Genomic DNA, 55,985 nt, shown 5'->3' with positions numbered 1-55,985 from the left:
CCATTCATGTGGACGGCGAAGGCACCTTGCTTACTACCAAAGAATGCCTGCTCAACGCCAACCGTAATCCTGCTCTCAGCCAGGAAGAAATAGAGCAGCATCTGCGCAACACGCTTGGGGTCACCACCTTTATCTGGCTGGATCAAGGGGTGTACATGGATGAGACCGATGGTCATATCGACAACATGGCCTGTTTTGCCCGCCCGGGTGAAGTGATTCTGCACGGTTGCGAAGACCCGCAGGATCCGCAATATGTGCGCACTCAGGCCGCCTTTGAGGTGTTAAGCTCGGCCACCGATGCCAGGGGCCGCAAGCTCAAGGTGTGGCTGCTACCCCAGCCAGGCCCGCTGTATATCAGCGAGGAAGAAGCTGCCGGCATTGCCACCGGCAGCGGCGTGCCCCGCCCCGCCGGCGAGCGTATGGCGGCTTCTTACGTGAATTTTTTAATCACCAATGGCCGCCTGCTGTTTCCGCTGCTGGACGCAAGCACCGATGACGTGGCCAAAGCGCGGCTGCAGGAAATCTTTCCGGAGCTGGACGTGGTGGGCATACCGGCGCGGGAAATTCTGCTGGGTGGCGGTAATATTCACTGCATTACCCAGCAGATCCCGGCGGTGTAAACGCCATCAGACGTATTAAAAACCGGGGTTCACAGACCCCGGTTTTTTTATGCGCCGAAACGGCTTAAAGCAAAGGGGCTGAGATCAAAGCTCGGCTCACCATCCAGCATCCAATGGGAAAACACCTCACCCAATACACCGGCAAACTTGAAGCCGTGCCCTGAACAGGCACTGGCATAAAACACCCGTTCAAACTCGGGATGTCTGTCCAGCAAAAAATGCTCGTCCGGCGTACGAATGTAGTGGCACACCTTGCCCTCCAGACACTCCCCCACCTCCGGCAGATAGGTCCGCACAAAGGCGTCCAGCTCCGCTCTGTCTTCTTCAAAAAAGCCAAAGGGAGCCAGGGGTTCTCCCGGTGCCAATGGCTGGCCGGCATCATGTCGCCCTATTTTGAGTCCTTCTCCGTTCAGGGCAGGGAAACCGTAGTAGATAGCGTCAGCAAGATCGGCTGAAAAACCAGGAAATGCCGCAGGACCGTAACGCCCGACCCCGGCACGGTACCAGGCAAAGGTTTTGCGTACTCGCTGTAACGGCAACGACAGCCCCAGTGATGCCATCAAGGGTGCCACCCGCTGACCGGCACACACCAGCACTTGTGCCGCAGTCAGCCGGGTACCGTCGGCAAGCTCTGCCTCCACTCCGCCTGAAAACGCCCGCAAGCCGATCACGGTGCGCCCGCCAAGTAATTGTGCTCCCCGCTCGGTACCAAGCCGGTGCCAGGCCTTCAGCGCCCGTTCGCAATAAAGCACACCCGCATCGGGTTCAAAGCCACCCGTAACCCCGGCAGGCACATGCCAGCCAGGCCAGCGGGCTTCAATGCCGGACGCGCTTTCCATTTCCAATGCCAGCCCATACTCAGCGGCACTACGTTCGACCTGAGCAAGAAAGGGACTGCCGGAAACCCCGAGATTGAGCACACCCGTGGGCTCAAACACCCGCTCGCCGCTCAGTTGCTCCAGCTCGGACCACAAGGTTCTGGCTCGCAGCAACAGCGGAATATAGGCCGCCCCTTCACCATAGGCGGTACGGGTCAGCCGGGTGCTGCCATGATGGGAACCCAAGACATGGGGCGGATGCCCTTCATCGAGCAGGATCACCCGGGCCCCATGGCGAACCGCATGAAAGCCCGCTGCCATACCGACCGAGCCGGCACCGATAATGAGAATGTCTGTATCCATGAGGGAATAGCCGTGTTGATAAACAGGACTGGTAAATGGCGGGCCGGGCGAGTCCTGATATTCCGGCAAATCATTCGGCCCCCAGACACCAGTCAAAAAGATGCCGGCTCAGGGCCGGCATGACTGCATTAGTTTTCAAAGATCAGGCTTGCGCCTGCTTTTTGAAATCAGGCCTGTTCAGGCTTGGGATGTTTGGCGGCAGTGTCCTTGATCAGGGTCTGCAGCTCGCCCTGCTGGAACATCTCAATGATGATGTCGCAGCCGCCGATCAGCTCTCCTTCCACCCACAGCTGGGGAAAGGTGGGCCAGTTGGCGTATTTGGGCAGCTCGGCACGAATTTCCGGATTCTGCAGAATATCCACATAGGCAAACGGCTCGCCGCAGTTCATCAGTGCCTGGGAAGCCTGAGCGGAAAAACCACAGCTGGGAAACTTGGGAGAGCCCTTCATATACAGCAGAATGGGGTTTTCACCGATTTGGGATTTGATTTTTTCAATGGTGTCCATGACCACCTCGGACCAGAGTGTGTAAAAATTCTATTCTACTGTATCCCCTGTCGGTCTCAAGGGCCGGAACCGATAAATTACCGGCCCAGTTACCCGCACAAAAGCTGTTGTTGTTTAGCCTGCGGGCAAACTGTTACAATCTATTCAGCAATTTAGCGGTGTGCGACTAAGCTGTATGAGGTCGTCACTGTCATCAGCAAGAAGCAGCAATGTCTTCGCCGGTTCACCCGGCGCATAATAATGGAGAATTGAACATGGCTTTTGAACTTCCCGCACTGCCTTATGCCAAGAACGCCCTGGAACCGCATATCTCCCAGGAGACCCTGGAATATCACTACGGCAAGCACCACAACACCTATGTGGTTAACCTGAACAACCTGGTTCCGGGCACCGAGTTCGAAGGCAAGTCTCTGGAAGACATCATCAAGACTTCTACCGGTGGTGTATTCAACAACGCCGCTCAGGTATGGAACCACACCTTCTACTGGAACTGCCTGTCTCCCAACGGTGGCGGCGAGCCTACCGGTGCCCTGGCCGATGCCATCAAGGCCGCTTTCGGCTCTTTCGATGCCTTTAAAGAAGAGTTCACCAAGTCTGCCGTGACCAACTTCGGCTCAGGCTGGACCTGGCTGGTGAAAAAGGCCGACGGCACCGTAGGCCTGGTAAACACCTCCAACGCCGGCTGCCCGCTGACCGAAGACGGCATCACTCCCCTGCTGACCTGTGACGTATGGGAGCACGCTTACTACATCGATTACCGTAACGTGCGTCCTGACTACGTAAAAGCCTTCTGGGCCCTGGTTAACTGGGACTTCGCTGCCGAAAACTTCTCCAAGTAAGTTTTCTTGTGCGCAAAACACCCCGGCCTGCCGGGGTGTTTTTGTTATTGGGGCTTTTTTAATCAGTCCTTTCCCGTGTAAAATGCGCCCTTTCTTATATCAGTACTTCAAAGTGAGTCCAATCTAGTGAGTATGTCTGTTCCCCGTATTGGCTTTGTGTCTCTCGGCTGCCCGAAAAACCTGGTCGACTCCGAGCGTATTCTGACCCAGCTGCGTATCGAAGGTTATGACGTAGTGCCTTCTTACGATGATGCCGATATGGTGATCGTCAATACCTGTGGTTTTATCGACAGTGCCGTTCAGGAATCCCTGGAAGCCATTGGCGAAGCCCTGAACGAAAACGGCAAGGTCATCGTTACCGGTTGCCTGGGTGCCAAGGAAGATCAAATTCGTGAAGTGCACCCCAAGGTGCTGGAAATTACCGGCCCTCATTCCTACGAGCAGGTGCTGGAGCATGTGCACCGCTATGTGCCCCGTCCGGAATACAACCCCTTTGTGAACCTGGTGCCGGAGCAGGGAGTAAAACTCACGCCCAAGCACTATGCCTATCTGAAAATTTCCGAAGGCTGCAACCACAAGTGCACTTTCTGCATTATTCCGTCCATGCGCGGCGATCTGGACAGCCGCCCCATCGGGGATGTGCTGGCCGAAGCCGGCCGGCTGGCGGATGCCGGCGTCAAGGAGCTGCTGGTGATCTCCCAGGACACCTCCGCCTATGGCGTAGACGTGAAGCACAAAACCGGTTTTGCCAGCGGCACCCCGGTCAAGACCCATATTCAGGCCCTGTGTGAAGAGCTGGGTAAAATGGGCGTCTGGGTGCGACTGCACTATGTGTACCCCTACCCGCACGTGGACGACCTTATTCCGCTGATGCGCGACGGCAAGATCCTGCCCTACCTGGATATTCCGCTGCAGCACGCCAGCCCGCGCATTCTCAAGTTAATGAAGCGCCCGGGCGCGGTAGAGCGCACCCTCGAGCGTATTCGCCGCTGGCGCGAAATCTGCCCCGAGCTTACTATTCGCTCCACCTTTATTGTGGGCTTCCCCGGCGAGACCGAGGAAGACTTTCAAATGCTGCTCGACTTTATTGAACAGGCCGAGCTGGATCGCGTGGGTTGCTTTACCTACAGCCCGGTGGAAGGTGCCCGCGCCAACGAGCTGGCGGATCCGGTGCCGGAAGAGGTTAAACAGGAACGCTATGAGCGCTTTATGGCGCTGCAGCAGCAGATTTCCACTCGTCGTCTGGCACAAAAGGTGGGCAAAACCATCAAGGTGCTGATTGATGAGGTGGACGAAGAAGGTGCCATTGGTCGCTCCAGCGCCGATGCACCGGAAATTGACGGCATGGTCTATCTGAACGGCGAAACCAGCCTCAAGCCCGGTGATATGGTGACCGTCACCGTGACCCATTCCGACGAATACGATCTCTGGGCCGAGCTGGCCTGAAAAGAGTGGTGAATAACAGCCCCGGTTTACGGGGCTTTTTTATAATCGTGTGTTGTTAATTCATTTCATTTGTTGTTTAACTACAGTTTTATTGGTTTATTTTTCAGCATCCGTCTGATTTTTGCCTGAAATTATCATACTTTGGTATATCAGGCCTCTCGCGCCGAGTCCTTGTCCTGTATAGTGGTTATCGATATTTTGTGTCATTCAGGTGGGGCACCGCCCGCCTTACTGAGCCGGAAGTTCAGATGAATACATTGGAAAAAATTACCAAAAATCTCGACAGTTTCAGCAAGTCTGAGCGCAAAGTAGCCGAAGTCATTCTGGCTTCTCCCCAGACCGCCATTCACTCCAGTATTGCCGCTCTGGCCAAGCTGGCCGACGTAAGCGAGCCCACGGTAAACCGCTTCTGCCGCCGGCTCGACACCAAAGGCTTTCCTGACTTCAAACTGCACCTTGCCCAGAGCCTGGCCAATGGCACACCTTATGTAAATCGTCATGTAGAAGAAGACGACGGCCCCGAGTCGTATACCGCCAAGATTTTTGAATCCAGCATGGCCTGCCTCGACTCGGCCCGCCAAAGCCTGGATCCTCAGGCGGTCAACCGCTGTGTAGACATCATGACCCAGGCCCGCAAGCTGTCTTTTTTTGGGCTGGGCGCGTCTTCTGCGGTAGCACACGATGCCATGAATAAATTCTTTCGTTTTAATGTGCCGGTGCAATGCTTTGATGATGTGGTGATGATGCGTATGAGCTGCATTGCCAGCACCGAAGGCGATGTGGTGGTACTGATTTCCCATACTGGTCGCACCAAGGCACTGGTGGAAGTAGCCCAGCTGGCCAGACAGAATGACGCCGTGGTGATTGGCCTGACCGCCAAGGACTCTCCCCTGGCCCGGGAATGTAATGTGGTGCTGTCGATGGATGTGCCGGAAGACACAGATGTGTATCTGCCCATGGCGTCACGGCTGGCACAGATGGTACTGATCGACGTACTTGCCACCGGCTTTATTCTGCGCCGGGGTGCCCGTTTTCGCGAAAACCTGAAAAAGGTAAAAGAAGGCATTAAAAACTCCCGCTTTGACAGCCCTCATCTATAACCATGATAAAGGCGGCGTGGTTCTGCATGCTGCCTGTGTTTGCCCTGCCCTGCTGTTGCTTTTGTTAACCAGCGGTGAAAATGTTACAAGCAATCAGACACAAAAATCGCATTATTCTGCATACTCATTTCGCTCAGATTGTATCATAAACCATTCACAACCCTCCCTCCCCCTTGTATCGATTTAATTATTTATTTTAAAAATCATTAACTTGTCATCATTCATACATCTGCTTATGCTGCCACTCAACGTGAACTTTGACCTGCATCAAGGTCTTTTCAAAACCTCAGCATTTTTGTGATCTCGTCTACACTTTTGCTATCGCTTCAGTTATCATCGGTAACAATTACATAAACCAAGGATGAAGCGTCAGACTGTGAGCACACCATGGCCTTATCATCAATCGTCAGCTCCGGCTCAGGATGAAGCCGTCTCTCCTGCTACTGGCGATAGTTTCCGGACCTTTTCACAACCGGGCGCTTTCACTCTGAAATACAATTCTGTTTTACCTGTCGTATTCATTTTTTCTTCCAATTGGAGTCTCTCATGTTAAGACGCACCAAGATTGTTACCACTCTGGGTCCTGCTACTGATCGCGATAATAACCTTGAAGGTATTATTGCCGCCGGTGCTAACGTGGTTCGCATGAACTTTTCTCACGGTACCCCGGAAGATCATATGAACCGTGCCAACCAGGTGCGGGAAATTGCCAAAAAACTGGGCAAGCACGTGGCCATTCTGGGTGACCTGCAGGGTCCCAAGATCCGTGTTTCCACCTTTAAAGACGGTAAAATTCAGCTGAATATCGGCGACAAGTTCGTTCTCGACGCCGATCTGCCCAAGGGCGAAGGTAACCAGCAGGCCGTGGGCATTGACTATAAAGAGCTGCCCAAAGACGTTAAAAACGGCGACATTCTGCTGCTTGACGACGGCCGCGTACAGCTGCGTGTTGAAGGCGTGGAAGGCAACAAGGTACTGACCGAAGTGACAGTGGCCGGCCCCTTGTCCAATAACAAGGGCATCAACAAGAAAGGCGGCGGCCTGTCTGCTCCGGCCCTGACCGACAAAGATAAAGAAGACATCAAAACCGCGGCCAAAATTGGCGTGGACTATCTGGCCGTTTCCTTCCCCCGCACCGGTGAAGACATGCGCATTGCCCGTGAACTGGCACGCGCTGCTGGCAGTAATGCCAAACTGGTGGCCAAGGTAGAGCGCGCCGAAGCGGTAGCAACCGATGCCGCCATGGAAGACGTGGTGCTGGCGTCCGACGCCGTCATGGTAGCCCGTGGTGATCTGGGCGTGGAAATCGGCGACCCCGAGCTGGTGGGCGTGCAGAAAAAACTGATCCGCACCAGCCGCCGCCTGAACCGGGTGGTGATTACTGCGACTCAGATGATGGAGTCGATGATCACAGCGCCGCTTCCTACTCGTGCCGAAGTGATGGACGTGGCCAACGCCGTGCTGGACGGCACTGATGCCGTTATGCTGTCTGCGGAAACCGCTGCCGGTGACTTTCCGGTAGAAACCGTAAAAGCCATGGCCGAAGTGTGCCTGGGTGCCGAAAAGCACCCCAGCATCAATGTCTCCAACCACCGCATGAACTTTACCTTTACGTCGGTGGAAGAAACCGTGGCCATGTCCACCATGTATGCCGCCAACCACCTGCAGGGTGTAAAGGCCATTGTGGCACTGACTCATTCCGGTACTACGCCGCTGCTGCTGTCCCGCATCAGCTCCGGTCTGCCGATTTTTGCCCTGTCTCAGGAAGAAAAAACCCTGTCCTGGGCCAACCTGTTCCGTGGTGTTACCCCGGTTTACTTCAAGGCTGACGAGACCAGAAATATCTCTGAAACCTGCCGTAATGCCATTGCCATTCTGAAAGAAGCCGGCCATGTAAACAGCGGTGACCTGGTATTGCTGACCCACGGTGACATGATGGAAGTGGTGGGCAGCACCAATACCTGCAAAATTCTGACGGTAGAATAAGCGAGATACCGTCACTCCGGGCGTGACCCGGAGTCCATAACAGAGTGGATTCCGGTCTTCGCCGGAATGACAATATAAAAAAGGCCGGACGTGTAGTCCGGCCTTTTTACTGGCTTAACGCCACCGCCTGCCGCACGCGCCGGGCAACTTCCTGCCAGTTTTCTGCCTTGATAAGCTCCGGCGAGGCCAGCCAGGAGCCGCCGCACGCCAGCACTTGTGGTATGGCCAGATAATCTCCGAGGTTATTGGTATCAATCCCCCCTGTGGGCAGCACACTGAGCTGACCAAAGGGTCCGAGCAGGGCGCTCAGCATGGCAACGCCTCCCGACGGCTCGGCCGGAAAAAACTTGAGTGTAGTCAGGCCCATTTCCAGCGCTGCCTCTATGGTGCTGGCATTATTAACCCCGGGAATAATGGGAATATCCAGCTCCCGGCAGGCCGTCACTGTATTGGGGTTAAACCCGGGGGATACCATAAAATCGGCACCGGCTGTTTTGGCAGCCAGTGCCTGTTGCCGGTTAAGGATGGTACCGGCACCAATCAGCATATGCGGATGGTGCCGGCGCAGCAACGCAATGGCATCGGCTGCTGCTGGGGTACGAAAGGTAATTTCCGCTACCGGCAGGCCGTTATCTTCCAGCACTCTGCCAAGGGACAGCACAGATGCCGGCTGCTCCAGAGTGATCAATGGCAGCAACCGCCGGCTGCCAAGTTGCTGGATAATATCACTCATGGATCAGGCTGCATTTTCTTTTTTCACCTGCTGCTGACAGCTGAGCACACCGGGCGCGAAACTGTCTACCGCTATGGCCTTGCGACGCAGCTCATCAGCCTGTTTCAGCCGCTGGGCTTCACTCTCTGTGATAATACCTGCCTGCTGTGCCTGCTCCAGCAGTGGCCTGAGCGCCAGCTTACGCGGCAAGGTGCCGTCTTTCTGCGCCTTGGCAATTTTTTTGTCCAGACTGGCGACCGCCACCATGGCTTCAAAGGCCGCTTCCAGTTCACCCAGGCCGGGCTCACTGGCGGCTGGCCGGTAACACAGTGCCGACAGCCGGTCTCGTATGCCACCTGGTTTCATCAGCTGCTTACAGATACCGTGCACATAACGGTCTGAGGGCATGCGATAACGGTTACCCAACGGGAATACCAGCGCTTTAAGGGTAAAAGCCACTGCCCTGTTAGGGAAGTTCTGCAAAAATCCGCTCAGGGCTTCACCTATCAGGTGCAGGTTGCGGCTGACCGCATAATGCACAAAAGGCAGATCTTGTGACTGACGGCCATTATCCTCAAAGTATTTCAGGGTGGCACTGGCCAGATAAAGGTGGCTGAGCACATCTCCCAGCCGGGCCGAGAGCATTTCTTTACGCTTGAGATCGCCCCCCAGCATCAGCATGGACACATCGGCACACAATGCCAGCGCCCGGCTCATACGACTGAGCTGGCGATAATACACCGCCGTTTCACCGGACACCGGTGAGTTATTAAAGCGGGCCCCGGTCAGCCCCTGCCACAGAGCCCCGGCCGCATTACCGGTGGCAAAGCGAATATGACTGAACAACAGCTTGTCAAACTGCTCCAGCGCCGCTTTTTCATCGGGATTGGCAGCAGCTTCCATTTCTTTCAGCACATAGGGGTGACAGCGGGTGGCACCCTGACCAAAGATCATCAGGTTGCGGGTGAGAATATTGGCCCCTTCTACGGTAATGGCAATGGGCATGCCCATGTAATTGTGGGCCAGGTAGTTTTTGGGACCCATCTGAATGGCCTTGCCCGCGTGCACGTCCATGGCGTCGTTCATCACGGTGCGGGCCATTTCGGTCATGTGATATTTGGATATGGCCGTTACGATGGCCGGACTTTCACCGGAGTCCAGCGCTCTGGTAGTGAGCCGGCGGGCCGCTTCCAGCTGGTAGGTCAGACCGCCGATACGGGCCATGGCCTCCTGAACGCCTTCAAAACGGCCGATAGACAGACCAAACTGTTTACGCACTACCGAATAGGCACTGGTACTGAGGGTCGCCAGATGGCCACTGGCCGCGCCCAGTGCCGGCAACGAGATACCCCGTCCTGCCGACAGGCACTCCACCAGCATACGCCAGCCACGGCCGGCATAGTCAGGGCCGCCGATAATCCAGTCGATGGGAATAAATACATCTTTGCCACGGGTGGTGCCGTTTAAAAACGCCAGTCCCATGGGCAGGTGCCGGTCGCCGGTTTCGACACCCGGGTGTGAAGTAGGAATAAGTGCACAGGTAATGCCCGGCTCCTTGTTGTCGCCCAGTAAGCCGTCGGGATCGTACAGTTTGAACGCCAGCCCCAGCACGGTCGCGCGGGGAGCCAGTGTAATGTAGCGCTTGTCCCAGTTCAGGCGCAGGCCCAGCACCTCCTTGCCGTCATATTCGCCCATACACACCACGCCACTGTCGGGAATGGCACCGGCGTCAGAGCCGGCTTCGGGGCCGGTAAGCGCAAAACAGGGAATTTCGGTGCCATTGGCAAGGCCGGGCAGCCAGCGGTTTTTCTGGGCTTCGGTGCCGTAATGGGTTAACAGCTCGCCGGGACCCAGCGAATTGGGCACCATCACGGTAACAGAAGCACTGGTACTGCGACTGGCAATACGGGCCACTATGGTGGAATTGGCAAACGCAGAAAATTCCAGCCCGCCATAAGACTCAGGAATGATCAGAGAGAAAAAGCCATTGCTGCGCAGATAGTCCCATACCGGCTCGGGTAACTCCCGCTCTTCGCTGACAATCTGGTAATCATCCAGCATGGCCAGCAGGGTTTCCACTTCGTTATCAAGAAATGACTGTTCCCGCTCGCTGAGTTCGGACGGGCCATAGGCCAGTAATTTCGACCAGTCGGGCCGGCCGCTGAACAGCTCACCGTCCCACCAGACCGAGCCGGCTTCCATGGCTTCACGCTCGGTTGCCGACAGCGGCGGTAATACCTTTTTAAAAGTATTGAATGCCGGTGCACTTATCCACTTTCTGCGTAAACTCATTATGACCTCCTCAACCCCTTGGTTGTGTCAATCGATGCGGGCTTCCATGCCGCTTGCCAGATAAGGAATTACCTTTCGAACCAGGCCTTCCACGTCAATATTCTCATTAAAATCGTTACGGGCTATATCACGCAGAGCGTCACCGGATGCCATGGTAAATACCACGGTACCCAGGGTGAAGTGCAGCCGCCAGAACAAGTCTGCCGACGACAGGCCCGGAATCGCCCGTCTGATACAACGGGAGAAGTTGTCCAGCACTTCACCATATTGGTTAACAATAAACCAGCGCAAAAAGCCCTGGTTATCCATATAGCCCCCCCCCAGCAGCTGGAGGAAAATCTCGGGACCGCGCCGGCGTATACGGGTCAGCCCCATCAGCGGACTGACAAAGCACTCAAACACCTGCTGGACTTTTATCTCGTTCTGATTCAGCAGCTGCCGCAGGCTATTATTCACCTCGGGCATAAACTGACTGAGATAACGGTTCATTACCGCCTTGATCAGATCCTTGCGCGAGCCAAAGTGATAATTGACCGAGGCCAGGTTCACATCTGCCGCACTGGTGATCAGCCTGAGTGACGTGTCGCTGAAGCCCTGCTCGGCAAACAACACTTCGGCGGCATCGAGTATTTTTTGTTTGGTATTGTTACGCGCCACCGGACACCCTCAACAAGTTTTAAACATTTGTTTAAAATCTATGTTTGACACGTCCGGCTGTCAAGCAATCCGCTGTGAATATTTTTTATGCAGTCTTTTTGCAAATGTTCGGGAACCTTTGTTCCCGGAAGGGCTCCTACAAGATGCCACTGCAATTAAGCACTAAGTCTTAGCCCAGCATTCACTGCTGGGCGTTTTTTTTATTTTTGATAAGTGAACGTTGAAACATGAGCCTGAAAGACGCACCCGCACACATACAGCTGGCGGTAGACTTGATTGAATTACTTGAAGTAAACCAGGTCGATCCAGAGCTGGCACTCAAGGCGCTGGCCATTGTGACTCAGGATCTTGAGCGTAAACTGCATGAGCAGCCTGCAGACCAATAACAAACGCCCCTTTCGGGGCGTTGATGTTATTGCTCTTCTTCCAGATAGGCGTAGCCTTCAAGCCCGGCAGAAAGCTCTTTCAACAACAGCGCCCGGGTTTCCTCATCCAGATCGGGATGGCTTGCCTGCAACTCATACTGGGCATTGATGACGGTCGGGTCAATGTCCACATAACGCAGCAGCTCGGCCACATTGCTGCCTTCCTTGATATTGGTGATGTGCGCCTTGCCCTGCTCATCCAGCACCACCTCGGCACTGTGAGTGTCACCAAACAAATTATGCATATCGCCCAGAATTTCCTGATAGGCCCCCACCAGGAAAAAGCCCAGATACTGGGGCTGTCCGGGCACAAACTCCGGCATGGGCAGTGTGGTTTCCACACCCTGACCATCTACATACTGATCAATGGCACCGTCAGAGTCGCAGGTAATGTCCAGGATCACCGCACGCCGCGCCGGCGCTCTGTCGAGGCCGTCGAGGGGCAGCACCGGAAAGATCTGATCAATCCCCCAGGCGTCGGGCAACGACTGGAACAGCGAAAAGTTTACAAAGCACTTGTCTGCCAGCTTTTCATTCAGCTCATCCATAATGGGCCTGTGTGCCCGGTTTACCGGATCCAGCTTTTGCTTGATGGCCAGACAAATATTCAGGTGTACTTCTTCTGCCCAGGCTCTGTCTTCCAGGGTGAGCATGCCCATATTGTACTGACCATGCACATCGGCAAGCTCTGCTACTGTGTCGTGATAGATTTCCAGCAGGGGCGGATCGTCCCGGCACAGATCATTCCAGGTTTCCCACATATTTTTCAGCAAAAAGGGGGCATCTTCTGCCGGCGCTGCCGGTCGCGTGCTCTGAGCCGACTCAATACTGATCACATTGGCCACCAGCATGGCATGGTGAGCAGTAATGGCCCGGCCAGACTCGCTGATAATACGCGGATGCGGCAGCTCATACTCCCGGCAGACATTGCCGATGCCCCACACCACATTGTTGGCATATTCGCGCAGATTATAGTTGGCCGAACAGTAGCTTTGTGAGCGGGTGCCTTCATAGTCCACGCCCAGACCACCGCCCACATCCACAATGTTGACCGGCACATTCAGCCGGCGCAGCTCGGCATAAAAGCGGCCGCACTCGCGAATGCCCTTCTGAATATCACGAATGTTGGCAATCTGAGATCCCAGATGAAAATGCAGCAACTGCAGCCAGTCAATGCAGCCGGCATCTTTCAGCTGATTGACCAGGCTCAGCACCTGAGTGGCACTGAGGCCGAACTTGGACTTCTCGCCGCCGCTCGACTGCCATTTTCCTGCGCCCTGAGACGCCAGCCGGGCCCGCACACCAAGACGCGGCGACACCTTAAGCTTGGCGGCTTCTTCCATTACCAGGGACAGCTCAGACAGCTTTTCAATCACAATGTAAACCTGATGGCCCATTTTGGTGCCAAGCAGCGCCAGGCGCACGTATTCCTTGTCTTTGTAGCCGTTGCAGACAATCACCGACTCGGTTTCATGAGTATGGGCCAGCACCGCCAGCAGCTCCGGCTTTGAGCCGGCTTCCAGCCCCAGCCGGGGTTTGTCTTTGTAGGCCTTGGTGACGGCATCCAGTACGCCGCGCTGCTGGTTCACCTTAATCGGATACACAGTCAGGTAATCGCCTTCATAGCCATAGTCTTCAATGGCACCGTTAAAGGCATGAAACAACGCATCAATGCGGCTTTTGATAATATCCGGAAAACGCAGCAGGACAGGCGCAGCATAGCCTTCAGCCTTGAGTTGCTCCACCACATCTGCCAGCACCACTCTGGCATCGGGGCGGGTTTTATCAGGAGTGACATAGACACGCCCCTGTTCATCGAGATGGAAAAAACCCGCGCCCCAGTAAGGCAGGTTGTAGATTTTGAGTGCGTCGCTTGCGGACCATTCAGCCATGCGTTTTGTCCCCTTTTTGGTTCAGGGTCACAGAAAATCCGGGCATTGCGCTGCCCGGCATGAGTATGAGTCGGTTTAACAGTAAGCCGTTCACGGCCATGATAAAAACCGGGGCCGCGAGTGTACAGTCCGGTTGTGCCGCTGACCAGACGAAACCTGATAAAAAACCCGCATTCATCCCCTCCATCATGTTATCTTTTCGCCATATTTCAGCAAAAACTGCTGGCCGCAACGAAAACCCAGTTGGTAATCCTGCTCAAGCTGTTGCCTGCCTGAACCAAGCACACGGCTTTGCAACGGCACGGGCGGTGCAATTTCCAGGACATTTGTCGAATCTGGCGGCTGTTCGATAAAACGACAGGCATCGTGACAGCAATGCTGATGAGCACGAATAATTCCCAGCAGCTCGCCGATACGCTCCTTGCCAGCCAGACTTTCCAGCCGGTGCAACCAGCTGAGGTTGATGCGCTGAGCCGCCGGTTGTGTGCGGATCACGACGATCACACCCGCTCCTCTGCGCCAGGCTTCACGCACCGGAATGGCATCGGCCACGCCGCCGTCAAGATAGCGCTCTCCCTGCCATTCCACGCCTTTACGGTAAAACAGCGGTATGGCACTGGACGCTTTCAGCCCCAGCAGCCAGTCAGTACTGTCCGGGTGGAAGTAACAAGCCTGATAATCCCGCGCCCGGGTACTGCAAAACAACAGCTCACGCTGTCCCAGCCGCAGACGGCCGCCTGCAACATCCAGCGGCAGCTGATGGCGCAGTACCTCAAAGTACCAGTCAAGATCCACCAAATCGCCTCCCCGGGCAAAATGCAGCGGCCGGAAAAAATCCGATCGGGTGGTGTAGTCCATGATCACTTCCCGGGCATAACCCGGGCTGTGACAGACAAAACTGGATATATTCTGGGCACCGGCAGAAGAGCCGATAAATAACTGAAAGGGATCGAACGAATCAGCCATAAAGGCGTCGAGCACACCGGCAGTGAAAATACCCCGCTGACCGCCGCCTTCACACACCAGCGCCAGCTTGGCAGATGCACCGGCAAGCTCAATACCGTTATGATGATATGGTTGGGTGTGCAGCCTTAACATAGACAGCCCTGTCTTAGCGTTCTGATGGCAGCATAAACATTATTTTTTCTAAGTTTAGCCGCAAAGCTCAGCACACAGTGACAGAGTTGTCAGCGATCGCTGTGGCCCAGGTCGCGCTCCGGGGCAATCTGGTCCCGAATGCGCTGCTTTATTTCCTTGGCGTCGGGAAAGCCGTTATCGGCCACCCGGCACCAGATAAGCTCGCCGTTTACCAAAATCTGAAACTGTCCCTTGTCACCCGGGATCAGGGCTACCTCGCCGAGATCATCAGCAAACGTGGACAGCATTTCCTGGGCAAGCCAGCCCGAACGCAACAACCAGCGGCACAGACTGCAATAGCGAATTTCCACTCTGGGCTTCATGCTCAGCGCACCACACCGCTCAGAAACTCCTGACGGGTTTCCTGCCGGCTTTTGAAAATTCCCCCCAGAGAGGTGGTGGTAGTCGTACTGGTGGCATCCATCACACCGCGGGCCTTGACGCAATAATGGGTAGCCGTCATGCTCACTGCCACATCCTCCGACTCCAGCAGGGTCTGCAATGCGACCAGTATCTGTTGGGTCAGCCGCTCCTGTACCTGAGGCCGGCGGGCAAAAAACTGCACAATGCGGTTAATTTTGGACAAGCCAATCACCTTGCTGCGCGGAATGTAAGCCACGGTAGCAGTGCCGTCTATAGTGACAAAATGGTGCTCGCAGGTACTCGTCATGGTGATATTGCGCACCTGTACCATTTCGTCGACCTTCATTTTGTTATCGATCAGGGTAATTTTGGGGAACTGACTATAATCCAGCCCGGAGAAGATCTCACGCACATACATTTTAGCGATGCGCTGGGGGGTTTCTGCCAGACTGTCGTCTTCCAGATCCAGCCCGAGCACATCCATTACCTGGGTCATCAGGCCGGTGATCTGCTCTTGCTGTTGATCCCGGCTCAGGGGGTTATGGCGCATCGGGGTTTCCAGACCCCGGGCTTCCAGGGCCGAGCGGACCCGAATGGCTTCGTCGCTCAGTGCGGTCATCATCTTCTCCGTGGGATTTACAAGCAGAGGGCATGTTAGTGCATTTGACACTGGCTGTGAATGACGGATTAGCGCTCATTTTGATGACACCGTCATGACAATCACTGCCCGGGTCTGGAATAATGTAGTCAATCAACACCATTCAGGGAGCCGGATTATGGCCATTCAGGATTGTTGCAGTCAGCCGGGCCTTCGCCCTTTTGCAGATGCCAAAGCCGATATGCTGGGGCAGCTGGATACCCTTGACACTAACGAGCTGGTGCCGCTGGAGCAGGCTCTGAACCGAATTCTTGCAGAAGAGGTGACGTCACCGCTGGATGTGCCCGCTTTTACCAATTCGGCCATGGACGGCTATGCCCTGCAGGCTGCCGATGCCACTGCCGGACAGGGGCTGGCATTAATTGGTACCAGCCTGGCGGGCCATCCGTTCACCGGCCGGGTAGAAAGCGGCCAGTGTGTGCGCATCATGACAGGTGCGGCCCTGCCACTGGGGGCCGACAGTGTGGAAATGCAGGAAAACTGCACCTCTGCCAACAACCGTGTGACCTTTGCCCAGGCAGTACGCCCGGGTCAGAACGTGCGTCAGGCGGCAGAAGATGTGGCTCAGGGCGAAGTGGTGTTTAAGGCCGGCATGCGTATTAATGCCCGCGTGCTGTCGGTGCTGGCCTCACTGGGGCTGGAGCAGGTGCCGGTGCGCCGGCCGCTGCGGGTGGCGCTCTTGTCTACCGGTGATGAGCTGAAGCGCCCCGGCGAGCTGCTGGCACCGGGCGAAATTTACGACTCCAACCGCACTGGTCTGGCGGCCATGCTGGGCCGGCTGGGAGTGGAGATCACCGATTATGGCATTATTGCTGATGATCCCACGCTGATCCGCCAGACGTTTTTAAAAGCCGCATCCAGCCACGATGCCATTGTGACCTCGGGCGGCGTGTCGGTGGGCGATGCCGACCACACCAAGGCCGTGCTGGAAGAAGTGGGCCGCATTGGCTTCTGGAAGCTGGCGGTCAAACCGGGCAAACCTTTTGCCTTTGGCCATATCGACCAATGCGCCTTTTTCGGTTTGCCGGGCAATCCGGTGTCGGCGGCGGTTACCTTTCACCTGCTGGTGCGCCCTGCCCTGGCAAAACTGGCCGGCGAGCAGCTCTTTCCTGCCATCACTCTGCAGGCCACGGCACTGATGCCGTTCAGAAAATCACCGGGACGAATGGACTTTCAGCGCGGCTGGGTGGAAACACAGGCCGACGGCTCCCTGGGCGTGGTGCCCGCAGGCTCACAGAGCTCGGCGGTGTTCAGCGCCATGGCCGAAGCCAACTGCCTGCTGCACCTGGAGCAGGACAGAGGCCATGTGGAAAAAGGCGACACCGTCACCCTGGAATTGATTGACGGCCTGTATTGGTAAACCCCACCCTGCTATATGAAGCAGCAGTGCGGTTGCACTCCGCCGACACGCTTCGGGCCCCTCCATGGGACGCTCGAAAATGCCATCCGTGGCATTTTATGGTCGGCTTCGGCAATCCCCACTGCTGCTTCATGCACCATCGGTAGCGTCTGCTCGCTGCCAGCTTACATAGGTTTATTTGCAGACATCATGCCTGCCAGTTACACCACTGATAGCTGATAGCTTACAGCTTCAAGCTCCCGAAGGGTCACCACTTGCTCGCCGCATCGGTGTCGCTGCGTTTGGCATCCACCCAGCGTTCGCCATCTGTGGTGCGTTCTTTTTTCCAGAAGGGAGCACGGGTTTTCAGGTAATCCATGATAAAATGGCAGGCCTCGAATGCCGCTTCTCTGTGTTGGCTGGCCACGCCTACCAACACAATTTGATCCCCCAGCTCCAATGCGCCCACCCGGTGGATCACCCGGCACCCCAGCAGCGGCCAGCGGCTGTTGGCCTCGGCCACAATTTGCTCAAGCGCGTGCTCTGTCATGCCCGGATAGTGCTCCAGGGTCATGCCACTGACCGCATCACCCTGATTCATCTCACGTACCTTGCCCACAAAGGTGACCACGGCACCGGTCTGATACGACTGGCTTAAGGCCTCATATTCGCTGGCCAGGCAGAAGTCCTCGGTCTGAACCCGTATCATGCTAACCTCCGGTTACCGGCGGAAAAAACGCCACTTCATCGCCGTCCTTCAGGAGGGTTGCCGGATTGGCCATTTCATGATTGACCGCCACCAGCAGGCTGTTGTCGGCCAGTACCTGCGCCCAGGTATCGTTGCGCGCCGCCAGATGCTCACGCAGGGCGTTCACATTGGCAAACTCTGTCTCGAGCGACAGCTCGTCTTCACCCAGCTGCTCCCGCACGCGGGCAAAAAATACCACCTTAATCATCAGCTCTGAACTCCCCGGACTTGCCGCCCTTTTTCTCCAGCAGACGTACGCCCTCTATCAGCATGTCTTTCTGTACCGCCTTGCACATGTCGTAAATGGTGAGCGCCGCCACCGATGCGGCGGTGAGCGCTTCCATCTCCACGCCGGTCTGACCGGCCAGCTTGCAGTAGCTCTCTATGCGCACGCCGCCGCGCTCGCGGCATGGCTCAAGCTTGACCTCCACTTTCGACAGCGCCAGCGGATGGCACAACGGAATAAGATCAGAGGTTTTTTTGGCCGCCATAATGCCAGCAATGCGGGCGGTGGCAAACACATCACCCTTGTGATGCCGGCCCTCTACAATCAGCGCCAGGGTCTCGGGAGCCATCAGCACCCAGGCTTCGGCCCGGGCTTCCCGGCTGGTCACTGCCTTATCGCTCACATCCACCATGTTGGCCTCACCGGAGGCATTAATATGAGTAAGCCGGCTCATAGGCTCACCAGATGCTGCACAAAATTACAGGGCTTGTGCCGGGCATCCAGCTGCTCGGCCAGAATGCCGTTCCAGCCGGTGCGGCAGGCACCGGTGGAGCCCGGCAGGCAGAACACCGCCGTGCGGTTGGCCAGGCCGCCAAGCGCGCGGCTTTGCACGGTAGAGGTGCCCAGCTCCTGATAGGTGATATGACGGAACAGCTCGCCAAAGCCGTCAATCTGCACATCCAGCAGCGGGGCCACCGCTTCCGGTGTGGTATCACGACCGGTAAAGCCGGTGCCGCCGGTGATGATCACCACCTGCACTTGCGGGCTGGCTATCCAGCGGGAAATCAGCGCACGAATCTCGTATTTGTCATCCTTGAGAATGACTTTTTCTGCCAGCCGGTGGCCGGCCGCGGTAAGCGCCTCTACCAGAAAACGACCGGAGGTATCGCTTTCTTCGGTACGGGTATCAGACACCGTCAGCACCGCGATATTGAGCGGCACCAGCTCCTGACTTGCATGACTCATGATGTCACCTTAATTATTTTCACATAAAATTAACTTACCGGCATTGTTCCCGCTGCCCGGCAGCAGGTCAAGCCAAAAAAAAGCCTGTGGCCATATTGCCACAGGCGTTGCCTTGCTGCATGACCGAGATCAGAAACCGGCCACTCCGCTCATGTCCGGCAGCTGATGCGCTATGCCTTTATGGCAGTCGATGCAGGTTTTTTCACCGCTGGCCAGTGAGGTGGAATGAGCCTGAGCGGCGCGATTGCCCTGCACACTGAAGTCCATAAAGTCAAAGTTATGACAGTTGCGGCACTCCCGGGAGTCAGTCTCCTTCATGCGCTGCCATTCCCGCTCGGCCATGTGCCGGCGATGGGCCTCAAACTTTTCCGGGGTGTCAATAATGCCGGTGATCTTGCCCCACACTTCCTTGGAAGCGGCAATTTTACGCACTATCTTGTGGGTCCATTCATGCGGCACATGACAGTCGGGACAACTGGCGCGCACCCCGGAACGGTTGGCATAATGAATGGTATCTCTGTATTCCAGATAGACGTTATCGCGCATCTCGTGGCAGCTGATGCAAAAGTTCTCGGTGTTGGTCATTTCCAGGGCGGTGTTAAAGCCCCCCCAGAAAATAACCCCGCCAATAAAGCCCAGCAACAGCACCACCCCTGCCGCCACGCGTGCCGGCGAGCGGAACACGCGCCACAAGCCGCGCAGCAGTCCGTTTTTCTTTGCCATAATGCCTCCTCAGCGCAGTGACTCGACCGGCGTAAAGACGTTATCCACCAGCGGCTCTGCCCCGGTTTGCGGCACATGACACTGCAGACAAAAATAACGCCGCGGGCTGATGTCTCCCAGGGTCAGGCCATCCCGGTTTTCATAATGAGTGGGGCTTACTCTGGGCGCGTTGCGTTCGGCGGCATTTTTCCAGCCATGGCAGGACAGGCACTGGTTTACCTTGAGATCCACCTCATAGCCACGCACCTGATGAGGTACCAGCGGTGGCTGATGAATATAAACCCTGTCCTGTATGCCCTGATCTTTCAACGGATCGGCAATACGAGAAGGAGCCGGATCCTTGTCCAGGGACATTTTTCCCCGCAGGGATTCCATGTTACCCGCATCGGGGGCAGCCGTTGCCAGTCCGGCCAGCACCAGCAACAAAGGTGCCAGCAGATGTTTTGCGGTGATGCTCATATGCGATTCTCCACCTTGCTCACATTGACGTGGGTTATGCCTTGGTCACCTTGACGGCGCACTTTTTGTAATCCGTTTCCTTGGACAGCGGACAGGTCGCATCCAGGGTCAGGCGGTTAATCAGCTGACTTTCATCAAACCAGGGCACAAATACCAGGCCTTTGGGCGGCCGGTTGCGGCCCCGGGTTTCCAGCCGGGTTTTCATTTCGCCCCGGCGCGAGCTCATTAATACCTCATCGCCCCGGCGCAGGCCCCGGGCCCTGGCGTCATCAGGGTGCATAAACACCTGAGCGGCAGGATAAGACTTGTGCAGCTCGGGCACTCGGCGGGTCATGGTGCCCGAGTGCCAGTGCTCCAGCACCCGGCCGGTAGACAGCCAGAGGTCAAACTCGTCATCGGGCTCTTCCGCCGCCGGCTCGTAAGGCAATGCAAAAATCACCGCCCTGTTATCTTTATGACCATAAAACTGCACACCGGCCCCCTCTTCTACATAAGGGTCATAGCCTTCCCGGTAGCGCCACAGGGTTTCCTGGCCGTTCACCACCGGCCAGCGCAGCCCCCGCTCTTCATGGTATCTGTCGTAGGGGGCCAGATCGTGAGCATGGCCGCGGCCAAACTCCGCATATTCTTCAAACAGGCCCTTCTGCACATAAAAACCGAAGTGGTCCCGCTCGTCATTGAACTCGTTTTTGCAGTCTTCCGCCGGAAAGCGATCGACCTGACCGTTGGTAAAGAGCACGTCATACAGGCTTTTGCTACGGTATTCGGGCATCTGGGTCAGCAGCTCCTCAGGCCAGATCTCTTCCATGGTGAAGCGTTTGGAAAACTCCATCAGCTGCCACAGATCCGAGCGCGCCCCTTCCGGCGCTTTTACCTGCTGATACCACACCTGAGTGCGGCGCTCGGCATTGCCGTAGCCTCCTTCCTTCTCTACCCACATGGCGGTGGGCAGCACCAGATCCGCCGCCTGAGCGGTCACTGTGGGATACGGGTCGGAGACCACCACAAAGTTTTCCGGGTTACGATAGCCGGGCAGGCTTTCTTCGTTCATATTGGCCGCCGCCTGCATATTGTTGTTACACATCACCCAATAGGCATTGAGCTTGCCGTCTTTGAGCATGCGGTTTTGCAGCACGGCGTGATAACCGGGCTCAGGATTGATGGTGCCGGCGGGCAGCTTCCAGATTTTTTCGGCCACGGCTCTGTGGTCCGGATTGGTTACTACCATGTCGGCAGGCAGACGGTGAGAAAAAGTGCCCACTTCCCGGGCGGTGCCACAGGCAGACGGCTGGCCGGTCAGTGAAAACGGGCTGTTGCCCGGCTCGGAGATTTTGCCGGTCAGCAGATGTATGTTGTAAACCATGTTATTGGCCCAGGTGCCCCGGGTATGCTGGTTAAAGCCCATGGTCCAGAACGACACCACCTTGGTATTGGGATCGGCATAGGCTTTGGCCAGCGCTTCCAGCCGCCATGCCGGAACCCCGGACAGATCTGCAACTGTGTTTACATCGTAGTCGGCGACAAAGGCGGCAAACTCATCAAAGTTCATGGGCGTGGAAGCACCGGAGTCCGGGTGCGCAGCCGCCGCCTGGCGCGGATGGGTGGGCCGCAGGCCATAACCGATATCGGTTTCACCCCGTGCAAAGCGTACATGACGCTCCACAAAGTCCTGATTTACATGACCGTTCTCAATAATGTAGTGGGCAATGTAATTAAGAATGGCCAGATCAGTCTGGGGCTTGAATACCATGCCATTATCCGCCAGCTCAAAGCTGCGGTGCTCATAGGTAGAAAGCACATGCACCCGCACATGAGGCGCGCTCAGCCGGCGATCGGTCAGGCGGGACCACAAAATAGGGTGCATTTCCGCCATATTGGAGCCCCACAGCACAAAGCTGTCGGTGGCTTCAATGTCGTCATAGCAGCCCATGGGTTCGTCCATGCCAAAGGTGCGCATAAAGCCGGCCACCGCCGACGCCATGCAATGGCGGGCATTGGGATCCAGGTTATTGGAGCGAAAACCCGCCTTGAAAAGCTTGGCGGCAGCATAGCCTTCCATGATGGTCCACTGACCGGAGCCGAACATGCCCACTGCTTCCGGCCCTTTGGTCCTGAGCGCGGCTTTCCACTTTTCAGCCATGATATCAAAGGCCTGATCCCAGCTGACGGGCGTGAATTCGCCATTTTTGTCGTATTGACCGTTACTCATGCGCAGCAGCGGCGTGGTCAGCCGGTCTTTGCCGTACATGATTTTTGACAGAAAATACCCTTTAACGCAGTTCAGCCCCCGGTTTACCGGTGCCTTGGGATCACCCTGAGTGGCCACTACCTTGCCGTTTTGTGAGCCCACCAGTACCGAGCAGCCGGTGCCACAAAAACGGCAGGGTGCCTTGTCCCACTTAATGGCAGTCTGATCCCGGCTGGTGATGAGGTTGGTCGCCATGGCCGGCACGGCCAGACCGGCCGCTGCTGCTGCCGCCGCCACCGCATTGGCTTTCATAAAATCACGACGATTCAGTTTCATGCTTGCTCCTCACCGGCTTCCTGGCCGGCAAACTCATGATAAATGAGAGTGGTCGATATCACGCCGTCCAGGGGCGCTATGCGGTCAATATTGGCCACGATGGCACTCTGGTCGGGTCCTTCAAGGGACACCACCAGCTTGCCCTGCTCACCAAACACCGGCACTTCGGCACCGGGCATGGCGTTAATGGTGGTGATCACCGCTGCCATTTGTTCAGGCTTGCAATACACCACCAGGCTGGCCACATGCCATTCCTGCTCCGTCATGCTGCTCCTCCCTCTTTAACAATGCTGATGGCACTCACCGGACAGGCCGCCACACAGCCGCCGCAACCGGTGCAAGCATCCTGCTCCAGCTCGGGCACCGATACGCCCCCCAGCCGGGGCCGAAAGCGAATGGCCCGGGGCTCGCAGCTATCTTCACAACTGCGGCAATGCACACCCTGATGAGCCAGGCAGGCATGACTGAAAGCAGCCACTTGCTGCCAGGGGGCCTGTTCGGTGGAATAAAACAGAGGCTCGCCGCAGGCACTGACACAGTCGGTGCAGAAAGTGCATTCACCTTTACTGAAATCGATGGCCGGAAAGCCGCCGTCGGCCACCACAATAATCTGCTCGGGGCAGGCTCGAATGCAGTCGCCACAGCGGGTGCATTGGGCGGTAAATGCTGGCCAGTCCAGTGCCCAGGGCAGAGGCTGAACATGATGCTGAGACGTCAATCCTCCCTTCAGCCAGCGCCGGCGGGATAAATCGGGTGCGGTATCCATATTGCTCCCATTATTAGTAACAGCCTGAAATGTAGCACAAGTGTGACAAGCTGAGTTTAAATGAGTATTTACAGAGTATAGAAAGGGAGTAGCGATAGAAACCCTGAATACGGGGTATTCAGGGATATATTGATGCAGATCAGTATCGGGCGATGACACCAGCCACCACCCTGCATTGTTATGAAACTATTAACCGCCGATGGATGCCAAATGCGGTGTCATGCCGCTGATGCCTTCATGCAGAAAGTGGGTCGCTTTTTTATCGGCCAGGGCGTTACGCAAGCGCCGTTGCAGCGCCGCCTGTTGTTCTTCATGCTGCAGCAGCTCACGCAGATCTACACCATATTCACCAAACAGGCACAAATGCAACTTACCCAGCGCCGACACCCGCAGGCGGTTGCAACTGGCACAGAAGTCTTTGGCATAAGGCATGATAAGGCCAATTTCGCCCACATAGTCCGAATGCCAGAATACTTCCGCCGGACCATCATTATGCGCCCGTACTTTTTGCTGCCAGCCGGCTTCCAGCAACTTTTCCTTGATGGCCGCCCCACGCACGTGATGACGGTCAAACAGCTCGTCCATTTCACCGGTTTGCATCAGCTCGATAAAACGCAACTGAATGGGATTGGACTCTATCCAGGCCAGAAAGTTACCCAGCTCACCGTCATTGAGCCCGCGCATCAGTACTGTATTCACCTTCACCTGCTCAAAACCGGCCGCAAAGGCGGCATCAATGCCCGCCATCACCTCATGAAAACGGTTCTGACCGGTGATCTGGTGAAACATGCGCGGATCCAGGCTGTCAACGCTGACGTTGATAGCGCCCAGCCCGGCACTGCGCCAGTCTGCTACCTGCTCCGCCATACGATAGCCGTTGGTAGTGGTAGCCACCTTGCGAATGCCGGGCGTAGATGCCACCGTTTCGATGATATCGGTAAAGTCCCGGCGCATGGAGGGCTCACCACCGGTAATGCGCACCTTGTTGGTGCCCATGGCGGCAAAAGCACGAGTGATGTGACGGATCTCACTCAGGGTAAGAAAAGACTTGCGGCCGTCGGGACGATAACCGTCAGGCAAACAGTATTGACAGCGAAAGTTGCAGACGTCGGTCACCGACAGCCGCAAATAATGAAATTTGCGCGCGAACGCGTCTTGTAGTTCCAGCATAAACACCTTTCCAAAACGGGAGGCGGCATCATTTCTGATAACACCCTTACGAGCCCGAAGGCCCGAGCGGTCCGCACACCTTATTGAGAACCCAACTTAGGCGATGACGAACTCGGAGTTTGTAAACCAATGTTCTCACCTCACCTTAGGTGTAAACATAGCTTTAGATCAAGAAATATTTGGCTGCCGGCAAGAGAATATGGACTGTATCGGTATTTATTTGCTTTGTCAGAGGGAGATAGAAGGGAAATTGCATTACGCAACAAACACCTGTCGCACAATGCGACATTCCGCAATTTGGGTTGGTCGGTATTTATTCAAATACACTGGAAAGCCAGCAATGACGGGGATTTGAAAAGTTGGCACGATACTTTCATATACTTAAGCAGTCGTTTTTATCCCGTGCTCTCTTCAGCTCCCGCTGAAGTTCGGTCAACCCATTGGGTTGGCCATTTTTTTTGCCTGCTTAACGGCTTTCTCTGTGTAATTGAACCGCTTCAAGGGTATCACTCAGCGCCTGTTGCCAGGCTGCCATCAGTAACGACACCTGATCAGTCTGTTGCTGACGACAAGCCTGTTCCAGCTTTTCTGCCAGGAACTGACAGCGTAAAGCACCGTAACTGCCACAGGCTGATTTAAGACTATGGCACCATAGTGCCATGCCTTCATGATTTCCTTCATTAAACGCCTGCTCCAGCGCTTCTCCCTGCTGTATGCCGTCTTCCGCAAACAAGATCAGCAGACGGCCCAGTGCATCCTGCCCAAGATCTTTGACCAGTTGTTCCAGTCGTGCCGGATCCAACAGCGGCAGACGAGGGTAAAGTGTTTGCCAGTCAGCCATTATCATCTCCCCAGCTTTGCAGCTTACGATAAATCGTTGACGGGCTGACCTCGAGCATGGCTGCAGCCCGGGAGATGTTGCCATCACAATGAGCAATAGTGCGTTCTATGGCTTTTCGTTCAACCACTGCCAGCGGTAATATGGGCTGAGATGCCGCTGCTCCGTCATGATCGGCCGTTGTCGCTCCGGTTGTAATGCTATCAAGTGGTGCCGGCAGCATATCAACTTCAATCCACTCTCCCTGATGCAGCACCACTGCATTACGGATCACGTTTTGCAGCTGGCGCACATTGCCGGGCCAGTGATATGCCTGCAAACGATTTTTGGTTGCCTCAGACAGCCCCACAAAATCTTTGCCTTCTTCCCGTGACGCCTGACGCACCAGGGTGGTGGCAATATTAATTACATCTCCTCCCCGCTCGCGCAGTGGCGGAAGATGTACCGGGATCACATGCAAGCGGTAGTAGAGATCTTCCCGAAAACGGCCCTGCTCTACTTCAACAAGCGGATCCCGGTTGGTGGCACACACAATGCGCACATCAACTTTCACATGATTGGAGCTGCCCACCGGCTGGATCAGGCCGGTCTGTAAAAAGCGCAGCAGCTTGCTCTGCAGCTCCAGATCCATTTCACAGATTTCATCCATAAACAGAGTGCCGCCGTTGGCACGGATAACAGCGCCGTCTCTGTCTTGCAGTGCACCGGTAAAGGCACCCTTGATATGGCCGAACAGCTCACTTTCCATCAAATCACGTGGAATAGCGGCACAGTTCAGTGCAATAAAAGGCCCGTCAGCGCGGCCACTGAGCTGATGGATAGCTTCAGCACATACTTCCTTGCCAGTGCCGCTTTCACCGGTAATAAAGACGGTAGCGGTGCTGGGAGCGGCATTCTCAATCAGCCGGTAAACTTTTTGCATCGGCAGACTTTCACCGATAAACCCTTGAAAACGCTTTCTGTCGATCTCATGGCGATACTGATTGACCAGCTGATTGAGCCGGCGAAATTTCATGGTGTTATGCAGGGTCACCTTGAGCCGTTCGGCTTCTACCGGTTTGCTGATAAAGTCATGAGCCCCCAGACGCATGGCGTCTACCGCGACATCCACAGAGCCGTGAGCCGTCATCACTATGGTAGTAATATTCAGCTGCTCTTCATGCAGCCACTGCAAAATATCCATACCCGGCATATCGGGCAGGATTAAATCCAGCAGCAAAATATCAGGAGGCTCGCGCTTAATATGCTCCAGTGCCTGCTGGCCGTTGCTGACTGTCGTCAGCACCAAAGGCTCATCCTGCAAAAACATCTGATACATGGCTGCCAATGACGGCGTGTCTTCCACCATCAGGACAGTTAGCCTTTTATCTACCATCATACTTCTCTCATTGAATTCATTGTCATTTTCTTTGGGCCTGAAGAAATGACTTGCCTTCAGATAACCGGATGTTAACATATATTAAACATAGGAAATGACTCATACGTTACCCATTCACCGTGCTTGTTCACTGCGCTAAGCAGGACAAACAATATTGTTGCCCTCGTGGCTGCTGCGAAACCAGGGTGGTTATCCTCCCTGGTCTTTTTTATGCCGGATTGTCGATATCTACAAATTCCACGGTGATCCCATGGTTGGCTACCAGCCACTCTCCCAGTGCCTTAACGCCGTAGCGCTCGGTGGCATGATGGCCGGCAGCAAAGAAGTGAATGCCCAGCTCACGGGCTGAGTGAACCGTCTGCTCGGAAACTTCACCACTGATAAAGGCATCCATGCCCTGCTCTGCCGCCAGATCGATATAGCCCTGACCACCACCGGTGCACCAGCCAATTTTGCGAATTTGCGCCGGCCCTGTGTCACCCACATGCAGCACGCCTCGGCCCAGCGTCTGCTCAATGCGGCTGGCCAGTTCGCTCCCGGTCACTGCCGTGCTCAGCTCACCACGCATGGCCACCGACAACTCATTGCCCGGCTCAAGCGGACCGGTCATCTCAATGCCGAGTAACGCCGCCAGCTGAGCGTTATTACCAAGCTCAGGAGCAATATCCAGTGGCAGATGATAGGCATAAAGGTTGACATCATTCGCCAGCAGGGCTTTCAGCCGGTTGCGCTTCATGCCTGTTACCGGCTGCGATTCTCCTTTCCAAAAATAACCGTGATGCACCAAAATGGCATCGGCGCGACGGGCAATGGCCTCGTCAATTAATGCCTGGCTGGCGGTCACACCGGTAACAATATGGCGAATGTCGGCGCGCCCTTCCACTTGCAGTCCGTTGGGGCAATAATCACGAATAGCCTGAGTATTCAGCTGCTTGTTTAACAGTTGCTCGAGCTGGATGTTGTTCACGCTGGCTCCCCTTGTTGATGGGTTGAATGGGCAATATTGTAAAGCAAAAGAGGATGATTTGATGCGCCTTTTACCAACGCAGCCATTCACTCATTATCGCCATAATGAAGTGCGGGATCTGGCCTGGGCCATTGGTAGCCCGGGTTTATTGCCCGGAGTCTCTATGGCACCGGACGATAGCTGGTATGCTCACCTGCTGAAAGCATATCAGCCACGCCTGCAACAACTGGATAGAAATCCCGCCCTGCTGCTGCATCACTGTCGTCACTGCCGCCGGCTGGGGCAGTACTTTGAGGCCCTGTGGCACTTCTTTTTACTGGACTATCCGGGTTTTCAGGTACTGGGCTTTAATCGCCAGCAGGTAGTGGCAGGACGGACCATGGGTGCCTTTGATTTTCTGCTGTGGGACCACCATCGCCAGCGTATCGAACACTGGGAGCTGGCGGTGAAATTTTATCTGATCACTGATATGAGCGCTCCGCAAGACAGTGCCTTGGGTATTAACCCCTGCGACAGACTCAGACGCAAACTGGATCATATGCAACAGCATCAGCTGCAGTTGAGTGAACATGCTGAAGTCCGTGCAGCACTGAAAGCCGAAGGCCTGTTGCCGGTAAAAAAGCGGCTGCTGTTGAAAGGACGTTTATTTTATCCCGAAGGATCCATGCTGCCGAAGCAGCCAGGCCATGACTACGGACGCTGGGGCTATGAGCTGCCGGGGCCGGGTTTTATGCCCCAGCAAAAACTGGGCTGGATGACGGGCGGACGTGTTACCACCGAATTGCGGGATCGGCAGAACTACCAGAATGAAGATGGCAGCTGGTATGTTCGAGTAGATGAAAACTGGAATAGGGAGAAGTAATGGAGGCGCGTTCCGGAGTCGAACCGGACTAAACGGATTTGCAATCCGCTGCATAACCGCTTTGCTAACGCGCCTTTGCAGGGTGTTGATTGGAGCGGGAAACGAGATTCGAACTCGCGACCCCAACCTTGGCAAGGTTGTGCTCTACCAGCTGAGCTATTCCCGCATACAAATCAAAATACAAAAAATCATCAACAGCCGGGCTGCTGATGGAGTTGCATTATAGGCAGGCGCACCTGCAATACAAGTCATTTTTCTGTCGCCAGCATCATTTGCTTTTATTTTCAGCACCTTGGGTGTTTTTTGGCTGGTTTTACCTTTGCATACTGCTAAGCTGAGGTACCTTGTTTGCTCAGGAGCCCTGTTATGCCCCTGTTTCTTATTTTTTTACTCTGGTGGTCTCCCGCTTATGCCGATAGCCGTGCTACACCTGAAGCCGCCACCGGCTGGCAAAACAAGCCGCTGGTGCAGACACAGCAGGCGATGGTGGTGACGGCCAATCCTCATGCCAGCCGGGCAGCGCAACAAATGCTGGAACGGGGTGGCAGTGCGGTAGATGCCATGATAGCCGCCCAGATGGTACTGACGCTGGTGGAGCCACAGTCATCCGGACTTGGCGGCGGCGGTTTTCTGGTGCATTGGCAGCAAGAGAAACAGCAGGTAACAACGCTGGACGGTCGGGAAACCACCCCGCTGGCTGCTTCACCTGAATTGTTTATTGATGAACAGGGTAAGCCGCTTGAGTTTATGGACGCCGTGATCGGCGGCCGCTCAGTAGGCACACCGGGCACGGTAATGCTGATGTGGCAGGCCCATCAGCGTTTTGGCTCCCTGCCCTGGCAGGACCTGTTCACTCCCGCTATTTCTCTTTCTTTGAATGGTTTTGAAGTATCGCCCAGACTAGCACAACTGATTACTAAAAACCGTGACAGTCTGCAGCAGGATCCTCAGGCCAGGGACTATTTCTTTAACGAAAAGGGCGAACCGCTTACTGCCGGACATCATCTGGTTAACCCATTACTCGCCGCCATACTGACGCGGCTCAGCATAGAGGGACCTTCTGCTTTTTATGAAGGAAAAATTGCCGGTCTGATGGTCGACAAGGTCTCAGCTGCCAGCAACCCGGGCCCCCTGACGCTTGAAGACCTGGCCCAGTACCGTGTTCAGGAACGTCCGGCGCTGTGTTTTCCTTATCGTCAATACAAATTATGTGGCATGGGTCCACCCGGCTCCGGAACGCTTGCGCTGGGGCAAATTCTGGGCATGCTGTCTCACTTTGAGCTGAGCAAGATGGGGCCGGCCTCACCTGCGGCCTGGCGGCTGATTGCCGATGCTTCCCGCCTGGCGTTTGCCGACAGAGCACGTTATGCCGCCGACAGTGACTTTGTGCCCGTGCCGGTTGAGGCACTGCTGAGTGCAGACTACCTTGCTGATCGAGCCGGGTTATTAAAGGCATCAGCACAGGCGCTGTCTGAGGTAAAGGCCGGCCAGCCAACAATACAGCCGGCTCCGCCGGCAGATACCTCACCGGAACTGCCATCGACGACCCAGATAAGCATTATTGACGCCAAGGGTAATGCCGTTTCCCTCACCTCTACCATTGAAAACGCCTTTGGCTCCCGGCTGATGGTACAGGGATTTCTGCTTAACAATGAACTCACCGACTTTGCCTTTGTACCCGAGCAAAATGGTGTGCCGCTGGCCAACCGTCTGGAGCCGGGCAAACGTCCTCGCTCCTCCATGAGCCCCACCCTGGTGTTTGATCAACATAACAAACTGCTGATGGTGCTCGGCTCTCCCGGAGGCAGCAGCATTATCGGCTATGTTCTGCACACCCTGATCAGTGTACTCGACTGGGGGATGGATATTCGTGAAGCAGTACACCAACCTCATGTATTACACAGAGGAGGACAGCTGGAAATGGAACCATTTGGCCGTAACCGGGCACTGCAGCCGGCCATGGCAGCATTGGGCTATAAGCCCCGTTTTAACGAGCTTAACTCGGGCCTGCATGTGATTATGCGACAGGGTAACCAGCTGCAAGGCGTGGCGGATCCTCGTCGGGAAGGCACTGCCATACCCGCAAATCTGCTGCCTGAGCCAGGTGTGTCAGCCGGCCCTTAACGTCTGAGCCAGTAAAGAAGTCAGTGCTGTTTTTTATTTAAGAACTGGCTCGCTATGCCGATAAGTAACTAACAAAATGCGACAAATATATTAAGCATCCTAATGAACAGAAGAAATCAGCACGTTATCGATGAAGAAGTAACCTACAGCGAGCAGGAGCAGCTGGTATCTACCACCGATAAACGCGGTGTGATTACCTACGCCAATGACATTTTCTGCAAAGTGGCCGGCTTTACTGCTGAAGAGTTGCAAGGGAAAAACCATAATATTGTACGCCATCCTGACATGCCCAAAGCTGCCTTCAAGGACCTGTGGGATCGTATGGAACAGGGACAGGCCTGGCGCGGAGCCGTTAAAAACCGCTGCAAGGATGGCCGCTATTACTGGGTGGATGCCTATGTGACTCCTATTTACGAAAACGGCAAGGTCACCGGCTATCAGTCGGTGCGTACCAGGCTGGATCCGGCAGTGCGTGCCCGTGCCGAGAAAGCCTATGCCAGTCTGCTGGCTGCGGAAAAAAGTAAGCGCAAAAAACCGGCCGTCAAGCTGACTGCCCTGAGGCCCTGGATAAGCAGTGCCGTTATGCTGGGCCTGTTGGGCGGTGCCTGGCATTATGGCGGCTTGTCCGGTCTGGTATGGAGCCTGCTGCCTCTGGCCTGGCTGGTGCTGAACACCCGCAACCAGCTGTTTTCCAGCACGCGTTTCTTTCAAAATCTGCACAAGGAATATGACAGCCTGTCCCGGCTGGTTTATTCCGGCAACGAGCCTCATTCCATTGCTGATTACCACCTTGGCCTGTGGCAGGCGCGCTCCCGCACTATTTTAGGCCGGGTGGATGATGCGACCGGCTCCCTCAAATCTCTGGCTACCAGCATGATGCAGGCCATGAGCAGTGCCCGTAACGATCTCAGCCGCCAGGACAGCGATACCCATCAGATTGCTGCCGCTATTGATGAGATGTCGGCCACGGCCAATGAAATTACTCAAAATACTCATAAAGCCGCCCAAAATGCCGAAGAGGCTCAGAATCAATGCTATCTGACTCAAAACCAGCTGGAGCAGACACGACAGAAGATAGTAGAGCTGGCCCGGGAGGCGGAGCAGGCTGCTGAGGCCACAGTGGCACTGTCAGAAGAGTCCAATCGCATTGGTACCTTGATGACAGAAATTCAGGGTATTGCTGATCAGACCAACCTGCTGGCACTGAATGCCGCCATTGAAGCGGCCCGTGCCGGTGAGCATGGCCGTGGCTTTGCGGTGGTGGCCGAAGAAGTGCGTGCCCTCTCCACACGCACCCATGGTGCCACCGAACAAATTCAGACCAGCATCAGCCAGATCCAGCAAACTCTGGCCAACTGGCGCACCATGATGGATACCAACCGGGCACACAGCCAGGAATGTGTGAATGCGGCTGAAGCCGGCACTGAAAGTCTGGGGCGTGTGGTTCAGGAAATTGACAATATCGCCGGCTTCACCGTGGAAATTTCAACTGCGGCAGGCCAGCAGCAACAGGTGGCAGAAGAGATCAGCCGTAATGTCCATCAAATATCCGAGACCTCCTCAGCCAATCTCAACACCATTACTCAGGTAGAAGACTCCAGCCGGGAACTGCTGGCGCGCTCTCAGGGGCTGAATAATCTGAGCCGCACCTTTTCCTGATATGAGCATGACCGGCAAGCAGGCCATATTATCGGTGCTGGCACTGGTTCCTGCCGGTTATGTGGTCAGTTATGGTCAGCTCGCAGATCTGGCCGGTCTGCCCGGACGGGCACGGCTGGCCGGCACTGTGCTGCGCCGGGCCGATACCTCTGCCCTGCCCTGGCACAGGGTAGTGGCGTCTTCGGGGCATATCAGCCTGCCGGCGGACAGCCGGGAAGCGCGTGAACAAAAAGAGCGGCTGCTTACGGAAGGTGTTGTCTTCAGGGGCAATAAGGTTGATATGAAACAGCACCAGTGGCGACCCGATCTGGGTGCGCTGCTGGTGCTGCTTGATCAATAAGGTTACTCAGCTCTTTCAAGCAAATCGCTTACATGTACCTGAAAGGGAATGGTCTCGTCTTCCCGCTGCAGCAATACCACCTCATTGTTTACATCCACCTCCAGTACATAGCCCGACCCTTCGGTGGTGTAACAAATCATGCCCGGCCTTACTTCACGAATATCCATATTCACTCCTGTTCAGGCAGTGCCTGAGATGATTGCACCCAACTCCTTGTGCGAAACATACGAACAACAGGCGGCCTTGGGGTTACTTTTTACCTTTCTGATGTTGCTGCCACTTGCCATCCACATAATGCGCAGTCCAGCCGGTCGCTTTTTTATTGACCTCTGTCATCACATATTGTTCCTTGTTTTTACGGCTGAAGCGCACCACCGCCTTGTTACCATCCGGATCTTCGACAGGTGCCTCGGCCAGATAAAGGAACTTGGATGGCAGCCGGTCTTTAAAGCGTACCAGCTCTTCCACCAAAGGCGCACGGGTTTCCCGGGATTTGGGAAAATTACTGGCGGCCATAAAAATGCCGGCGGCACCGTCGCGCAGCACAAAGTAGGCGTCAGACTGAGTGCAGGGCAGCTCGGGCAGGTGCACCGGATCTTCCTTGGGCGGCGCTACTTCACCGTTTTTCAGGATCTTGCGAGTATTTTTGCACTCGTCATTGGTACAGGCCATGTACTTACCGAAGCGGCCGGTTTTAAGCTGCATTTCACTGCCGCAGCGATCACAGTCAATGACCGGGCCTTCATAGCCCTTGAGTTTAAACTGGCCCTGTTCCAGCTCATAACCGTCACAGTCCGGATTTTGACCACACACATGCAGCTTGCGCTTGTCATCAATCAGATATGAATCCATGGCAGTACCGCACTTGCCACAGCGGCGCTTGGCACGCAGCGCATCGGTTTCTGCCTCTTCATCGTTGGCCAGCACAAATTCGTCACCGGGAACCAGATTAATAGTCTGCTTGCAGCGTTCCTTGGGCGGCAGCGCATAGCCGGAACAGCCCAGGAACACGCCGGTGGTGGCAGTGCGAATACCCATTTTGCGGCCGCAGGTAGGGCAGTCGATATCGGTCAGTACCATTTCATTGGCACGCATACCGCCTTCTTCTGCCGGCTGTTCGGCCTTTTCCAGCTCTTCGCTGAACTCGGCATAAAAGGCATCAAGCACCTGGGTCCAGTTCAGTTTGCCGCCGGCAATTTCATCCAGCTTGCTTTCCATCTGGGCGGTAAAGTCGTAGTTCATCAGCTCGGCAAAACTTTCCTGCAGCCTGTCGGCCACAATCTCGCCCATTTTTTCAGCATAGAAACGACGGCTTTCCACTTTGACATAGCCTCTGTCCTGAATGGTAGAGATGATGGAGGCATAGGTAGACGGACGGCCAATGCCACGCTTTTCCAGCTCCCGCACCAGGGCCGCTTCGGTAAAACGTGCCGGCGGCTTGGTAAAGTGCTGTTTTGGCGTCAGCTCATTCAGGGTGAGGGTTTCACCCTGCTGCACCGCCGGCAGCTCGGTATCTTCACCTTTGCGGCTTTGGGGCGTGAGCACGCGGGTCCAGCCGGCGAAGCGCAGAATACGTCCCCGGGCTTTCAGCTCATAGTCACCGGAGGTGACCGTAATGGTGCTGCTGTCGTATTTCGCCGGCGTCATCTGACAGGCCACAAACTGACGCCAGATAAGATCGTAAAGTCGCTTGGCATCAGCCTCCATGCCATCGAGCTGCTCCGCAGACAGAGTGACGTCGGACGGACGAATGGCTTCGTGGGCTTCCTGGGCGTTAGCCTTGGCACCGTAGACATTGGGTGACTCGGGCAGATAATCCCTGCCGTGCTGCTGCTCAATAAAATCACGCACCGAGGCCACCGCTTCCTGACTCAGGTTGGTGGAGTCGGTACGCATATAGGTGATGTAACCGGCTTCATACAGGCGCTGGGCCAGCATCATGGTGCGCTTGACACCGTAGCTTAGCCGAGTGCTGGCTGCCTGCTGCAAAGTTGACGTAATAAAGGGGGCCGGCGGCTTGCTCTGGGTGGGTCTGTCTTCCCGGCTGGCCACGGTAAAGGTACCCGCACGCAGCGCATCCACCGCTGCCATGGCGTCGGCCTCATTGGTGGGCCGAAACTCCTTGCCCTGGTATTTGGCGACCATCATGGACAACGCCAGCTTTTGTTCATTGCTCAGCGCAGCCTGAATATCCCAGTATTCTTCAGGCACAAAAGCCTTGATTTCCCGTTCTTTTTCCACAATCAGCCGCACCGCTACCGACTGCACCCGGCCGGCCGACAAGCCTCTGGCAACCTTTTTCCACAACAGTGGCGATACCATATAGCCCACGACCCGATCGAGAAAACGACGGGCCTGCTGAGCATTTACCCGGTTCAGGTTCAGCTCCGACGGCTGGCTGAAAGCATCCTGAATGGCAGACTTGGTGATCTCGTTAAACACCACCCGCTTAAAGCGTTGCTCATCACCGCCGATCAGCTCTTTCAGATGCCAGGCAATGGCCTCCCCTTCGCGGTCCAAATCCGTTGCCAGATAGATGGTGTCAGCCTTTTCGGCCAGTGCCTGCAACTCATTGACCACCTTTTCCTTGCCCGGCAGCACCTGATAATTAGCCTGCCAGCCGTGCTCAGGATCAACCCCCATACGGGCGATCAGCGCCTTGTGATCCTTTTCCTTTTTCAGTCGGGCCTTTTCTTCCGGGCTCAGACTTTTGGTATCGGTTTTGCGCGCGGCCGGCTTTTTACCATTGGCTGAACCGGCGGTCGGCAAGTCCCGAACATGGCCGACACTGGATTTGACCACATAGTTCCTGCCCAGGTACTTGTTGATGGTCTTGGCTTTGGCGGGCGATTCCACAATAACGAGAGATTTGCTCATAAAGCGCGTTAAAATCCTTAAGGTTCGGCCCCGGTCGGGCGGGTCTGTGGCACGGTAATGACGGCTGTATAAGTGATATCGTCATAAAAAGCAAACCAGCCGGGCGCGGGCCTGAAAAAAATTCAGTGAATTTATATTTATTTATTAACGCCCTCATAGAGACAGGAATCAACTGCTTTTTTATTCAGGTCGCCTGTTCGCCCGCTTTTTATGCATCATTATTCCTGCCCCTGGTGGCTTTGTCACATTTGAGTTACAACCTTGATAAAAATCTAAATATAATGGCAGTGCGCAGCATCTTTTATTGGTCAACGCCAGGATTTCAAGGAGATTATCATGATTGAACAGGAAGCGAACTTCGATGGTCTGGTAGGTCCCACTCATAACTATGCCGGACTTTCATGGGGTAATGTGGCATCCAATCGTCATGCTAAAAGCATGTCGCATCCGCGGGAGGCCGCCCTGCAGGGACTGAGCAAAATGAAGGCCCTGGCCGACATGGGGCTGGTGCAGGGAGTGCTGGCTCCGCAGGCCCGCCCCGACACAGACACACTGCGCCGGCTGGGCTTTGCCGGCACTGATGCACAAGTACTGGACAGCGCCTTTCGTGAGGCCCCCCATTTGCTGGCGGCCTGCAGCTCCGCATCAGCCATGTGGACCGCCAACGCCGCCACCGTTTCACCCGGTGCCGATACACTTGATGGCCGCGTGCACTTTACTCCTGCCAATCTGGTTAACAAGTTTCACCGCTCCATTGAGCATGAGGTGACTGGCCGTATATTGCGCAGTGTGTTTGCCGACGAAGCCCATTTTTGTCATCACCAGGCCCTGCCCGCCCATGACGACTTCGGTGACGAAGGCGCTGCAAACCACACCCGGCTGCATAATGAGCAAGGCCACGGGCTTGAACTATTTGTCTATGGCCGCCGGGCCCATCAGCCCGGGGCACCGGCACCGCGCCGCTTTCCTGCCCGCCAGACACTGGAAGCCTCACGGGCCGTGGCCCGCCTGCATGGGCTGAGTGAGTGCAAGACGGTTTTTATTCAGCAAAACCCTGCAGTGATTGATCAGGGTGTGTTTCATAATGACGTCATTGCCGTGGGTAACGGCAATGTGCTGTTTTACCATCAGCAGGCTTTTCTTGATACTCAGGGCATGCAGGCAGAAGTGCGGCGCAAACTGCCCGATACTGAGCTGCATTTTATTGAAGTAAAAAATGACGAGGTGCCGGTGGCAGATGCGGTAAAAAGCTACCTGTTCAATACGCAGCTGGTTACCCTGAAGCCAGGCCATATGGCGCTGATTGCGCCCACAGAGTGCGCCGGCACGCCCAGCGTAAACGCCTATCTTGAGCGGTTGCTGGCCATGAATACCCCCATACGGGAAGTGCGCTTTATGGACGTAAAACAAAGCATGCAAAACGGGGGCGGCCCCGCTTGTCTGCGCCTGCGGGTGGCCATGAACCAGGCCCAGCTGAATGCGGTAAATCCCGCCTGCCTGATGAATGATCGCCTGTATGGCCGCCTTACCGGCTGGGTACAGCGCCATTACCGCGACCAATTACACCCGAATGACCTGCGCGATCCGGCGCTGCTGGAGGAATCCCGCGCGGCCCTGGACGAGCTCACCCAAATTCTTGAACTAGGATCCGTGTACCCGTTTCAACGGTAAACTGCAGGGAATAGGGAATGGCCACTAATCCCTATTCCCTGCTCCCTATTCCCTGAATTAAATCAGCTGAAGGGCCGCTGCCCCGCCTCATAGAGCTTCATCAGTGCCCGGCTGACACCCATTTCTGCCGCCTTGCCAAACTTGTCCTTCAGGCTTTGTTTGGGCTTGAAGTTCAGACTGATAATGCGTTTATCGCTACTTTGCGCCAGCAGGTAATCGCTGCTGGTTTGCAATGAGTCCACCAGCCCCAGTGCCTGGGCATCGCTGGCCAGCCAGTGTTCGCCGGTCGCCACCCGATCCAGATCCAGCTTGGGACGGTTGTCGGCAATAAAGGCCTTAAAACGCTGATGGATTACTTCCAGCTCTTCACGGAACTTGGCCCGGCCATGATCATCGTTTTCACCGAACAGTGTCAGGGTGCGCTTGTATTCGCCGGCCGTGTGCAGCTCTACGTCTATATCCCGGTTTTTCAGAAATTTGTTAAAGTTGGGCATTTGCGCCACCACACCAATGGAGCCCACAATGGCAAAGGGAGCGGCAATAATACGCTCGGCCACACAGGCCATCATATAACCGCCGCTGGCAGCAACCTTGTCTACCGCCACCGTCAGCTTAAGGCCATGGCCCTTCAGTCGCTGCAACTCTGCAGCACCCAGGCCGTAACCGTGCACCACGCCGCCACCAGACTCGAGCCGCACCAGCACTTCGTCTCCGGGATCTGCCAGCTGCAGCAATGCAGACACTTCCTCGCTCAGCCATTTCACTTCATGAGCATCCATACTGCCCTTGAAGTCGAGCACATAGAGCCGCCGACGCTGATCGCCCTGCTTCTTTTCGGTTTTATCCGCCTTTTGATATTCCTGTTTCAGGGCCTTGCGTTCGGCATCGGTGACGGCGGTTTCCATGCGCAGGCGACGGGCCTGCCGGCGTAATGCTGCGCTCACATCTTTAATGTTCACACCGTCGCTGCTCTGCTTTTGCCTGGCTGCCGCCGCCAGCGCAATCACAACCCCCAGAGCAGCCACCCAGGTCAGAGTCTTGGCTGCGAACAGACCATATTCGTATAAAAATTCCACATTACTCTCCTTATGCAGCTGAATGGCGTTATTCTGACAGCCCCAAACAAGAACACCAATCGGCTTTTTTGCTTTCCGTGCTGGCATCAGGATGCAGAGTCTGGTTTGATCGGCACACACTGAATTTCTGTACAGAGAACAAGGTCCATGCTTGATTATCAACCCTCACCCGATTTGCTCAAGAACAAGGTCATTCTGGTGACCGGTGCCGGCGACGGCATAGGCCGGCAGGCAGCACTCAGCTATGGTGCCCACGGGGCCACCGTCATATTGCTGGGCAAAACCGTCAAAAAGCTGGAAGCCGTTTATGATGAGCTGCTGGCTCAGGGCAGTCCGGAGCCCGCTATCATTCCTCTGGATCTGCAGGGGGCAACCAAACAGAACTATCAGGACATGACCGCCACTGTGCGCCAGCAGTTTGGCCGCCTTGACGGTGTGCTGTTTAATGCCGGCCAGCTGGGTGCCCTGGGTCCTTTTGAAATGATTGGCGAGGATGAATGGGACCAGGTAATGCAGGTAAACCTCAAGTCTCAGTTTCTGATGACCCAGGCACTGCTGCCACTGCTGAAAGACAGCAAGCCTGCTTCCATCGTGTTTACCAGCTCAGGGGTAGGCAGACAGGGCCGGGCCTACTGGGGCAGCTATGCCATTTCCAAATTTGCCACCGAAGGCATGATGCAGGTGCTGGCTGCTGAGCTTGCGGATACCGGCGTGCGCGCCAACTGTATTAATCCGGGAGCAACCCGCACGCACATGCGGGCGCGCGCCTTTCCCGCCGAAGCGCCGTCTAGCCTGCGCTCGCCTGCCGACATTATGGGGCCTTACCTTTATCTGATGGGCAGCGACAGTGAGACAGTGAACGGCCGGTCTCTGGATGCGCAGACCGACAGAGTGTCCGGCCAGCCCAGAGCCTGACATACCTGTTCCGCTGCTGCTACACTGACTCTGGCATAGGTTCATTCCGAACAGGACTATCATTAACGCTGAGGCCATGGTTCGGCCTCATGATGGCAATGCCAAGGCAGGCATTATTATGTATCGTCCCAAAAGCACAGTTGAGCAATGGCGTATTTTTCAGGCGGTGGTTGACCACGGTGGTTACGCCCAGGCCGCCGAAAAACTGAATAAAAGCCAGTCATCTCTGAACCATGCGGTGGCAAAATTGCAGCAGGCGCTTGGTCTTTCTTTGCTGGAAGTTCGCGGTCGCAAGGCCTGCCTTACTCCCCAGGGTGAGGTATTTCTGCGCCGCTCGCGCAAGCTGACCCAGGATGTAGAAAGCCTGGAGCGACTGGCTGATATTCTGGCAAGCGGCTGGGAGCCGGTGCTGCGTATTGTGGTAGAAGCGTCTTTGCCCCGCGCTCCCTTGTATCAGGCCCTGGCTGAATTTCGTACTCAGTCACGGGGCTGCCGCATTCATCTGGTGGAAACCCAGCCTTCTGGCTGTCAGACCGTGATCAGACAGCAAGCAGCCCATATGGTATTTGCCTCCAGAGCTTATCCGAATCTCACCTCCCTCCCTCTGGCCACCACCGTTTATGTGCCCGTCGCCGCCCCCAATCATCCGCTGGCAAATATCAAGGGCGTGGGCCAGACCGAGATGGAGCAACAACTGGAGCTGATGCTGGCCGATGGCAGTGAACAGGAAGAAGGCTGGGCCAGGGGTGAGCAGCGCTGGATTATTCATCATTTACACGATGCGCTTTCACTGCTGCGCCGGGGAGTCGGCTTTGCCTGGCTTCCTTCGGATGTGGTGCAGCCCATGGTGAATGACGGCATTCTGGTACAACTGCACATGGCCAATCAGGCATTGCGCAAACGTTTTACACACCTGGTACTGCCCGGTACTGTTCCTCCCGGCCCCGCTGCCAGCCTGCTGCTGGGTCTTATTCGCAAACATTACGATGATCAGGCCCAACCTGAGGATGTGCTCTGATTGTTGCCAGCACGCGCCGGCTTCCTTATGCTCTTGGACTCGCAGTAGACAAGGAAACCTCATGTTTGATTTCGATCAGTGGATAGACCGCCGCCCTACCCGTGCGCTCAAGTGGCTGAAATATGAAGGCACCGATATTTTGCCCATGTGGGTTGCCGACACCGAGTTCAAGGCACCACCTGCCGTGATAGACGCGCTGAATGAGCGGGTAGAACACGGTATTTTTGGCTACAGCCGCCCTACTCCGGCGCTGACCGAACTGATTATCGAGCGCTGCCGCGAGCGCTATGGCTGGAACATTCAGGCCGACTGGCTGGTCTATATGCCCGGCGTGGTACCGGCACTGAATCTGGCCTGTCAGACCTTCAGCGAGCCTGGCAGCAACATTCTGATGCCCAAGCCCATTTACTACCCCTTTTTACATGCTCCCGGCTTTCATGGCCGAAAGGCGGCGCACGTCGAAATGGTGGAAAAAGACGGCCGCTGGCTGTTGGATCTCGACTCGCTCGAGCGTCAGGCCAAAGACAGCGAGTTGCTGCTGTTCTGTAACCCGCACAACCCGGGCGGTACCATTTACACCACCGAAGAGCTTGAAGCCATCAACGACATTGCCAAACGGCATGATCTGATCGTCTGCTCTGATGAAATTCACTGTGACCTGTTGCTTGATGAAGGCAAGTCTCACGTGCCTTATGCTGCCATCAGTGCGGACGCCGCCGATCGCAGCGTGATCCTGATGGCACCGAGCAAAACCTTTAACATTGCCGGCCTGTGCTGCTCTTTTGCGGTAGTGCCCAATGCCGAGCTGCGCACCCGCTTCACCCGCGCCGCCCGGGGTATTATGGCCGATGTTAACCTGCTGGGCTTTGTGGCCGCCGAAGCCGCCTATGCCGACGGCGAAGACTGGTTGCAGGCACAGCTGGAATATTTGCGTAAAAACCGGGATCTGCTGGTGGAGCGCCTGAACGACGTGCCCGGTGTGAAGGTACTGTCACCGGAAGCCACTTATCTGGCCTGGGTGGATATCAGCGCCCTGCAGCTGGACGATCCTATCGGTTTCTTTGAGCAGGCCGGCGTGGGTCTGTCTCCCGGCGGCCAGTTCGGCGGCAGTGACTTTGTGCGGCTGAACTTTGGCTGCCCCCGGGCCATGCTTGACGAGGCCTTGCACCGTATGATTGCAGCCATTAATAATCGTTAACTCAAAGGCCGGCTTGAGTCCTTCTTTTATCTCGCCTTTTCATACAATTTTTTGCTATCTTTGAATAGCTTAGCTAAACATTCAAGCACGACCATTGAATCCAAAGACAAGGAAAGGAACTATGTCGATTAAAAAAACCATCAGTGGCGCGGCCGCGGTCATGACCCTGGGGCTGGGTGCCGGTGTATCCGGTGCCATGGCAGCCGACCAGAGTTTTATCACCATTGGTACCGGTGGTGTTACCGGCGTTTACTATCCTACCGGCGGTGCGATTTGCCGTCTGGTAAACCAGGGCCGTGCCGAGCACGGTATTCGCTGCTCAGTAGAAAGCACCGGCGGCTCCGGCTATAACCTCAACTCGCTGCGCTCCGGCGAGCTGGAAGTGGGTGTGGCCCAGTCGGATCTGGAATATCAGGCACTGAACGGCGAAGGCCCCTTCAGCGAGCAGGGCGCGTATGAGGATTTGCGCTCTGTGTTTGCCCTGCATGGTGAAGCCCTCACCATAGTGGCCCGCCAGGATGCCAACATTAAGAACTTTGAAGATCTCAAAGGCAAGCGGGTCAACATAGGTAACCCGGGCTCCGGCCAGCGCGATACCATGGAAGTATTGCTGAAAGCCTATGGCTGGACTCACGATGACTTCAGCCTGGTGTCCGAGCTGCGCCCCGCCGAACACGGCCAGGCCCTGTGTGACAACCGTATTGATGCTTTTGTGTATGTAGTAGGTCACCCGAACGGCTCCATCAAGGAAGCCACCACCGCCTGTGAAGCCAACCTGGTATCCGTGAGCGGTGAGGTGGTCGACAAGCTGGTCAGCGACAACGCCTATTACCGTTACATTACCATTCCCGGTGGCGAATACACCGGCTCCGATGAAGACGTAAAAACCTTTGGTGTGGGTGCCAACCTGGTCACCAGTGCCAAGGTGCCGGAAGCGCAAATCTACCAGCTGACCAAAGCCGTGTTTGACAACTTTGATCAGTTTGTGCGCCTGCACCCCGCCTTTGCCAACCTCAAGAAAGAGGAAATGGTGAAAGATGGTCTGAGTGCCGAGCTGCACCCAGGCGCCCAGAAATACTACAAGGAAGCAGGTCTGATCGACTAAATCAGCCTTGTACCGGGGAAGCCTGCTTCCCTGTTCTGGTCAGGAAACCACCGGGGCGGCAAGCCAAGTTCTTGCCGCCCCGGTTTGCTGTTTACCCTGACATTCGGAGGAAAACACATGTCTCAACCACCTCAGGATAACACTCAGCAAACGCTGGATGAGATGCTGGCTCAGGCCGATACCGGCGGCCGGCATCCTACCGGTGCGGGTCACTGGACCCTGCTGCTGGTACCGCTCTGCTGGGCACTGTTTCAGCTGTGGTACGTATCACCCCTGCCCTTTATGTTTAATATCGGTATTTTCAACGATACCGAAGCCCGCTCCATTCATCTGGCCTTTGCGGTGTTCTTGTCCTTTACTGCCTTTCCGGCCTTAAAGCATTCTCCGCGAGACAGAATTCCCCTGCACGACTGGCTGCTGGGTCTGGCCGGTGCCTTTTGTGCCGCCTATCTGTTTTTGTTTTATCGTGAGCTGGCCAGCCGGCCGGGCCTGCCCATTATGCAGGATCTGGTCGTGGCCTGCACTGGCATGCTGCTGCTGCTGGAAGCCACCCGCCGGGCCCTGGGTCCGCCACTGATGGTGGTGGCCGCCATCTTTCTGTTCTACACCTTTGCCGGCCCCATGATGCCGGACGTGATCGCCCACCGCGGTGCCAGCCTGGCGCGCACCGTGACTCACCAGTGGCTGACTACCGAAGGGGTGTTTGGGGTGGCGCTGGGAGTCTCTACCTCCTTTGTGTTTATGTTTGTATTGTTTGGCTCTTTGCTGGAGCGGGCCGGAGCCGGCAACTACTTTATCAAGCTGGCCTTTTCCATGCTGGGGCACCTGCGCGGCGGTCCGGCCAAGGCAGCAGTGGTGTCGTCGGGTCTGTCCGGGCTGGTATCCGGCTCATCCATTGCCAACGTGGTCACCACCGGCACCTTTACCATACCGCTGATGAAGCGGGTGGGCTTTCCGGCCACCAAAGCCGGTGCGGTGGAAGTGGCCGCTTCTACCAATGGTCAGCTGACCCCGCCCATTATGGGGGCCGCCGCCTTTCTGATGGTGGAGTATGTGGGTATCTCCTATATAGAAGTGATCAAGGCGGCGATTTTGCCGGCACTCATTTCCTATGCCGCCCTGATTTACATCGTGCATCTGGAAGCGGTAAAAGCCGGTATGCAACCGCTGCAGCAACGCCGCAAGGTTACTATCGCCCAGCGTCTGTTCGGCTTTATGACCATTACCGTAGGCATGCTGCTGCTTTCTGCCGGCATCTATTATGGTATTGGCTGGACCAAAACCCTGTTTGGCCCGCTGGCCACCTGGGTGCTGAGCGCAGTGGCACTGGTGACCTATATTGCGCTGGTGGCCTGGTCTGCCCGACTGCCGGATCTGGCCATTGACGACCCGGACAGCCCGGACATTCATATGCCTGAGCCCGGCCCTACCTTTAAGTCGGGCATGTATTATCTGCTGCCCATCGTCGTGCTGGTGTGGTGTTTAACGGTAGAGCGGTTATCTCCGGGGCTGTCGGCATTCTGGGCCACCCTGTTTATGATGTTTATCGTGGTCACGCACAAACCGCTCAAGGCCCTGTTCCGCAAGCAACAAACAGAAGGCCTGCTCAAGGAAGGCAGCTTTGATCTGTTTATGGGACTGGTCACCGGTGCCCGCAACATGATTGGCATTGGGGTAGCCACCGCTGCTGCCGGTATCGTGGTCGGCACAGTCACCCTTACCGGCATTGGTCTGGTGATGACGGAGTTTGTGGAGTTCATCTCGGGCGGCAGCCTGCTCCTGATGCTGATCTTCACGGCGGTCATCAGCCTGCTGCTGGGCATGGGGCTGCCTACCACAGCCAACTACATCGTCGTATCTACCCTGATGGCACCGGTGATCGTGAATCTGGGCGCTCAGCATGGACTGATAGTGCCGCTCATTGCCGTGCATCTGTTTGTATTCTACTTCGGCATACTGGCAGACGATACACCGCCGGTAGGGCTGGCCGCCTTTGCTGCCGCCGCCATTGCCAAGTCCGATCCGATAAAAACCGGTATACAGGGCTTTACCTACGATATTCGTACCGCCATTCTGCCCTTTATGTTTATTTTTAATACTCAACTGCTGCTGCTGGGGATTGAAAGCTGGGGCGGATTACTGCTGACCATTATCAGTGCGCTGGCCGCCATGTTGTTGTTTGCCGCCGCCACGCAAGGGTTCTGGCTGGTTAAAAGCCGCTGGTGGGAAACCCTGGCGCTGCTGCTGGTGGCCTTTACCCTGTTCCGGCCGGGTTTTTTCTGGGACAAACTGTTTCCGCCCATGGCGCAATATAACGCCAGTCAGTGGGAGCAAGTGGTGGAAAGCCTGCCGGCGAACGAGTCCATTATTCTGCAGCTGGGAGGAAACAACCTGTTTGGCGAGCCGGTCAACAAAATGGTGAAACTCAATTTTGATGCAGATCTCACCAGTGCCAGTGAACGTCTGGCCAGCACCGGTATCAGCAGCCTGCGCACCGAAGGTGACAAAATACTGATTGATATGGTGGATTTTGGCAGCCAGGCAGAGCGTCTGGGGGTAGATTTTGATCTGGAAGTGGTGTCGTTACAGCGTCCGTCCGACCGCCCCGACAAGGAATGGATGTTTGTGCCGGCACTCTTGCTGGCAGGCCTGGTAGCCTGGACCCAGCGCCGCCGCCAGAAAGCATAATCACAGCAATAATAACGCCGGCCACTGGCCGGCGTTTGATTTACAGAGGTGCCTTGTTAACCGCGCTGAGCGCTTCATTTACAGCAAATATCCGACCTCGAATGCCGGTAACTCCTGCCTCTTCAAGGCGGGCTGTATGTTTTTTCAGATATTGCTGCGCGCTGGCTTCATTCTCAAACAGATAAACTCCTCCGGCTTGCTCCTGAGCCGCATTTTCTGTCCATATTTTCCAGATAAAACCAGGCTCTTCATTAATGGAGTGCGCCAGTCCTGCCATGGCCTGAGCCATCTCCTGGTCAAAAGGCCCGCTAAAAGGAAAATCAACCTGCAGTATGGTTTTCATCTAACCCGCTCCCACGCATATAAAAGAAACCACTAATATAATACGTTTCTGCCAGAATAGCGTCAGCAACAACAAAAAAGCCCGCTGCTAATGCAGCGGGCTTTTTAATGTGGCGGAGGAGGTGGGATTTGAACCCACGGTAGGCTATTAACCTACGCCGGTTTTCAAGACCGGTGCATTCAACCACTCTGCCACCCCTCCAGTGCTGCGGATCATACTGTGATCCGCTTCGTGCTGTAAAGGGCTTGGTAATCAATTGCTTTCTAAATCATCACTTTGCATACTTTTTGAGACGTTTACTGCGCGTTGGTTTAAAAAGTAATCTCGCAGGAACTGCTCATCCAGCGGAGACAAGTCAAAGTGCCGGCTGGCTGCGGCAATCGATTCTTTACTGATTGCCGGTTGCCCGATCAGCCAGTGCAGCGCCTTGCGCAGCGACTCATGTTCACTCATCCCTGCTCTCCTTCATAAGTTATGCACTTTTTTCATGAACGATGGCTTTTAATTTTTATGCATTATAAATACAATTTAACTGCTCGCTTTATGAACATTTCTTATAAAAACGATTCTAATCACGAGGTCTCAATGCACTTGAAACACCGTTTACGTGACGCAACCCTGGCCGGTGCCGCTGCTTTTGTTGCTGTTATCTGCCTGAGCTATCTGAAGGACTGGACTCACTTCATGGTGCTGAGTGCCCCCATGGGTGCCACCCTGGTGTTATTATTATTGCTGCCTTCAGCGCCGCTGTCGCGTCCCAAACATGTGATTCTCGGGCACCTTTTAACCACCTGCATTACCGTGGCTGGCCTGGAATTCATTCCCGACCCCACTCTGGGCCTGGGCATTTGCTTTGGTCTGAGCATTACCCTTATGGTGCTGACCGACACCTTGCACCCGCCCGCCGGTGCCAACCCCATTCTGATCTATCTGTCGGCAGCGCACCTCACGCCCATGGACTTTATTCTGCCCACTCTGGCCGGCACCCTGTTTATGGTGGGGTTTGCCAGTGTCTATCATTATGTGTTTACCCATCGCCGCTATCCGTTTGGTCCCAAGACGATTTACCCGAAAAATCATGTGGTTAAGGAGCAGCAGCAGACTGCCAAGGAATCACAGGCCACCGAGCCGGCAGTAAAAACCGACTAGTCCCAAAGAAGCCGCAAGGCTTCTTTTTTATAACCTGATGGCGGAACTTGGATTTTAAGTAAAGAATCTTCACATGGAGATTTTAAGTCGTATTGTGATCATGATCACACACCATATTGTTAACCGAATGTAACATCCTGCTGTGCCTGATGACGCCAGAAAAACGGCACTTTGTATTTTCATTTTTCAGTAACACGGACACAAAGGAACAGGATGTTATGATACAAAAATCCCTGCTTGGCTTATTGATTGCTGCCAGCTGCGTGCCGGCCATGGCCGCCGACTGGAGCACCACAGAGCTGCAGTATCAGATAGGAAACCTCAAGCAACAGCCCTTTGGACCTGATGCCGATGATAAATCCACTACCAGCATATATACCCTGCAACACGCCAGCGGCTGGAAGTACGGCGATAACTTCTTTTTTATTGATTACTCCGACTGGAAAGACAGCCAGCGCCGCCGGGACTGGTATGGTGAAGGTTATTTCAACTTCAGCCTGGGCAAGATCAGTGGCCGGGATTTAAGCCTGGGCCCCGTCAAGGATATTGGCCTGGTGATGGGGATTAACGCTGGTGGAGACAGCAAGGTACGTAAATATCTGCCGGGAGTACAACTGGCGCTGGATGTGCCCGGTGCCGCCTTTTTTAATACCCTGATCACCGCCTATATTGACGACAGCACAGGTGTAGCCGGCGGCGGAGCACCCAAGGAAAGTAACAGCTGGATGCTGGACACCGCCTGGGCTTTTCCGTTCAGTGCCGGCAGCCATGACTTCAGCCTGGAAGGTCATCTTGAATATATCGGCAGCCGGGAGAATGAGTTCGGCGACAAGGTAAAGGCTCATGTGCTGGCTCAGCCGCAGCTGCGTTACGATTTGGGTAAAACCCTGTTCAATGATCCCAGACGACTCTTTGTGGGGATTGAATATCAGTACTGGCACAATAAATATGGCGGCTCGGTTACCGAGAGCGCAGTACAGGGCCTGGCTGTCTGGCGGTTTTAACCATAGCAAATGCAAAAAGAGCGCCGCGGCGCTCTTTTTATTATGGACTTGTGTTTATACAGCAGCTTAGAAGTGCCATTCCAGCTGAAAGGTCGGTGCATCGGTATCAATACCATCCACACCCTGATTACCAAATTTGTTACGCCAATACTCGTAGCCAACACCAGCCCACAGAGTATTGCTCTTGCCAAAGGCCAGATCGCCCACATCCACCATCAGGGAAGGACGTGCCAGAATTTCATCATCGGTACCCAGCCCTTTGGGCGTATTGTAGTTAATAAAGCCCTGAAACTTCATCGGTACCGGGCCAGCATTAAAGGGCAGTCCCCAGGCCAGGTTGTAGACCGTATAATCGTTAAAAGTGATATCACGCTCGCCGGCAGGCTTGAAGCCATTGCGGTTACGCTCATGAGCATAAAAGACACTGAAGTCCAAGAAGCCCTTGGGCACGGCAAACTTCAGGGTCGGACCCACTAACAGCAGCTGCTTGCGCGGGCCAAAGGTGGTGTTTTTGGTGTTCAGATCAAAACCTGCCGAGAGTGCCACTTCCTTTACCGGACCAAAACTGAAGTCCTGATCAAAAACTTTGCCCAGATGCAACTGATGACGGTAAGTCAGGTAAGCTTCTGTCGCACCATCTCCTTCCCCACGGACATCGCCGCTGGCAGGATCATTTTCATCGGACTGCAGCAAATCCACATTCAGAAAGTTCTGGCCATAGGCATAACCGCTGGCGTGGGTAAATTGCAGAATGTGTTTGGTTATATCTTTGTCGTTACTAGGCTCAGTAAACTCGGTACCAAAGCGATAACCAATATAGGTATCAGACCAGGTAGCAGCACTTACCTGAGGAGCAGCAGAAACGGCCAGGGCCAGGGCAGACAGAGTGAAAACGCGCTTGCAGATTTGCTTCATAACCGTGATTCCTTCACATGGTTCAAAGGGTGAATTCTGATGTGAATACAAAGTAATATTTTTTTGTGTTTTTTGCATTCCACCTTTCAGCACCTGAATGATTACACAGGCCGACACCAAAAATCTACATTTTGTTCACAAAAGTATAATGAGCATCAAAGAAACGGCTTTCAGTCACTATCTCAGAGGCAAGGTAAACGAAGATACCGGTACTACCATCAAGGCTGCACGTTGTCCGCATGCCACACCGGCATTGGGAAACACCACGGCTTCCCGCTCCTGCTGCACCTGCCACTGCTGGTGCTGATCGGTCGCCAGCAATGCCCCCTGTTCAAACTCGGTAAAATTGGATACATCATCGTTGAAACAAAGGGCAAAGTCATCGGTGTTTTTAACAATTTCCTGACTCACGGCAAACACGTCCAGATGCTCTGGTGTGAGTGGTGGTGGCTGCCAGCCAGGCTCAGAGATCAATGCTTCAAGGCATTGATTAAGTGCGATCAGCCGGGTCAGATCATTGTCACCAAAAGGCATTACCTTGCCCAGCTCAAGGGTAAAGGCATGGGCATTGAACCGGCGCGCACTAAAATAGCTGAAGGTGGTGGTAGGCTCGTGAGCCAGTAATACCGTATTAATGCCGGCAGCCTGCAACAACGCCAGCTGAGCCCGGCTGTAAGGTGCGCCATGCAAATAAGGATACACGGCAAACTTTTCCCGCTGTGAAGGCCGAATGGCAGTATGCAAGTCGTAATGCAGCCGCTCTGCATGCTCTCGCACCGAAAAAAAGCGGGTCACATAGCTTTCCAGCAACGCAGCCCGTTTACGCTCCTGATTCACCTCATTGCCCTCGGCATGAGCGCCGGAAAACAGCCGGTTCAGATTTTCATCCAGCTCACGTACCGCGGCATTCATCGCTGCCGGATTGCCAAAAATAAACAGCACTCGCTGGCGGCAGGTCAGCTCGCCACTGATCAGCCTGTGCAACAACGCCTCGCACAGCTCAATGGGCGCAGTTTCATTACCGTGAATGCCGCAGGAAATAATCAAATCACGACCAGCCGGGTTTCCCGGCTCCAGACACAGGACGCCGGTATCCCAGATCTGGGCTGCAGTGCCGCAAGGCAGCGAATATACTGAAGGGGATAAATACCAGGGGTGCTGTCTGCTGAGGGCAAGAAAGTCATCAAGAGCATTAGTCACAGATACCTCCAAAAATCCATTTTATTGCCAGACATCTTAATGCAATAAAACACAATTTCAGTATCAATGTCTAAGGTTTAGCGATCTGCCCCACATAATAATGTAAAAAGCCGGCGCTGATCAGCGCCGTCGGCGGCATTATACTCCCGCCTGAGCAAACACCTCGCTCACCAGCTCACGGGCTTCGGTGATCAATTGGTCAAGGTGAGCTTCACTGCGAAAGCTCTCGGCATAAATTTTATATACCTGCTCGGTACCACTGGGGCGGGCAGCAAACCAGCCCTGCTCAGTGACCACCTTTAAACCACCAATGGCTGCCCCGTTACCCGGCGCACTCGTCAGGCGGGCAATAATGGCATCGCCGGCCAGGGTGTCGGCCTGCACGTTTTTCGGCTGAAGCGCACTGAGCACTTTCTTTTGGGCATGGTTTGCAGGCGCATCCACCCGCCGGTAATGTGGCCGGCCCAGCTCGTCGGTCAGCATGGCATAATACTGGTGGGGTGTTTTACCGGTTACCGCCAGTATTTCTGCCGCCAGCAGTGACGGAATAAAACCGTCTTTATCCGTGGTCCAGACATCGCCGTTTTTACGCAAGAAAGAGGCACCGGCACTTTCTTCCCCCACAAAGGCCAGCTTGCCGGCCATCAGGTGTTCTACATACCATTTAAAGCCGACCGGCACTTCCATCAGCGGACGCTGCAGACTGGCTGCCACCCGGTCGATAATGGATGAAGACACCAGCGTCTTGCCCACCGCCAGACTGGCGGACCACTCGGGTCTGTGAGTAAACAGATAGTGTATGCACACCGCCAGAAAATGGTTCGGGTTCATCAGACCATCGGCATCCACTATGCCATGGCGGTCATAATCGGGATCATTACCACAGGCAATATCAAACTCATCTTTCAGCGCCAGCAAACGGGTCATGCTGAAGGGGCTGGAGCAGTCCATACGGATTTTGCCGTCATGATCCAGCGGCATAAAGCCAAAGTCGGCATCCTGGCGCTCATTTACCAGAGTAATATTCAGGCCAAAACGTTTGGCAATGTGCGGCCAGTAAGCCAGACCCGAGCCACCCAGCGGATCCACGCCAATACGAATGCCGGCCCGGCGAATGGCCTCCATATCAATGACCTGATCCAGCTGCGCCACATAGGCATTCACATAATCATGAGGCACCGCCTGCTGCCGCGCCTGCTCACAGGACTGGTGAGTGACGCCGGCATTGCCTTCGGCCAGCAGCGCATTGGCTCGTTGCTCAATGGCACCGGTGGCCTCGGCACTGGCAGGACCACCGTCGGGGCCATTATATTTAATACCGCCATCCTGCGGCGGATTATGGGACGGTGTGATCACTATGCCGTCGGCAAGCGCCCCGCCTGCGCGGTTAAATTCCAGAATGGCATGAGAAATCACCGGTGTAGGGGTATAACCGCCGCCCTGCTGCACCCTGACTTCAACGCCGTTGGCGGTTAATACTTCCAGTGCTGCGCCAAAGGCTGCTTCCGATAACGCATGGGTGTCCATGCCCAGAAACAGCGGCCCGCTGATACCCTGCGCCCGGCGATACTCTGCCACCGCCTGACAAATGGCGTAAATATGCGCCTCATTAAAACTGACATTAAAAGAAGAACCACGATGGCCGGAAGTACCAAAGGCCACACGTTGTCCCGGCTGGCTGACATCAGGGGTACGCTGATAAAACGCGGCCATCAGTTTGGGAATATTAACCAGATCCGCAGGCTGTGCAGGCTGGCCTGCGCGAGGGTGCGTGCTCATGTTGATTACTGTCCTTGATATGTTCAGATGCTTTGGCTGACCCGCTCAATCAGGCCGTGGGCATAGCCCATAGCGGCCATCAGCTGAGTCACGATATTGCGTTTGCGGCCGGTGTTGGTATTGGTTATCACCCAATAAGGGCTGCCATCAATGGCTCTGGGCTTGGTCGTGTTGCCCGCCGCCAGCAAGGCAGCTTCCGAGTCGGCAAAATAGATACGTTTGCGCCCCTTGATATCTGAGGCCTGAGCAAAGGCAGCCGGATTATCCCGGTACAATACCGACAAAATCGTCATAAAACGTTCAATAGCAGAATCTTGCGCAGCCAGAGTGCCGGCGTCGAGCATACGGCGTACGCCCTCTCCCTGCACACCCGCCGGGGCCGGCTCCGCGCTGGGTTCGGTTTTTTGGCTTTCCAGTTTCAGTAAACGGCGCAATATGTCCGAGGCGCTCTCTCCGATATGCCGGGTATTACTGGCAATGTAACGGTAAAGCTCTTCATCCACCTCAATGGTTTTCATCATTTTTTCAGGCATATCCACTCCCAGTGAAGAGTGGCTGATTATACATGTTGCAAGGGTCCGGCCCAAGCGGGTTGCGCCCATGCCCGGCTCGGGCAACAATATTGCCCTCTTTTGACGCAACAAGGCGCACGCTTCATGCAACTGAATTATCGACGCCAGGGCAGCGGTATGCCGGTGATACTGGTACATGGCCTGTTTGGCAGCCTTGACAATTTAAATGGTCTGAGCCGGGCACTGACACCACATTTCGATGTTATCTCCGTCGATCTGCGTAACCATGGGCTGTCACCCCGCAGTGGAGAAATGACCTACTCCGCCATGGCGGAAGATCTGCTGGAACTGAGCGCACAGCTGCAGCTGGATACGCCTGCCATGGTGGGGCATTCCATGGGCGGCAAGGCCGTGATGATGGCCGCCGGACTGGCACCGGAACAGGTACGCGGTCTGGTGGTGGCCGACATGGCACCGGTGGCCTACCGTCAGGCCCGCCATCAGGAAGTGTTTGCCGGTCTGCAGGCAGTGGCAGACGCCGGTTGCCAGACCCGCAAGGAAGCCGATGCGGTACTGGCGCAGCATGTCAGCATTGCCGGCGTACGCCAGTTTTTACTGAAGTCGTTCAGCAATGACGAACACACCTGGCGCTTTAATGTTACCGCCCTGCACAACGCCTACGCCAATATTATGGGCTGGCCCGGCCTGCCAACACCCTTTGAGGCACCAGTACTGTTCATTAAAGGCAGTGAGTCGGATTATCTGCTGCCCGAGCATCAGTCCGACGTTCAGGCTCAGTTTCCTCAGGCTCAGGCCCGGGTCATTCAGGGTGCGGGCCACTGGCTGCATGCGGAAAAACCCGATTTATTCAATCGCCTGGTGCAGGATTTCCTGCTTGCTCTCAGTTAACAGGCTTTCAGGCTTTGTGCTATAGTGGCGCCCATTCTTAACGGTCGGTCAACTTTATGTCTTTGGATCAAATCGAGCTGCTGGAAAGCCTGGGGCTGAAACTCTTTTTTGTGGCCATTTTTCTGCTGATCGGGCTGGCTATTCAGGATGTTCTGAAACGGGGCAATGTGCCCAAATTTGGCCGTTTTATCGTTTGGCTGGTGCTGTTTCTCGGTTGTGCCGGCTTTATTGCCAAAGGCATTATTGAAGCAGCATGGGAAAGTGGTGGTGTGGGCTGAGCCATGGCCAAGCAAGAGGCAGACAGAACCACGCTGGATCTGTTCGCCGACGAACGTCGGCCCGGCAGACCCAAAACCAATCCCCTGCCCCGGCAGGTTCAGCTTAAACTCAACAAGCGTAATCAGCTCAAACGGGATCGTGAACGCGGTCTTCGCCGAATAGAGCTCAAGGTAGATGAGCAACTGTTCAGCAAACTTAACGTTCTGGCCAATGAGCGCCGGCTCAGCCGAGCCGAGCTGATTCAGGCCTTGCTGTTGCAACAACTGGCACAGCAAGAGCAGGAATAGCGCCAGGTTTTACAACACCATTCTCAACAGGTACGGCATAATTATGGCAAGTGTAGGTCTGTTTTTTGGAAGTGATACCGGCAACACCGAAGCCGTGGCAAAGATGATCCAGAAAGAACTGGGTAAGCATCTGATTGAAGTTCACGACATTGCCAAGAGCACCAAAGAAGACATCGCCGGATTTGATTTGCTGCTGCTGGGCATTCCCACCTGGTATTACGGCGAATCTCAGGCCGACTGGGATGACTTTTTTCCCGAGCTTGAGCAAATCGACTTTAACGACAAGCTGGTTGCCATTTTTGGCTGCGGCGATCAGGAAGACTATGCCGAGTATTTCCTGGATGCCATGGGCACCCTGAAAGACATTATCGAACCCCGTGGTGCTATTATCATTGGTCACTGGCCCACCGAAGGCTATGATTTTGAAGCCTCTCGCGCCCTGGTGGACGATGCTCACTTTGTAGGACTTGGCATTGACGAAGACCGTCAGCCCGAGCTGACCCAGGAGCGGGTCAAGGGCTGGTGTAAACAGGTATATGAAGAAATGTGCCTGAAAGAGCTGGAAGGTTAACGCGACAGCTCGGGTCTTTAAGGGATGCGCCGGGCGCATCCCTTTTTTGTTCAACAAGGGTATGATCCCGGTACACATCACAGTAAGAGAATTACGTCATGAAACTGTTTAGTGCCATTCTGCTCAGTATGCTGCTGCCTTTCACGGCAGCACAGGCGGCAGTACGTCCGCTTCCTCTGCCTGCCGATAAGGGGCAGCCCGTGGGGCAAATTCTTATTCATACCACTCAGGAGGGTGACACGCTGGCCGGGCTGGCCCGCTATTACGGCGTGAGTCCTATTCTGATGATGGCTGCCAATCCTGATCAGGATCTGCTGCTGCTGCGCCCCGGTGACAAAGTGGTGATCCCCAATCAGATGCTGCTGCCCAGAGCCGAAACGCAAGGGATTGTGATCAATCTGGCGGAGCTGCGCCTGTATTATTATCCGGAAAACGAAGATCAGGTCTATGTGTTCCCCATCGGTATTGGCCGGGTGGGCCGCGCCACGCCTGAAATGGTGACCTCTATTTCCCAGATGCGGGAAAACCCGACCTGGACCCCGACCGCCAATACCCGCAAGGAGTATGCCGCCAAAGGAATCCCTTTGCCGGCTGTGGTTCCTGCCGGCCCCGATAACCCACTGGGTGAATATGCCATGCGCCTTTCTTATGGCAGCGGTGAATATCTGATCCACGGTACCAATGATCCGCTGGATGTGGGTCTGCGCTCCAGCGCCGGCTGCATTCGTATGTATCCGGAGCATGTCGAGTGGCTGTTTGCTCAGGTCGATAAAGGCACGCGCGTACAGATTGTGAATCAGTCACTCAAGATAAGCACCGATGAATACGGCCAGACTTTTGTGGAGTCTCACGAGCCGCTTACTCCGGAAGGACACAAAGATACACGCCCGGTAGATATCAGCGTACTGGAGCCCTTACTGGAAAATGGCCTCGACAGAGCAACACTGGAGCAGATTATCGGTCAGCAGCAAGCGACGCCTCAGTTGGTTGGACAAAGCCTGTATTGATATAACGGGCAGCCAGTCTGCCCGTTAAGGCATTACCAATAAAAAAGGCCTGACTTACGTCAGGCCTTTTAAATATTCGCAGGGTAATGTTACTTGGTGTAACGACCCATCTGATCCAGACGAGAGTTGGCGCGGTCGGCAGAAGCGCGGGCTTCGGCAACGTCGGCAGCCAGACGGTCAATCTTGGCAGCGTTAGACTGCTGACCCTGTTGAACAGCCTGTACGTCCTGAGACAGCATGTCCAGTTTCTCTTCCAGAGCAGTAGTGGAGCTACAACCAGCCAGCATCAGGGCACCAACAACACCACCAACCATCATCATTTTATTACGCATTACATGCTCCTTGTTTTTAATGGGAGTCAAAAAGACCACTAAGCAAGCTAAGTATGAACGAAGTTCACCACTAACCGCAAATTATTTTATAGACCATGACATTAGGAAATTTTGCTTAACATCATGATTCAGCGTTTGTTTGCCGCTTTTTTACGCACGTAGAGGGTACGCTCTACTTCGGCAACCAGTTCTCCGCTTTCATTGACAATATTAATACGAAACTCCGGAAAATACTTACCACCGCCCG

The 55,985-nt window shown here is 55.1% G+C and carries 57 protein-coding genes, 3 tRNA genes and 1 riboswitch (2 of these 61 cut by a window edge); of the genes, 24 read left to right on the top strand and 36 right to left on the bottom strand.

The annotated features are described in order from the left end of the window. Positions 1-620, top strand: the 3' portion of a protein-coding gene (gene aguA / locus N2M06_RS07050; protein WP_317075409.1) for an agmatine deiminase. The gene continues 451 nt to the left of window position 1, outside the view; 620 of the gene's 1,071 nt are visible here — the last part of the coding sequence; its start codon lies beyond the left edge, outside the window; it ends in the stop codon at positions 618-620. Positions 621-667: 47 nt separating this feature from the next. Here the strand turns inward: aguA and solA are convergent, their stop codons facing one another. Further along, positions 668-1,801: an N-methyl-L-tryptophan oxidase gene (gene solA / locus N2M06_RS07045; RefSeq protein ID WP_346352030.1), complete on the bottom strand. Its 1,134-nt coding sequence runs from the start codon at positions 1,799-1,801 to the stop codon at positions 668-670. A gap of 167 nt (positions 1,802-1,968) precedes the next feature. Continuing rightward, the gene (locus N2M06_RS07040; protein ID WP_317075407.1) at positions 1,969-2,307 is read right to left on the bottom strand and encodes a Grx4 family monothiol glutaredoxin; all 339 of its coding nucleotides are present in this window, start codon (positions 2,305-2,307) and stop codon (positions 1,969-1,971) included. A gap of 254 nt (positions 2,308-2,561) precedes the next feature. Here N2M06_RS07040 and sodB point away from each other — a divergent pair, with 254 nt between their 5' ends. The 4 genes from sodB to pyk all read left to right on the top strand — a co-directional run bounded on the left by sodB (position 2,562) and on the right by pyk (position 7,678). Then, positions 2,562-3,146 (top strand): superoxide dismutase [Fe], encoded by a 585-nt coding sequence (gene sodB, locus N2M06_RS07035; protein ID WP_019935760.1) that lies wholly within the window; start codon positions 2,562-2,564, stop codon positions 3,144-3,146. A 132-nt stretch (positions 3,147-3,278) separates the two neighbouring features. Further along, on the top strand, positions 3,279-4,592 hold the full coding sequence (gene rimO, locus N2M06_RS07030; protein ID WP_317075406.1) for a 30S ribosomal protein S12 methylthiotransferase RimO: 1,314 nt from the start codon (positions 3,279-3,281) through the stop codon (positions 4,590-4,592). Positions 4,593-4,840: 248 nt separating this feature from the next. Next, positions 4,841-5,692 carry a MurR/RpiR family transcriptional regulator gene (locus N2M06_RS07025; RefSeq protein ID WP_317075405.1) on the top strand — a complete coding sequence of 284 codons (852 nt, stop codon included), beginning with the start codon at positions 4,841-4,843 and terminating at the stop codon, positions 5,690-5,692. A 546-nt stretch (positions 5,693-6,238) separates the two neighbouring features. Then, positions 6,239-7,678 carry a pyruvate kinase gene (pyk, locus tag N2M06_RS07020; protein WP_346352029.1) on the top strand — a complete coding sequence of 480 codons (1,440 nt, stop codon included), beginning with the start codon at positions 6,239-6,241 and terminating at the stop codon, positions 7,676-7,678. A 106-nt stretch (positions 7,679-7,784) separates the two neighbouring features. On the opposite strand, the gene N2M06_RS07015 is transcribed toward pyk, so the two are convergent. The 3 genes from N2M06_RS07015 to N2M06_RS07005 are packed head-to-tail and all read right to left on the bottom strand — an operon-like array spanning position 7,785 to position 11,339. Next, complete coding sequence (locus N2M06_RS07015) at positions 7,785-8,411, bottom strand: bifunctional 4-hydroxy-2-oxoglutarate aldolase/2-dehydro-3-deoxy-phosphogluconate aldolase (protein ID WP_019935756.1); 627 nt, start codon at positions 8,409-8,411, stop codon at positions 7,785-7,787. A gap of 3 nt (positions 8,412-8,414) precedes the next feature. After that, positions 8,415-10,682, bottom strand: a complete 2,268-nt coding sequence (locus N2M06_RS07010; RefSeq protein ID WP_346352028.1) for an acyl-CoA dehydrogenase — start codon at positions 10,680-10,682, stop codon at positions 8,415-8,417. Positions 10,683-10,709: 27 nt separating this feature from the next. Next, complete coding sequence (locus N2M06_RS07005) at positions 10,710-11,339, bottom strand: TetR/AcrR family transcriptional regulator (protein WP_317075403.1); 630 nt, start codon at positions 11,337-11,339, stop codon at positions 10,710-10,712. A gap of 227 nt (positions 11,340-11,566) precedes the next feature. Between N2M06_RS07005 and N2M06_RS07000 the strand changes: the two genes are divergently transcribed. Continuing rightward, positions 11,567-11,725: a DUF2496 domain-containing protein gene (locus N2M06_RS07000; RefSeq protein ID WP_019935753.1), complete on the top strand. Its 159-nt coding sequence runs from the start codon at positions 11,567-11,569 to the stop codon at positions 11,723-11,725. Between the two features lie 26 nt (positions 11,726-11,751). On the opposite strand, the gene speA is transcribed toward N2M06_RS07000, so the two are convergent. The 4 genes from speA to folE form a co-directional block, all read right to left on the bottom strand. After that, positions 11,752-13,656: a biosynthetic arginine decarboxylase gene (speA, locus tag N2M06_RS06995; protein ID WP_019935752.1), complete on the bottom strand. Its 1,905-nt coding sequence runs from the start codon at positions 13,654-13,656 to the stop codon at positions 11,752-11,754. 186 nt (positions 13,657-13,842) lie between these two features. Continuing rightward, the gene (locus N2M06_RS06990) at positions 13,843-14,754 is read right to left on the bottom strand and encodes a patatin-like phospholipase family protein (RefSeq protein ID WP_317075402.1); all 912 of its coding nucleotides are present in this window, start codon (positions 14,752-14,754) and stop codon (positions 13,843-13,845) included. Positions 14,755-14,843: 89 nt separating this feature from the next. Then, positions 14,844-15,116 (bottom strand): SelT/SelW/SelH family protein, encoded by a 273-nt coding sequence (locus N2M06_RS06985; RefSeq protein ID WP_019935749.1) that lies wholly within the window; start codon positions 15,114-15,116, stop codon positions 14,844-14,846. A gap of 2 nt (positions 15,117-15,118) precedes the next feature. Then, complete coding sequence (folE, locus tag N2M06_RS06980) at positions 15,119-15,775, bottom strand: GTP cyclohydrolase I FolE (RefSeq protein ID WP_019935748.1); 657 nt, start codon at positions 15,773-15,775, stop codon at positions 15,119-15,121. A 157-nt stretch (positions 15,776-15,932) separates the two neighbouring features. Between folE and glp the strand changes: the two genes are divergently transcribed. Continuing rightward, on the top strand, positions 15,933-17,174 hold the full coding sequence (gene glp / locus N2M06_RS06975) for a gephyrin-like molybdotransferase Glp (protein WP_317075401.1): 1,242 nt from the start codon (positions 15,933-15,935) through the stop codon (positions 17,172-17,174). Between the two features lie 247 nt (positions 17,175-17,421). On the opposite strand, the gene moaE is transcribed toward glp, so the two are convergent. From moaE to N2M06_RS06910, 13 genes are all read right to left on the bottom strand, one after another. After that, a complete protein-coding gene (gene moaE / locus N2M06_RS06970) occupies positions 17,422-17,862 on the bottom strand; it encodes a molybdopterin synthase catalytic subunit MoaE (RefSeq protein WP_346352027.1) in 441 nt (146 codons plus the stop codon). A gap of 1 nt (position 17,863) precedes the next feature. Next, a complete protein-coding gene (moaD, locus tag N2M06_RS06965) occupies positions 17,864-18,109 on the bottom strand; it encodes a molybdopterin synthase sulfur carrier subunit (RefSeq protein ID WP_346352026.1) in 246 nt (81 codons plus the stop codon). Continuing rightward, positions 18,102-18,581: a cyclic pyranopterin monophosphate synthase MoaC gene (gene moaC, locus N2M06_RS06960; protein ID WP_019935744.1), complete on the bottom strand. Its 480-nt coding sequence runs from the start codon at positions 18,579-18,581 to the stop codon at positions 18,102-18,104. The genes moaD and moaC overlap by 8 nt, the downstream gene beginning before the upstream one ends. Continuing rightward, positions 18,578-19,093 (bottom strand): molybdenum cofactor biosynthesis protein B, encoded by a 516-nt coding sequence (gene moaB, locus N2M06_RS06955; protein WP_019935743.1) that lies wholly within the window; start codon positions 19,091-19,093, stop codon positions 18,578-18,580. The genes moaC and moaB overlap by 4 nt, the downstream gene beginning before the upstream one ends. Positions 19,094-19,222: 129 nt before the next feature. Continuing rightward, the gene (locus tag N2M06_RS06950) at positions 19,223-19,816 is read right to left on the bottom strand and encodes a cytochrome c3 family protein (RefSeq protein WP_346352025.1); all 594 of its coding nucleotides are present in this window, start codon (positions 19,814-19,816) and stop codon (positions 19,223-19,225) included. 9 nt (positions 19,817-19,825) lie between these two features. Next, positions 19,826-20,275, bottom strand: a complete 450-nt coding sequence (locus tag N2M06_RS06945) for a nitrate reductase cytochrome c-type subunit (protein ID WP_317075398.1) — start codon at positions 20,273-20,275, stop codon at positions 19,826-19,828. 34 nt (positions 20,276-20,309) lie between these two features. Then, the gene (napA, locus tag N2M06_RS06940) at positions 20,310-22,799 is read right to left on the bottom strand and encodes a nitrate reductase catalytic subunit NapA (RefSeq protein ID WP_346352024.1); all 2,490 of its coding nucleotides are present in this window, start codon (positions 22,797-22,799) and stop codon (positions 20,310-20,312) included. Then, positions 22,796-23,065 carry a chaperone NapD gene (locus N2M06_RS06935; protein WP_317075396.1) on the bottom strand — a complete coding sequence of 90 codons (270 nt, stop codon included), beginning with the start codon at positions 23,063-23,065 and terminating at the stop codon, positions 22,796-22,798. The genes napA and N2M06_RS06935 overlap by 4 nt, the downstream gene beginning before the upstream one ends. Continuing rightward, the gene (gene napF / locus N2M06_RS06930) at positions 23,062-23,565 is read right to left on the bottom strand and encodes a ferredoxin-type protein NapF (protein WP_346352023.1); all 504 of its coding nucleotides are present in this window, start codon (positions 23,563-23,565) and stop codon (positions 23,062-23,064) included. Before napF ends, N2M06_RS06935 begins: the two co-directional genes overlap by 4 nt. A 189-nt stretch (positions 23,566-23,754) precedes the next feature. Beyond that, positions 23,755-24,735 carry a GTP 3',8-cyclase MoaA gene (gene moaA / locus N2M06_RS06925; protein WP_346352022.1) on the bottom strand — a complete coding sequence of 327 codons (981 nt, stop codon included), beginning with the start codon at positions 24,733-24,735 and terminating at the stop codon, positions 23,755-23,757. After that, positions 24,723-24,865, bottom strand: a riboswitch (molybdenum cofactor riboswitch). Its footprint overlaps the gene before it by 13 nt. Before the next feature lie 336 nt (positions 24,866-25,201). Then, complete coding sequence (locus N2M06_RS06920) at positions 25,202-25,576, bottom strand: Hpt domain-containing protein (protein WP_019935736.1); 375 nt, start codon at positions 25,574-25,576, stop codon at positions 25,202-25,204. Beyond that, positions 25,569-26,948, bottom strand: coding sequence for a sigma-54 dependent transcriptional regulator (locus tag N2M06_RS06915; RefSeq protein WP_026344921.1), 1,380 nt, complete (start codon positions 26,946-26,948; stop codon positions 25,569-25,571). The genes N2M06_RS06920 and N2M06_RS06915 overlap by 8 nt, the downstream gene beginning before the upstream one ends. 211 nt (positions 26,949-27,159) lie before the next feature. Further along, positions 27,160-27,918 (bottom strand): Nif3-like dinuclear metal center hexameric protein, encoded by a 759-nt coding sequence (locus N2M06_RS06910; RefSeq protein ID WP_346352021.1) that lies wholly within the window; start codon positions 27,916-27,918, stop codon positions 27,160-27,162. Positions 27,919-27,979: 61 nt separating this feature from the next. On the opposite strand from N2M06_RS06910, the gene N2M06_RS06905 reads away from it, so the two are divergent. Beyond that, positions 27,980-28,780: a DUF1853 family protein gene (locus tag N2M06_RS06905; protein ID WP_317075392.1), complete on the top strand. Its 801-nt coding sequence runs from the start codon at positions 27,980-27,982 to the stop codon at positions 28,778-28,780. On the opposite strand, the gene N2M06_RS06900 is transcribed toward N2M06_RS06905, so the two are convergent. Both N2M06_RS06900 and N2M06_RS06895 read right to left on the bottom strand, forming a co-directional pair. Further along, a tRNA-Cys gene (locus N2M06_RS06900) sits at positions 28,781-28,854 on the bottom strand. It lies immediately after the preceding gene. Between the two features lie 16 nt (positions 28,855-28,870). Next, a tRNA-Gly gene (locus tag N2M06_RS06895) sits at positions 28,871-28,946 on the bottom strand. Between the two features lie 200 nt (positions 28,947-29,146). Between N2M06_RS06895 and ggt the strand changes: the two genes are divergently transcribed. From ggt to N2M06_RS06880, 3 genes are all read left to right on the top strand, one after another. Then, entirely contained in the window at positions 29,147-30,904 is a 1,758-nt protein-coding gene (ggt, locus tag N2M06_RS06890) for a gamma-glutamyltransferase (protein ID WP_346352020.1), read from the top strand. A 102-nt stretch (positions 30,905-31,006) separates the two neighbouring features. Further along, positions 31,007-32,563: a PAS domain-containing methyl-accepting chemotaxis protein gene (locus tag N2M06_RS06885; RefSeq protein WP_317075390.1), complete on the top strand. Its 1,557-nt coding sequence runs from the start codon at positions 31,007-31,009 to the stop codon at positions 32,561-32,563. A gap of 1 nt (position 32,564) precedes the next feature. After that, a complete protein-coding gene (locus N2M06_RS06880; RefSeq protein WP_317075389.1) occupies positions 32,565-32,903 on the top strand; it encodes an MGMT family protein in 339 nt (112 codons plus the stop codon). A 2-nt stretch (positions 32,904-32,905) separates the two neighbouring features. Here the strand turns inward: N2M06_RS06880 and N2M06_RS06875 are convergent, their stop codons facing one another. Together N2M06_RS06875 and topA are read right to left on the bottom strand one after the other, a co-directional pair. Beyond that, a complete protein-coding gene (locus tag N2M06_RS06875; RefSeq protein WP_019935729.1) occupies positions 32,906-33,070 on the bottom strand; it encodes a hypothetical protein in 165 nt (54 codons plus the stop codon). Positions 33,071-33,152: 82 nt separating this feature from the next. Continuing rightward, positions 33,153-35,780, bottom strand: a complete 2,628-nt coding sequence (topA, locus tag N2M06_RS06870) for a type I DNA topoisomerase (RefSeq protein WP_346352019.1) — start codon at positions 35,778-35,780, stop codon at positions 33,153-33,155. Between the two features lie 336 nt (positions 35,781-36,116). Here topA and astB point away from each other — a divergent pair, with 336 nt between their 5' ends. Continuing rightward, positions 36,117-37,451 carry an N-succinylarginine dihydrolase gene (astB, locus tag N2M06_RS06865; protein ID WP_346352018.1) on the top strand — a complete coding sequence of 445 codons (1,335 nt, stop codon included), beginning with the start codon at positions 36,117-36,119 and terminating at the stop codon, positions 37,449-37,451. Between the two features lie 62 nt (positions 37,452-37,513). Here the strand turns inward: astB and sohB are convergent, their stop codons facing one another. After that, positions 37,514-38,527, bottom strand: a complete 1,014-nt coding sequence (gene sohB, locus N2M06_RS06860) for a protease SohB (RefSeq protein ID WP_346352017.1) — start codon at positions 38,525-38,527, stop codon at positions 37,514-37,516. A 147-nt stretch (positions 38,528-38,674) separates the two neighbouring features. Between sohB and N2M06_RS06855 the strand changes: the two genes are divergently transcribed. From N2M06_RS06855 to N2M06_RS06835, 5 genes are all read left to right on the top strand, one after another. After that, complete coding sequence (locus N2M06_RS06855) at positions 38,675-39,442, top strand: YciK family oxidoreductase (protein ID WP_019935725.1); 768 nt, start codon at positions 38,675-38,677, stop codon at positions 39,440-39,442. A gap of 76 nt (positions 39,443-39,518) precedes the next feature. Beyond that, positions 39,519-40,460, top strand: coding sequence for a LysR family transcriptional regulator (locus N2M06_RS06850; RefSeq protein WP_019935724.1), 942 nt, complete (start codon positions 39,519-39,521; stop codon positions 40,458-40,460). 61 nt (positions 40,461-40,521) lie between these two features. Next, positions 40,522-41,658, top strand: a complete 1,137-nt coding sequence (locus N2M06_RS06845) for a MalY/PatB family protein (protein WP_346352016.1) — start codon at positions 40,522-40,524, stop codon at positions 41,656-41,658. Between the two features lie 121 nt (positions 41,659-41,779). Continuing rightward, positions 41,780-42,763, top strand: coding sequence for a TAXI family TRAP transporter solute-binding subunit (locus tag N2M06_RS06840; protein ID WP_317075384.1), 984 nt, complete (start codon positions 41,780-41,782; stop codon positions 42,761-42,763). Positions 42,764-42,880: 117 nt separating this feature from the next. Next, positions 42,881-45,451, top strand: coding sequence for a TRAP transporter permease (locus tag N2M06_RS06835; RefSeq protein ID WP_346352015.1), 2,571 nt, complete (start codon positions 42,881-42,883; stop codon positions 45,449-45,451). Between the two features lie 40 nt (positions 45,452-45,491). On the opposite strand, the gene N2M06_RS06830 is transcribed toward N2M06_RS06835, so the two are convergent. From N2M06_RS06830 to N2M06_RS06820, 3 genes are all read right to left on the bottom strand, one after another. Then, entirely contained in the window at positions 45,492-45,794 is a 303-nt protein-coding gene (locus tag N2M06_RS06830) for a monooxygenase (RefSeq protein ID WP_346352014.1), read from the bottom strand. Positions 45,795-45,904: 110 nt separating this feature from the next. Next, positions 45,905-45,995: transfer RNA gene (locus N2M06_RS06825), tRNA-Ser, on the bottom strand. Positions 45,996-46,046: 51 nt separating this feature from the next. Further along, positions 46,047-46,247 (bottom strand): hypothetical protein, encoded by a 201-nt coding sequence (locus N2M06_RS06820; RefSeq protein WP_346352013.1) that lies wholly within the window; start codon positions 46,245-46,247, stop codon positions 46,047-46,049. A 132-nt stretch (positions 46,248-46,379) separates the two neighbouring features. On the opposite strand from N2M06_RS06820, the gene N2M06_RS06815 reads away from it, so the two are divergent. Continuing rightward, entirely contained in the window at positions 46,380-46,943 is a 564-nt protein-coding gene (locus N2M06_RS06815) for an HPP family protein (RefSeq protein WP_346352012.1), read from the top strand. Between the two features lie 218 nt (positions 46,944-47,161). Further along, positions 47,162-47,947 carry a nucleoside-binding protein gene (locus tag N2M06_RS06810; protein WP_346352011.1) on the top strand — a complete coding sequence of 262 codons (786 nt, stop codon included), beginning with the start codon at positions 47,162-47,164 and terminating at the stop codon, positions 47,945-47,947. Positions 47,948-48,013: 66 nt separating this feature from the next. Here N2M06_RS06810 and N2M06_RS06805 read toward each other — a convergent pair whose 3' ends face one another. The 4 genes from N2M06_RS06805 to N2M06_RS06790 all read right to left on the bottom strand — a co-directional run bounded on the left by N2M06_RS06805 (position 48,014) and on the right by N2M06_RS06790 (position 52,359). Further along, the gene (locus tag N2M06_RS06805) at positions 48,014-48,862 is read right to left on the bottom strand and encodes a hypothetical protein (protein ID WP_019935716.1); all 849 of its coding nucleotides are present in this window, start codon (positions 48,860-48,862) and stop codon (positions 48,014-48,016) included. A gap of 177 nt (positions 48,863-49,039) precedes the next feature. Continuing rightward, positions 49,040-50,062: a succinylglutamate desuccinylase gene (gene astE, locus N2M06_RS06800; RefSeq protein ID WP_346352010.1), complete on the bottom strand. Its 1,023-nt coding sequence runs from the start codon at positions 50,060-50,062 to the stop codon at positions 49,040-49,042. 138 nt (positions 50,063-50,200) lie between these two features. Further along, positions 50,201-51,841, bottom strand: a complete 1,641-nt coding sequence (gene pgm, locus N2M06_RS06795; RefSeq protein ID WP_346352009.1) for a phosphoglucomutase (alpha-D-glucose-1,6-bisphosphate-dependent) — start codon at positions 51,839-51,841, stop codon at positions 50,201-50,203. Positions 51,842-51,864: 23 nt separating this feature from the next. Beyond that, the gene (locus N2M06_RS06790) at positions 51,865-52,359 is read right to left on the bottom strand and encodes a replication initiation negative regulator SeqA (RefSeq protein ID WP_026344919.1); all 495 of its coding nucleotides are present in this window, start codon (positions 52,357-52,359) and stop codon (positions 51,865-51,867) included. A 138-nt stretch (positions 52,360-52,497) separates the two neighbouring features. Between N2M06_RS06790 and N2M06_RS06785 the strand changes: the two genes are divergently transcribed. The 5 genes from N2M06_RS06785 to N2M06_RS06765 all read left to right on the top strand — a co-directional run bounded on the left by N2M06_RS06785 (position 52,498) and on the right by N2M06_RS06765 (position 55,406). Further along, complete coding sequence (locus tag N2M06_RS06785; RefSeq protein WP_346352008.1) at positions 52,498-53,262, top strand: alpha/beta fold hydrolase; 765 nt, start codon at positions 52,498-52,500, stop codon at positions 53,260-53,262. A 56-nt stretch (positions 53,263-53,318) separates the two neighbouring features. Continuing rightward, entirely contained in the window at positions 53,319-53,540 is a 222-nt protein-coding gene (locus N2M06_RS06780; RefSeq protein ID WP_317075376.1) for a DUF2788 domain-containing protein, read from the top strand. A gap of 3 nt (positions 53,541-53,543) precedes the next feature. Beyond that, complete coding sequence (gene ybfE / locus N2M06_RS06775; protein ID WP_019935710.1) at positions 53,544-53,828, top strand: LexA regulated protein; 285 nt, start codon at positions 53,544-53,546, stop codon at positions 53,826-53,828. 43 nt (positions 53,829-53,871) lie between these two features. Further along, positions 53,872-54,399 carry a flavodoxin FldA gene (gene fldA, locus N2M06_RS06770; protein WP_019935709.1) on the top strand — a complete coding sequence of 176 codons (528 nt, stop codon included), beginning with the start codon at positions 53,872-53,874 and terminating at the stop codon, positions 54,397-54,399. A 98-nt stretch (positions 54,400-54,497) separates the two neighbouring features. Then, positions 54,498-55,406: a L,D-transpeptidase family protein gene (locus N2M06_RS06765; RefSeq protein ID WP_019935708.1), complete on the top strand. Its 909-nt coding sequence runs from the start codon at positions 54,498-54,500 to the stop codon at positions 55,404-55,406. An 89-nt stretch (positions 55,407-55,495) separates the two neighbouring features. Here the strand turns inward: N2M06_RS06765 and N2M06_RS06760 are convergent, their stop codons facing one another. Together N2M06_RS06760 and N2M06_RS06755 are read right to left on the bottom strand one after the other, a co-directional pair. Next, the gene (locus tag N2M06_RS06760) at positions 55,496-55,738 is read right to left on the bottom strand and encodes an LPP leucine zipper domain-containing protein (RefSeq protein WP_019935707.1); all 243 of its coding nucleotides are present in this window, start codon (positions 55,736-55,738) and stop codon (positions 55,496-55,498) included. 128 nt (positions 55,739-55,866) lie between these two features. Further along, positions 55,867-55,985, bottom strand: the final stretch of a protein-coding gene (locus N2M06_RS06755; protein ID WP_026344918.1) for a DUF4442 domain-containing protein. Its footprint extends 355 nt past the window's final position; 119 of the gene's 474 nt are visible here — the last part of the coding sequence; its start codon lies beyond the right edge, outside the window — the gene reads right to left on this strand; it ends in the stop codon at positions 55,867-55,869.

Origin of the sequence: Oceanimonas sp. AH20CE76, from assembly GCF_039654065.1 — a bacterium.
GTDB classification, from domain to species: Bacteria; Pseudomonadota; Gammaproteobacteria; order Enterobacterales; family Aeromonadaceae; genus Oceanimonas; species Oceanimonas smirnovii.
This window is presented reverse-complemented; position numbering and strand designations above follow the sequence as displayed.

Bases quoted from the DNA above. Each gene is read 5' to 3' on its own strand.
- N2M06_RS06875 (WP_019935729.1), bottom strand. From the start codon at position 33,070: ATGGATATTCGTGAAGTAAGGCCGGGCATGATTTGTTACACCACCGAA.
- speA (WP_019935752.1), bottom strand. From the start codon at position 13,656: ATGGCTGAATGGTCCGCAAGCGACGCACTCAAAATCTACAACCTGCCT.
- napF (WP_346352023.1), bottom strand. From the start codon at position 23,565: ATGGATACCGCACCCGATTTATCCCGCCGGCGCTGGCTGAAGGGAGGA.
- N2M06_RS06885 (WP_317075390.1), top strand. From the start codon at position 31,007: ATGAACAGAAGAAATCAGCACGTTATCGATGAAGAAGTAACCTACAGC.
- N2M06_RS06990 (WP_317075402.1), bottom strand. From the start codon at position 14,754: ATGTTAAGGCTGCACACCCAACCATATCATCATAACGGTATTGAGCTT.
- N2M06_RS06835 (WP_346352015.1), top strand. From the start codon at position 42,881: ATGTCTCAACCACCTCAGGATAACACTCAGCAAACGCTGGATGAGATG.
- N2M06_RS06830 (WP_346352014.1), bottom strand. From the start codon at position 45,794: ATGAAAACCATACTGCAGGTTGATTTTCCTTTTAGCGGGCCTTTTGAC.
- sodB (WP_019935760.1), top strand. From the start codon at position 2,562: ATGGCTTTTGAACTTCCCGCACTGCCTTATGCCAAGAACGCCCTGGAA.
- N2M06_RS06840 (WP_317075384.1), top strand. From the start codon at position 41,780: ATGTCGATTAAAAAAACCATCAGTGGCGCGGCCGCGGTCATGACCCTG.
- N2M06_RS06780 (WP_317075376.1), top strand. From the start codon at position 53,319: ATGTCTTTGGATCAAATCGAGCTGCTGGAAAGCCTGGGGCTGAAACTC.
- N2M06_RS06765 (WP_019935708.1), top strand. From the start codon at position 54,498: ATGAAACTGTTTAGTGCCATTCTGCTCAGTATGCTGCTGCCTTTCACG.
- N2M06_RS06945 (WP_317075398.1), bottom strand. From the start codon at position 20,275: ATGAGCATCACCGCAAAACATCTGCTGGCACCTTTGTTGCTGGTGCTG.
- ggt (WP_346352020.1), top strand. From the start codon at position 29,147: ATGCCCCTGTTTCTTATTTTTTTACTCTGGTGGTCTCCCGCTTATGCC.
- N2M06_RS06855 (WP_019935725.1), top strand. From the start codon at position 38,675: ATGCTTGATTATCAACCCTCACCCGATTTGCTCAAGAACAAGGTCATT.
- folE (WP_019935748.1), bottom strand. From the start codon at position 15,775: ATGACCGCACTGAGCGACGAAGCCATTCGGGTCCGCTCGGCCCTGGAA.
- N2M06_RS06815 (WP_346352012.1), top strand. From the start codon at position 46,380: ATGCACTTGAAACACCGTTTACGTGACGCAACCCTGGCCGGTGCCGCT.
- moaB (WP_019935743.1), bottom strand. From the start codon at position 19,093: ATGAGTCATGCAAGTCAGGAGCTGGTGCCGCTCAATATCGCGGTGCTG.
- napA (WP_346352024.1), bottom strand. From the start codon at position 22,799: ATGAAACTGAATCGTCGTGATTTTATGAAAGCCAATGCGGTGGCGGCG.
- moaE (WP_346352027.1), bottom strand. From the start codon at position 17,862: ATGATACGGGTTCAGACCGAGGACTTCTGCCTGGCCAGCGAATATGAG.
- N2M06_RS06950 (WP_346352025.1), bottom strand. From the start codon at position 19,816: ATGGCAAAGAAAAACGGACTGCTGCGCGGCTTGTGGCGCGTGTTCCGC.
- N2M06_RS06935 (WP_317075396.1), bottom strand. From the start codon at position 23,065: ATGACGGAGCAGGAATGGCATGTGGCCAGCCTGGTGGTGTATTGCAAG.
- N2M06_RS07010 (WP_346352028.1), bottom strand. From the start codon at position 10,682: ATGAGTTTACGCAGAAAGTGGATAAGTGCACCGGCATTCAATACTTTT.
- N2M06_RS06880 (WP_317075389.1), top strand. From the start codon at position 32,565: ATGAGCATGACCGGCAAGCAGGCCATATTATCGGTGCTGGCACTGGTT.
- astB (WP_346352018.1), top strand. From the start codon at position 36,117: ATGATTGAACAGGAAGCGAACTTCGATGGTCTGGTAGGTCCCACTCAT.
- N2M06_RS07000 (WP_019935753.1), top strand. From the start codon at position 11,567: ATGAGCCTGAAAGACGCACCCGCACACATACAGCTGGCGGTAGACTTG.
- rimO (WP_317075406.1), top strand. From the start codon at position 3,279: ATGTCTGTTCCCCGTATTGGCTTTGTGTCTCTCGGCTGCCCGAAAAAC.
- moaD (WP_346352026.1), bottom strand. From the start codon at position 18,109: ATGATTAAGGTGGTATTTTTTGCCCGCGTGCGGGAGCAGCTGGGTGAA.
- N2M06_RS06820 (WP_346352013.1), bottom strand. From the start codon at position 46,247: ATGAGTGAACATGAGTCGCTGCGCAAGGCGCTGCACTGGCTGATCGGG.
- N2M06_RS06760 (WP_019935707.1), bottom strand. From the start codon at position 55,738: ATGCGTAATAAAATGATGATGGTTGGTGGTGTTGTTGGTGCCCTGATG.
- N2M06_RS06805 (WP_019935716.1), bottom strand. From the start codon at position 48,862: ATGAAGCAAATCTGCAAGCGCGTTTTCACTCTGTCTGCCCTGGCCCTG.
- pgm (WP_346352009.1), bottom strand. From the start codon at position 51,841: ATGAGCACGCACCCTCGCGCAGGCCAGCCTGCACAGCCTGCGGATCTG.
- N2M06_RS07040 (WP_317075407.1), bottom strand. From the start codon at position 2,307: ATGGACACCATTGAAAAAATCAAATCCCAAATCGGTGAAAACCCCATT.
- pyk (WP_346352029.1), top strand. From the start codon at position 6,239: ATGTTAAGACGCACCAAGATTGTTACCACTCTGGGTCCTGCTACTGAT.
- N2M06_RS06920 (WP_019935736.1), bottom strand. From the start codon at position 25,576: ATGGCTGACTGGCAAACACTTTACCCTCGTCTGCCGCTGTTGGATCCG.
- N2M06_RS06850 (WP_019935724.1), top strand. From the start codon at position 39,519: ATGGTTCGGCCTCATGATGGCAATGCCAAGGCAGGCATTATTATGTAT.
- N2M06_RS06810 (WP_346352011.1), top strand. From the start codon at position 47,162: ATGATACAAAAATCCCTGCTTGGCTTATTGATTGCTGCCAGCTGCGTG.
- N2M06_RS06915 (WP_026344921.1), bottom strand. From the start codon at position 26,948: ATGGTAGATAAAAGGCTAACTGTCCTGATGGTGGAAGACACGCCGTCA.
- glp (WP_317075401.1), top strand. From the start codon at position 15,933: ATGGCCATTCAGGATTGTTGCAGTCAGCCGGGCCTTCGCCCTTTTGCA.
- solA (WP_346352030.1), bottom strand. From the start codon at position 1,801: ATGGATACAGACATTCTCATTATCGGTGCCGGCTCGGTCGGTATGGCA.
- N2M06_RS07015 (WP_019935756.1), bottom strand. From the start codon at position 8,411: ATGAGTGATATTATCCAGCAACTTGGCAGCCGGCGGTTGCTGCCATTG.
- moaA (WP_346352022.1), bottom strand. From the start codon at position 24,735: ATGCTGGAACTACAAGACGCGTTCGCGCGCAAATTTCATTATTTGCGG.
- topA (WP_346352019.1), bottom strand. From the start codon at position 35,780: ATGAGCAAATCTCTCGTTATTGTGGAATCGCCCGCCAAAGCCAAGACC.
- N2M06_RS06985 (WP_019935749.1), bottom strand. From the start codon at position 15,116: ATGAAGCCCAGAGTGGAAATTCGCTATTGCAGTCTGTGCCGCTGGTTG.
- ybfE (WP_019935710.1), top strand. From the start codon at position 53,544: ATGGCCAAGCAAGAGGCAGACAGAACCACGCTGGATCTGTTCGCCGAC.
- N2M06_RS06785 (WP_346352008.1), top strand. From the start codon at position 52,498: ATGCAACTGAATTATCGACGCCAGGGCAGCGGTATGCCGGTGATACTG.
- moaC (WP_019935744.1), bottom strand. From the start codon at position 18,581: ATGAGCCGGCTTACTCATATTAATGCCTCCGGTGAGGCCAACATGGTG.
- N2M06_RS07025 (WP_317075405.1), top strand. From the start codon at position 4,841: ATGAATACATTGGAAAAAATTACCAAAAATCTCGACAGTTTCAGCAAG.
- N2M06_RS06905 (WP_317075392.1), top strand. From the start codon at position 27,980: ATGCGCCTTTTACCAACGCAGCCATTCACTCATTATCGCCATAATGAA.
- N2M06_RS06845 (WP_346352016.1), top strand. From the start codon at position 40,522: ATGTTTGATTTCGATCAGTGGATAGACCGCCGCCCTACCCGTGCGCTC.
- fldA (WP_019935709.1), top strand. From the start codon at position 53,872: ATGGCAAGTGTAGGTCTGTTTTTTGGAAGTGATACCGGCAACACCGAA.
- N2M06_RS06790 (WP_026344919.1), bottom strand. From the start codon at position 52,359: ATGAAAACCATTGAGGTGGATGAAGAGCTTTACCGTTACATTGCCAGT.